At 61.1% G+C, this 51690-nt stretch carries 35 protein-coding genes, 2 tRNA genes and 2 pseudogenes; 23 read left to right on the top strand and 16 right to left on the bottom strand.

Annotated features, from left to right (window positions below; translation table 11 throughout):
- The first annotated feature begins 576 nt into the window (after positions 1-576).
- From AC3EA7_RS05095 to AC3EA7_RS05115, 5 genes are all read left to right on the top strand, one after another.
- Complete coding sequence (locus AC3EA7_RS05095; protein WP_488612956.1) at positions 577-1191, top strand: XTP/dITP diphosphatase; 615 nt, start codon at positions 577-579, stop codon at positions 1189-1191.
- The gene (locus tag AC3EA7_RS05100) at positions 1188-2804 is read left to right on the top strand and encodes a DUF2357 domain-containing protein (RefSeq protein WP_488612957.1); all 1617 of its coding nucleotides are present in this window, start codon (positions 1188-1190) and stop codon (positions 2802-2804) included. Before AC3EA7_RS05095 ends, AC3EA7_RS05100 begins: the two co-directional genes overlap by 4 nt.
- Before the next feature lie 900 nt (positions 2805-3704).
- Positions 3705-4058 carry a hypothetical protein gene (locus tag AC3EA7_RS05105; protein WP_488612958.1) on the top strand — a complete coding sequence of 118 codons (354 nt, stop codon included), beginning with the start codon at positions 3705-3707 and terminating at the stop codon, positions 4056-4058.
- Positions 4022-5230 (top strand): autotransporter outer membrane beta-barrel domain-containing protein, encoded by a 1209-nt coding sequence (locus AC3EA7_RS05110; protein ID WP_488612959.1) that lies wholly within the window; start codon positions 4022-4024, stop codon positions 5228-5230. The genes AC3EA7_RS05105 and AC3EA7_RS05110 overlap by 37 nt, the downstream gene beginning before the upstream one ends.
- Positions 5231-6317: 1087 nt before the next feature.
- On the top strand, positions 6318-6692 hold the full coding sequence (locus tag AC3EA7_RS05115; protein ID WP_488612960.1) for a zinc-ribbon domain containing protein: 375 nt from the start codon (positions 6318-6320) through the stop codon (positions 6690-6692).
- A gap of 293 nt (positions 6693-6985) precedes the next feature.
- Here AC3EA7_RS05115 and AC3EA7_RS05120 read toward each other — a convergent pair whose 3' ends face one another.
- Positions 6986-9322: a sodium-translocating pyrophosphatase gene (locus AC3EA7_RS05120; RefSeq protein ID WP_488612961.1), complete on the bottom strand. Its 2337-nt coding sequence runs from the start codon at positions 9320-9322 to the stop codon at positions 6986-6988.
- Between the two features lie 548 nt (positions 9323-9870).
- Here AC3EA7_RS05120 and coxB point away from each other — a divergent pair.
- The 5 genes from coxB (at position 9871) to AC3EA7_RS05145 (ending at position 14996) form a co-directional block, all read left to right on the top strand.
- Positions 9871-10983, top strand: coding sequence for a cytochrome c oxidase subunit II (gene coxB / locus AC3EA7_RS05125; RefSeq protein WP_488612962.1), 1113 nt, complete (start codon positions 9871-9873; stop codon positions 10981-10983).
- A gap of 16 nt (positions 10984-10999) precedes the next feature.
- Entirely contained in the window at positions 11000-12925 is a 1926-nt protein-coding gene (ctaD, locus tag AC3EA7_RS05130) for a cytochrome c oxidase subunit I (protein ID WP_488612963.1), read from the top strand.
- Between the two features lie 292 nt (positions 12926-13217).
- Complete coding sequence (locus AC3EA7_RS05135) at positions 13218-13829, top strand: cytochrome c oxidase subunit 3 (protein ID WP_488612964.1); 612 nt, start codon at positions 13218-13220, stop codon at positions 13827-13829.
- Between the two features lie 15 nt (positions 13830-13844).
- Positions 13845-14186: a cytochrome C oxidase subunit IV family protein gene (locus AC3EA7_RS05140; protein ID WP_488612965.1), complete on the top strand. Its 342-nt coding sequence runs from the start codon at positions 13845-13847 to the stop codon at positions 14184-14186.
- A 15-nt stretch (positions 14187-14201) separates the two neighbouring features.
- Positions 14202-14996, top strand: a complete 795-nt coding sequence (locus AC3EA7_RS05145) for a cytochrome c oxidase assembly protein (RefSeq protein ID WP_488612966.1) — start codon at positions 14202-14204, stop codon at positions 14994-14996.
- A 715-nt stretch (positions 14997-15711) separates the two neighbouring features.
- Here AC3EA7_RS05145 and AC3EA7_RS05150 read toward each other — a convergent pair.
- Positions 15712-16029: pseudogene (locus AC3EA7_RS05150) on the bottom strand (transposase); the annotation flags it as partial.
- Between the two features lie 115 nt (positions 16030-16144).
- Entirely contained in the window at positions 16145-16480 is a 336-nt protein-coding gene (locus tag AC3EA7_RS05155) for a cupin domain-containing protein (protein WP_488612967.1), read from the bottom strand.
- 153 nt (positions 16481-16633) lie between these two features.
- On the opposite strand from AC3EA7_RS05155, the gene AC3EA7_RS05160 reads away from it, so the two are divergent.
- Positions 16634-17212, top strand: coding sequence for a DUF4126 domain-containing protein (locus AC3EA7_RS05160; RefSeq protein ID WP_488612968.1), 579 nt, complete (start codon positions 16634-16636; stop codon positions 17210-17212).
- A 21-nt stretch (positions 17213-17233) separates the two neighbouring features.
- Here the strand turns inward: AC3EA7_RS05160 and AC3EA7_RS05165 are convergent, their stop codons facing one another.
- The 8 genes from AC3EA7_RS05165 to AC3EA7_RS05200 form a co-directional block, all read right to left on the bottom strand.
- Positions 17234-19099 carry an ABC transporter ATP-binding protein gene (locus AC3EA7_RS05165; protein WP_488612969.1) on the bottom strand — a complete coding sequence of 622 codons (1866 nt, stop codon included), beginning with the start codon at positions 19097-19099 and terminating at the stop codon, positions 17234-17236.
- A gap of 385 nt (positions 19100-19484) precedes the next feature.
- Positions 19485-20216 (bottom strand): tyrosine-protein phosphatase, encoded by a 732-nt coding sequence (locus tag AC3EA7_RS05170; RefSeq protein ID WP_488612970.1) that lies wholly within the window; start codon positions 20214-20216, stop codon positions 19485-19487.
- The gene (locus AC3EA7_RS05175) at positions 20213-22054 is read right to left on the bottom strand and encodes an ABC transporter ATP-binding protein (protein ID WP_488612971.1); all 1842 of its coding nucleotides are present in this window, start codon (positions 22052-22054) and stop codon (positions 20213-20215) included. The genes AC3EA7_RS05170 and AC3EA7_RS05175 overlap by 4 nt, the downstream gene beginning before the upstream one ends.
- 232 nt (positions 22055-22286) lie before the next feature.
- Entirely contained in the window at positions 22287-23093 is an 807-nt protein-coding gene (locus tag AC3EA7_RS05180) for a hypothetical protein (protein ID WP_488612972.1), read from the bottom strand.
- Positions 23090-24196, bottom strand: a complete 1107-nt coding sequence (locus AC3EA7_RS05185; RefSeq protein ID WP_488612973.1) for a DUF3696 domain-containing protein — start codon at positions 24194-24196, stop codon at positions 23090-23092. The genes AC3EA7_RS05180 and AC3EA7_RS05185 overlap by 4 nt, the downstream gene beginning before the upstream one ends.
- Positions 24193-25569 carry a DUF262 domain-containing protein gene (locus AC3EA7_RS05190; RefSeq protein ID WP_488612974.1) on the bottom strand — a complete coding sequence of 459 codons (1377 nt, stop codon included), beginning with the start codon at positions 25567-25569 and terminating at the stop codon, positions 24193-24195. Before AC3EA7_RS05190 ends, AC3EA7_RS05185 begins: the two co-directional genes overlap by 4 nt.
- Positions 25550-26860 (bottom strand): M16 family metallopeptidase, encoded by a 1311-nt coding sequence (locus AC3EA7_RS05195; protein ID WP_488612975.1) that lies wholly within the window; start codon positions 26858-26860, stop codon positions 25550-25552. The genes AC3EA7_RS05190 and AC3EA7_RS05195 overlap by 20 nt, the downstream gene beginning before the upstream one ends.
- A gap of 170 nt (positions 26861-27030) precedes the next feature.
- A complete protein-coding gene (locus AC3EA7_RS05200) occupies positions 27031-28311 on the bottom strand; it encodes a M16 family metallopeptidase (RefSeq protein WP_488612976.1) in 1281 nt (426 codons plus the stop codon).
- Between the two features lie 541 nt (positions 28312-28852).
- Between AC3EA7_RS05200 and AC3EA7_RS05205 the strand changes: the two genes are divergently transcribed.
- The 3 genes from AC3EA7_RS05205 to AC3EA7_RS05215 all read left to right on the top strand — a co-directional run bounded on the left by AC3EA7_RS05205 (position 28853) and on the right by AC3EA7_RS05215 (position 31109).
- A complete protein-coding gene (locus AC3EA7_RS05205) occupies positions 28853-29344 on the top strand; it encodes a peptidylprolyl isomerase (RefSeq protein ID WP_488612977.1) in 492 nt (163 codons plus the stop codon).
- Positions 29345-29350: 6 nt separating this feature from the next.
- Positions 29351-29974, top strand: coding sequence for an acyltransferase (locus AC3EA7_RS05210; RefSeq protein ID WP_488612978.1), 624 nt, complete (start codon positions 29351-29353; stop codon positions 29972-29974).
- 493 nt (positions 29975-30467) lie between these two features.
- Entirely contained in the window at positions 30468-31109 is a 642-nt protein-coding gene (locus tag AC3EA7_RS05215) for a DUF1405 domain-containing protein (RefSeq protein ID WP_488612979.1), read from the top strand.
- Between the two features lie 47 nt (positions 31110-31156).
- Here the strand turns inward: AC3EA7_RS05215 and AC3EA7_RS05220 are convergent.
- The 3 genes from AC3EA7_RS05220 to AC3EA7_RS05230 form a co-directional block, all read right to left on the bottom strand.
- Positions 31157-31246 (bottom strand) — tRNA-Ser (locus tag AC3EA7_RS05220).
- Between the two features lie 55 nt (positions 31247-31301).
- A tRNA-Arg gene (locus AC3EA7_RS05225) sits at positions 31302-31378 on the bottom strand.
- Positions 31379-32089: 711 nt separating this feature from the next.
- A complete protein-coding gene (locus tag AC3EA7_RS05230; protein WP_488612980.1) occupies positions 32090-33436 on the bottom strand; it encodes a hypothetical protein in 1347 nt (448 codons plus the stop codon).
- A gap of 537 nt (positions 33437-33973) precedes the next feature.
- On the opposite strand from AC3EA7_RS05230, the gene ppk1 reads away from it, so the two are divergent.
- From ppk1 to AC3EA7_RS05270, 8 genes and pseudogenes are all read left to right on the top strand, one after another.
- A complete protein-coding gene (gene ppk1 / locus AC3EA7_RS05235; RefSeq protein ID WP_488612981.1) occupies positions 33974-36100 on the top strand; it encodes a polyphosphate kinase 1 in 2127 nt (708 codons plus the stop codon).
- 244 nt (positions 36101-36344) lie between these two features.
- Positions 36345-36944 carry an RNA 2',3'-cyclic phosphodiesterase gene (gene thpR, locus AC3EA7_RS05240; protein ID WP_488612982.1) on the top strand — a complete coding sequence of 200 codons (600 nt, stop codon included), beginning with the start codon at positions 36345-36347 and terminating at the stop codon, positions 36942-36944.
- A gap of 365 nt (positions 36945-37309) precedes the next feature.
- Entirely contained in the window at positions 37310-38530 is a 1221-nt protein-coding gene (locus AC3EA7_RS05245) for an AI-2E family transporter (protein WP_488612983.1), read from the top strand.
- An 80-nt stretch (positions 38531-38610) separates the two neighbouring features.
- Positions 38611-39774, top strand: a complete 1164-nt coding sequence (locus AC3EA7_RS05250) for a S1C family serine protease (protein ID WP_488612984.1) — start codon at positions 38611-38613, stop codon at positions 39772-39774.
- A gap of 193 nt (positions 39775-39967) precedes the next feature.
- Positions 39968-41773: a hypothetical protein gene (locus AC3EA7_RS05255; protein ID WP_488612985.1), complete on the top strand. Its 1806-nt coding sequence runs from the start codon at positions 39968-39970 to the stop codon at positions 41771-41773.
- Positions 41774-41785: 12 nt separating this feature from the next.
- On the top strand, positions 41786-43573 hold the full coding sequence (locus AC3EA7_RS05260) for a cellulase family glycosylhydrolase (RefSeq protein ID WP_488612986.1): 1788 nt from the start codon (positions 41786-41788) through the stop codon (positions 43571-43573).
- 345 nt (positions 43574-43918) lie between these two features.
- On the top strand, positions 43919-45151 hold the full coding sequence (locus tag AC3EA7_RS05265) for a TsoY family (seleno)protein (RefSeq protein WP_488612987.1): 1233 nt from the start codon (positions 43919-43921) through the stop codon (positions 45149-45151).
- Between the two features lie 177 nt (positions 45152-45328).
- Positions 45329-46220, top strand: a pseudogene (locus tag AC3EA7_RS05270) (Uma2 family endonuclease).
- Positions 46221-46227: 7 nt separating this feature from the next.
- Here AC3EA7_RS05270 and ygfZ read toward each other — a convergent pair.
- Positions 46228-47196: a CAF17-like 4Fe-4S cluster assembly/insertion protein YgfZ gene (gene ygfZ / locus AC3EA7_RS05275; RefSeq protein WP_488612988.1), complete on the bottom strand. Its 969-nt coding sequence runs from the start codon at positions 47194-47196 to the stop codon at positions 46228-46230.
- A gap of 578 nt (positions 47197-47774) precedes the next feature.
- Here ygfZ and AC3EA7_RS05280 point away from each other — a divergent pair.
- A complete protein-coding gene (locus AC3EA7_RS05280) occupies positions 47775-48251 on the top strand; it encodes a methyltransferase family protein (protein ID WP_488612989.1) in 477 nt (158 codons plus the stop codon).
- 2 nt (positions 48252-48253) lie between these two features.
- Here AC3EA7_RS05280 and mutS read toward each other — a convergent pair whose 3' ends face one another.
- On the bottom strand, positions 48254-51508 hold the full coding sequence (gene mutS, locus AC3EA7_RS05285; protein WP_488612990.1) for a DNA mismatch repair protein MutS: 3255 nt from the start codon (positions 51506-51508) through the stop codon (positions 48254-48256).
- Positions 51509-51690: the final 182 nt, after the last annotated feature.

Raw genomic sequence — 51690 nt, forward strand, 5'->3', positions numbered from 1 at the left:
CACGCCGCTCTTCCGATCTGGGGAGGCGTCCCGCACCCCCCTGCCCCCCTCTCCCCTCGTGGGAGAGGGGGGGTGCCCCCTCACCCCCCTGCCCCCCTCTCCCACGAGGGGGGAGGCGTCCCTCACCTCACCCCCCTGCCCCCGCCACGAGGGGGGAGGCGTCCCGCACCCCCTTGCCCCCTCTCCCACGAGGGGGGAGGCGTCCCGCACCCCCCTGCCCCCCTCTCTGACGAGGGGAGAGGGGGGAGGCGCCCCCTCACCCCCCTGCCCCCCCACGAGGGGGAGGGGGGAGTGGTAGCGCAGGCTTCAGCCCGCAGCGGCGGTTGCGCCCTCCCCCCTCCCGCATGCGAGAGGGGGCTGCGGGGCGGCGTTTGCGCCCGTTCTCTTCCTCATCCTCATGCCCCCGCTCCTGCGAGGAGAGAAGGATCGCGGGCTGGAGGGGTTGGGGAGGGGTAGGGGCGAATGAGGATTCGCACCTCTGCAGCGCCAAACCCGCAGCGAGGCGGTGTTGCAGGCTTGACAGATCGCCATCTTGCGACTACTCTGCTGGGAGACCAGGAGAAACAGGACGTTGCTATGTCTCGCTTACTGATAGCCACGACCAACCCCGGCAAACTCCGGGAATACGCGGCGATCTTCGCCGACCTGCCGCTCGATCTGTGCACGCTGCCCGACCTGGGCATTCACGATGATGTCGAAGAAATCGGCGCAACCTTCGCCGAAAACGCGCGCATCAAGGCGGAATACTATGCGCAGCGCAGCGGGTTGCCGACACTTGCTGACGATTCGGGGCTGGAAGTGGCGGCGCTCGGCGGCGAACCTGGCGTCCGCTCGGCGCGTTACGCCGGTCCGGAGGCGACCGATGCCGAACGCAACGCCTTTCTGCTGCGCAAACTCGAAGGCATGCCCTTCCATGCGCGTCTGGCGCGCTTCGTCTGCGTCATTGCCCTGGCGCTGCCCGGCGGTCCCATCGAGTTTGTCGAAGGCGTTCTCCCCGGCGTGATCGAGTTCGAGCCGAAGGGACACTACGGTTTCGGCTATGATCCAATCTTTTACGTGCTGGACGAAAATGCGACTCTGGCGGAGCTTTCGCCTGAGCGCAAGAATCAGATCAGCCATCGTGCGAATGCCGCGCGCGCCGCGCGCGATGTGTTGCAGCGCTGGATTGATGAAGGGCTGCTCGATCCGTGACTCTCCCGCTGGAAATAGAACTATCACTGGTAGTAGACAGCGATCTGCCAGCAGTTGCCGAGCACCAACCAGTTGAATTCGTGTGTGTTCCTCCCCAGGGAGCGACGCTGGAACTTGTGGTTGACGGGTTGGCGCTGTCGCCATTCCTCCGTCCCGGTGATGCACGCTGGCGCTGGGCATGGAACCCTGGCGCTGCTGTGGGCGAGCATATGCTTCATCTGACTGCGCGCGTCGGCAGTGTGCGGTGCAATGAGCGGCGGTGGCGGTTGTCGGTGACGCCGCGCACTATCGACAGCGAACGGTATCTTGCGATCCTGGAGGATATCGAACGTCTTGCTCCCGCGCTGGTGCGTTCCCTGGCAGGCGCTACCGCAGGGGCGAGTCTGTCTTACAATGATAAAGTTCCACGTTTGTGGTTTGATGATGCCGCAGCGGTGTTCGGTTCGTCATTCGACCGGTTCGAGCAAGCGGTCCGGCGCATTCTGGCGCATCCCCGCAGCGCGCTTCGGCGCGACGACGAACGTGTGGCGCTTGGACGTGCGCGGGAACTTTCGGCAATGGCGCTGCAACGCGCCGTGCAGGGCGATCTGGCGGCAGCGTCGCCGGACGCAGCGCCGCATGTGCAGCAGTTGATACATCCGGAAGGCGGCGTGCTGCCGCGCACCGTGATGCAGGAGTCCAGCCGCGACACATCCGACACGGCTGAACATCGCCTGCTGAAGCACACGCTGGAAACCCTGCGCGGGCGCGCGCGGCGGTGCACCGAACGGGCGCAGCGCGCAATTGCCCGTCTTGCAGCCGTAGCGCCGGGTTCCGCCCGCGCCGCGCGCGCCCGCGCCATCGCTGCGCGCGGCGAACAATGCACCCGCCGGATCGCCGATCTGCTTGCCGCGCCATTCTTCGAGCAGGTAACGGTGTTGCGCCAGCCCCCTGCGGTCACGCCGCTGATCCGGCGCGATCCCGACTACCGTCGGGTGTACCGTATGTGGCGGGCGTTGCATCAGCGGCTGGTCGTCGATCCGGGTGCGCCGTTTAACGTGCCGGTGGTTGATCTCCCGTTGCTGTATGAGCGCTGGTGCGCCTTGCAGGTTATGCAGGCGCTGCTTAATCTGGGCGTCAATGCACATTTCTGCTCGCTGCTGACTCCTCCGCTGGAGGATGCCGATGCCTGGTCATTCCGGCTGCACCACGACGAGCCGCTGCTGATCGCCGCACGGAATGGCTGGACGCTGAGGGTGCGCTACCAGCCTCGATATCGCCCAATGCCCGACGGGCGCAATAATGAAACCCTCGTCTCACTCGACCGCCACACCCGCATTCCCGACATCGCCATCGAAATGGTTCGATCCGATCACCCGCCACGGGTCATTGTGCTGGACGCCAAATACCGCCTCGATGACGACGGGTGCGGCGTTCCCACCGATGCACTGGCGGAGGCGTATGCGTATGCCGCCGCCATTGGCGCCTTCGGCAAGCCTGCCGTTGTCGCTGCGCTGATCCTCTACCCCGGCGCCGGCGCCGCCGAACGCTACCCCGGCGGCGCCGGCGCCGTTCCGCTGCTGCCGGGGGCGACAGGCGCGCTGGAAGAGACGCTGGGGAGGGAAGTCTTTTGAAGATAGGTTTGTTGGGACTGCATGCGCGCTTCGCGCATTGCAACGCCCTGTTTGATTCCTCCTGCTTGTAAGCGGAGCGTTTCCGACAAGCCCCTGCGCTGTATTAGTCGTTTCAGCGCGCCAATACGAGCATAGCGCCGCCTTGCTTCGCCTCCTCGCCCCGTGTGGGAGCGGGGCGGGAAGGGCGCACTGCCGCGATGCTGCGGGCTGAAGTCTGCGTGACCTCACCCCCACCTCTCCCCAACCCCCCCCGGGTGCGGGGGGCAGGGGCGGACGCCTACCCCGACGCACACTGTTGTTCCCCAACCCCCTCACATGCGGGGGGACAGAGGGGATGCGGGGGGCGGGAAAGGTGCACTGCCGCGACGCTGCGGGCTAAAGCCCTTGCTGAGGACGCAGTTCGACTGCGCTCACCGCACGCAGTTCGACTGCGCTCACCGCAGGCGGTTCGACCATGCTCACCGCAAGTGCAAGCCCTTCCGGGGCTGTGCGCATACAGACGCGCGCAGGCGGACGCCCGCGCCCCCTCTCCCACACGGGATGAGGGGGCGCATGGAGCGATGGGCAGCAGGAAGGACAATGCTCCGCCCCGACACTCTGCGCGCCTGAAAAATGCGACACCTTGTTTCATCAATTCGAACTTTGGTCATAATGCGCCTGGGACCAAAGTACCATACTTTACCATGATCAAGAGACTGTAGACGTACGCGGTCTTTTTTGGTTTATTTGAGTTACAAGCAGACGCCGGGATTATCACGCAATACTCCTCTACGAAATGTCAGGGATCGTCTGCCAGGGTCAAGGCGGCGGGCAGCGTTCGGTTAGGGTTGCCTGGTCATCGGAGCGTAGCAGGCGTGACGGAAGGGTTCTTCGTCTTTGAACATCGCGGGAGTTGCACGTATGTCACTTCGAGGCGCACTGGCACTGATCGGTCTGATGCTCTTCATCGCGGCGAACAGAACGCCGGCGGCGGCAGGGCGGACATCGCCGCCGCCGGTGACTGTGGCGGCGGGACCGCCGGCGCCCGCCGTCCAAATGCAGGCGGAACAGGAGGACGACGCCGAACCGACGGCGCAGCCCGACGCTGCGCCGTCGCAGGCGGAACAGGAGGACGACGCCGAACCGACGGCGCAGCCCGACGCCGCGCCATCCGACGGCGACGGCATTCCGGTCGCACCGCTGCTGACCCCGACGGGCGGCTGCAACTGGATGGGACGGTGCAGGGTCCGCTGGACCTGGACGGCTGGCAGGTGACGCTCGACCCGGACGACGGTCCGGTATTCCGGCCGGAGGCAGTGAGCGGGACGTGGTCGCACCTGGGAGAGCGCGCGCTGCCGGCGTTGGACGGCACGGTGCGTGCCGTGGTCATCAGCGGGACGGAGGTGCTGGCGGGCGGCTCGTTCACGAACGCCGGCGGGGTGGCGGGCGCGAACATGGTGGCGCGCTGGGACGGCAGTCGGTGGCACGCGCTCGGTCCGCCCAACTCAATTAACGCCCCTGTCTCCACGCTGGTCGTGAGCGGGACGGAGGTGCTGGCGGGCGGCATCTTCACGAACGCCGGCGGGGTGAGCGGCGCGAACTATGTGGCGAAGTTGAGCGGCAATACGTGGGGCGCGCTCGGAGCGCCTAACTCGTTCTCCTTCTCCTACTCCTATTTTGATGTTGTCTCCACGCTGGTCGTAAGCGGGACGGAGGTGCTGGCGGGCGGCTCGTTCACGAACGCCGGCGGGGTGAGCGGTGCGAACAAGGTGGCGAAGTTGAGCGGCAATACGTGGGGCGCGCTCGGAGCGCCCAACTCAATTAACGCCCCTGTCTCCACGCTGGCGCTGAGCGGGACGGAGGTGCTGGCGGGCGGCTGGTTCTTCGACGCCGGTGGCGACCCGAACGCAGACTACCTTGCGCGGCTGAGCGGCGGATCGTGGGGCGCGCTGGGAACGACGCCGCTCAACGGTGCGGTCTACGCGCTCGCCGTGGGCAGCGCGGGCGTCTTCGCCGGCGGCGCGTTTGTCGACGCCGGCGGCGTGGCGGAGGCGGACTACGTGGCGCGCTGGGACGGCGGTCAGTGGCGCGCGCTTGGCGGCAGCGGCGGCGTGGGCGCGATTGCGCCGGTCGGCGGTTCGTTCTCGGTCGTGTATTCGCTGGCGGTCAGCGGCAACAATCTGTACGTCGGCGGCTCCTTCCGGAACGTCGCCGGCGTTGCTGCGGCGGACTACCTGGCGCGTTGGGACGGGTCAACCTGGTCGGACGTCGGCGGCTCGGGCAGCCTGAGCGCGCTCAATGATGAGGTAAGAGCCATCGCCGTCGGCGTGAACAATGACCTCTCCATCGGCGGTGGGTTCACAGGCGCTGCCAGGAATGATCTGGCGGATTACATCGTGCGGTATCAGCCGCCATACGCGGTCTACCTGCCGCTGACGGTGCGGTGATGGCGGAACCGGCGACGGTTGCGCGCAGCGCGCGACTGTCGCCTGGCGCGGCCTGCTCCTGACGACAATCCAGAGCGCTTGGGCGACGACGGGCAGGGCTAAAGTCCTGCCCGCTGTGTTATAGCGTGGCCTTCTTCTTTCCCCTCACCCCCTTCTCCCACGAGGGGAGAGGGGGGAGGCGTCCCGCACCCCCCTGCCCCCCTCTCTGACGAGGGAAGAGGGGGAAGAGGTGGTGCGGGCTTTAGCCCGTGCTTCCCCGTACCCCCTGCCCCCCTCTCTGACGAGGGGAGAGGGGGGAGGCGTCCCCTCTCTGACGAGGGAAGAGGGGGAAGAGGTGGTGCGGGCTTTAGCCCGTGCTTCCCCTCACCCCCCTGCCTCCCTCTCTGACGAGGGGAGAGGGGGAAGAGGTGGTGCGGGCTTTAGCCCGTGCTTCCCCTCACCCCCCTCACCCCCCTCTCCCACGAGGGGAGAGGGGGGAGGCGTCCCGCACCCCCCTCTCCCCTCTCTGACGAGGGGAGAGGGAGGAGGCGTCCCGCACCCCCCTCTCCCCTCTCTGACGAGGGGAGAGGGGGGAGGCGTCCCGCACCCCCCTGCCCCCCTCTCCCACGAGGGGAGAGGGGGAAGAGGTGGTGCGGGCTTTAGCCCGTAGCGAGACGGCTCGTGCGTTGGTCTGCCTGGCGCCTGAAGGCGCAGGCTCCGGGAAGCCAGGCCCGCCGGCGCAGACTGGAGGGGTTGGGGCGAATGAGTATTCGCCCCTGCGCGACTACGCGCCGCCCATCGGCGCGGGCTGGAGGGGTTGGGGCTTGCACTTGCGGTAAGCACGGTGAGCACGGTCGAACCGCGTCCTCAGCGCGGGCTTCCGCTCGCAGCAACACGGCATGGCGGAACCCAATATGCCTGCACCCCGCTGTGCTTTATCCTTGCAATCCCTTCTGGCGCGTGATACACTATATACGGTTTGGTTCCGCGTGGCGCCCTGGATTCCTGCCTCTCCGGTTAGATCCCACAGCCCATCGTTTGCCAGACCCCAGTCGATCAAAACCTAAGGTGTGGGCTTGGAAGCAAGCCCAAAGGAGCGAAGCGAGCGATGAGCTACGCCGACAAAACATTGACATGCCGCGATTGCGGCGCACAGTTCGTTTTCACCGCAGGCGAGCAGGAGTTCTACGCACAGAAGGGATTCACCAACGAGCCGTCGCGTTGCCCAAGTTGTCGGCAGGCGCGCAAAACCTCCGGCGGCAGTAGCCGGAGCGGCTATGGCGAGCGTAGCAGCGGGTATGGTGAGCGCGGCGGCGGCTATGGCGAGCGTGGCGGTGGGGCGCGTTCATCGGGTGCGCGTGAGATGTACACCGCGATCTGCGCCAACTGCGGGCGCGAGGCGAAAGTGCCGTTCCTGCCGAGCGGTCGCAAGCCGGTGCTGTGCGACGATTGCTTCCAGGAACAGCGGCGTAACCGGATGTAAATATTGGGGCAGGTCTGAGACCTGCCCCAAGATACTCGAACCTGCCCCCACATGCCCCACGGGACGGGCAGGTTCCGACCTACCCTTATAGAGCAATCAACAGATGTTGCCCGATACGTGCCTGTGTTGACCGTCGAGCGGCTGACGTTGGCTGCGCCTGTCGAAGCAAACGTCAGCCGCTCCCCATCTTGTTGGGCAATCGCTCTATCAGGTCAGCGACCTGCCTGTCGTCCCGTGGGGACAGGTCAACGACCTGCCTGTGCCGTAGGGCAGGTCAGCGACCTGCCCTAACATCATACCCCTTTCGCCGTCGCTGGCGCGGCGGTCTCGGTCGTCATTGAGGGCGCTTCGCGCTTGCTCTGCCAGATTGCCCAGACCAGCGCCGCAGCGCAGATGACCATGGCGAAGATGACGCCGGGGCTGCCGCTCGGAATGGTGACAATGATCGGCGCAATGATCAGCGCCACCAGGTTGATCACCTTGATCATCGGGTTCAACGCCGGTCCCGCCGTATCCTTCAGCGGGTCGCCGACGGTGTCGCCGACCACGGCGGCTTTGTGCGGCTCGGAGTGCTTCCCGCCGAAGTTCCCTTCTTCGATGTACTTCTTCGCGTTATCCCACGCGCCGCCAGCGTTCGCCTGGAAGACCGCCATCAACTGGCCGGAGAGAATGATGCCCGCCAGGAAGCCGCCAAGCGCCTCGACGCCGAGCAGGAAGCCAACCAGGATCGGCACCATCACCGCGATTAAGCCCAGGCTGATCAGTTCCTTCTGCGCTGCAACGGTGGAAATGCTGACCGCCTGTGCATAGTCGGGGGTCACTGTGCCTTCCATGATCCCCGGGATCTTGAACTGGCGGCGCACCTCGTTCACGATCTGCGATGCTGCGCGCTGCACCGCGCGAATCGTCAGCGACGAGAACAGGAACGGCACCGCGCCGCCAATCAGCAACCCGATGAAGACAGTTGGCATGGCGACGTTGATGCCGATAGTGCGCAGTTGCTCCGTCAGCGGCACGCCGATCTGCTCCTGCACCTTCGACACATCCGCCAGGTACGAACCGTAGAGCGCGACCGCCGCAATCACCGCAGAACCGATAGCAATGCCCTTGGTGACCGCTTTCGTCGTATTGCCGACTGCGTCCAGGTCGTCCATGACATTGCGCGCGTTCTTGTCCAGCCCTGCCATCTCGCCGATGCCGTTGGCATTGTCCGAAATCGGGCCGAACGAGTCCATCGAGATCGTGTTGCCGGTGAGCGTTAGCATGCCGATGCCGGTGAGCGACACGCCGTACAGCACAGCGGTGAGCGTTACCGCCGGGTCAGTCGAGTACCCGGCATAGATCGCAATCGAGGTCAGGATCGACGCACAGATCACCAGGATCGCCCACACACTCGACTCCATGCCCAGCGCCAGACCCGAAAGAATATTGGTGGCTGCGCCGGTTTTCGATGCTTTGCTGGTTTCCTTCACCGGGTTGAAGTGGGTCGATGTGAAGTACTCCGTCAGTTTATCGAGCGCCACTGCCAGCACCAGACCGGCAATCGTCGCCAGGAAGGGTCGCCAGTCGATTGCGTCGGTCGCCGGATCGACCATGTAGACCGCCGTAAACCCGGCGAATCCAATGAGACAAACGAGGGCGGCAACGTAGAAGCCGCGGTTCATGGCTGCCATGGCATTACGACGCTTCTCGTCGGTTCTGACGATGGAGTTGCCGATGACCGATGCAATCACGCCAATAGCGCGCAGCACCAGCGGGAAGACGATAAAGCGCAGGTCGTACTGGCCATCGCCCAACGTGCCGACGACAGCGTCACCCAGCACCAGCCCCAGGATCAACGCCGACACCAGCGTCACCTCAAAGCTCTCGAACACGTCCGCCGCCATACCGGCGCAGTCGCCGACATTGTCGCCTACCAGGTCGGCGATCACCGCTGCATTGCGCGGGTCGTCCTCGGGAATGCCGGCTTCCACCTTTCCCACCAGGTCGGCGCCGACGTCGGCCGCCTTGGTGTAGATGCCGCCGCCGACGCGCATGAAGAGCGCAATCAGCGAGCCGCCGAAACCGAAGCCGAGGAGCGCGTCCGGGGCAGCGATGCCGAAGACCATAAAGATCAACGTCCCGCCCAGCAGGCCAAGCCCCACAGTCAGCATACCGGTCACCGACCCGGACTTGTAGGCGACCTGCAGCGCCGGGTTGTACCCCTTGCGCGACGCGGCAGCCACCCGCACATTTCCCTCGACCGCCACGTTCATACCGACGAAGCCGACCGCATACGAGAACAATGACCCCATCAGGAAGGCGACGGCGCGCCCAATTGCCACCCACAGCGTCGCCGCTTCTTCGCTGCCGAAGTGTTCAACCGCCTCGCGCGTGGGCGGAATGATGAACACACTGGCGGCAAGCAGAAACGTCAGAACTACGATCAGAATGGCGATAGTGCGGAACTGACGGCTGAGGTAGGCATTCGCGCCGTCTTTGATGAATCCCCAGACCTCTTGCATGCGGGCAGTGCCTTTGTCCTGCGCCAGAATCTGCGCCCGGAGGACGAAGGCGTAGGCGATGCCGAAGATTGCAACGCCAAGCACGGCCCATACGGCTGCCTGTTCGAAAGCGCTGAGTTCTTGCATGCGACTCTCTCCTTGATAGCTTGCGAATAGCAATACTGCTTGCACTTGGGAAGAACAGCCTTGTTTCACCTGTCGGACGCTGGCGACTGTGCGGGCATCAGTCGGATTGCTGGAAGGAAAGAGTTCCCCGACCTGGCAGGTTCCTGATCTGGCTCCTTTCAGTCTGATTTCGATTACAGCAGGCGAGATGATGGTAACGCCGATTGTAGCATAGCCCGGCGCGTCGTGCAAAATGACGTGTCATCATCTACATTAAGGGATGATAACCTCAATTATACGCTGCTCATCTGGTATGTAAAGTGTAGTCTTCCCCTTCGTTCGGTGAGGTCATATGATGCCGGGCATCCGTCGAACGAAGGGGAAAATGGTGTTGACACCCTCCAAGTTTCGGGTATAATAACCCTCGGAACATCGTGCAACTTTTCACGTATTATCCGGGAAGGATTGTCCGGACAGGCAAGAAACCCCGTTGTGATGCGGCACGATGCTGTTGGTTGGCGCGGTTGCATCCACGCGCACTGAGCGCAGGCGCCTGGAGAGGAGCCTTCATGAATACGCTTCCTCGGTCATTTCTCAGATGGTCGCGTTTCCTCCTTCTGATCGGCATGTCGGTTGTGATCGCCGCCTGCGGCAACAATCCGGGCAATACCTATGATCCCTATGGCGACAATGCGCGCCGCATCTACGAACTCCTTGTCCCGATCTGGTGGATGGCCCTCGGTGTGTTCGTTGTGGTCGAGGGGTTGCTCATCTATGCCATCTGGCGCTTCCGCCGCCGCCCTGGCAGTACGGCAATGCCGGCGCAGGTTCACGGCAATACGCAGGTCGAGATCTTGTGGACGATTGCGCCTGCCGTTATTGTGCTGGTGATCGCTGTGTTGACTTTCCGCACGCAAGCGGAGAATGCGGTCATGCCCGATGATGCGCTGCGGATCAAAGCCATTGGGCATCAGTGGTGGTTCGAGTTTCAGTATCCCGACCTCGGCGCCGACGGGAAACCGGTGGTGACCGCCTCGGATATGTATATCCCGGTTGGGCGACCGGTGACGGTCGTACTGGAGTCGCAGGATGTCATCCATAACTTCTGGGTGCCGAAGCTTGCCGGGAAGACCTACATGATCCCTGGCAAAACAAACTTCCTGACGTTTACCGCCGAACAACCCGGCATCTATCGCGCTGTCTGCGCCGAGTTCTGCGGCGAAGCGCACGCGCTGATGCGCTTCCGCGTCATTGCAGTCGATGAAGCCGAGTTCAATCGCTGGATCGAGCAGAAAAAGACGACTCCTCCCGCTCCCGCCGGGACGCTGACCGTCAATGGGTTGACCGGCGATGCGGCGCGTGGTCAGGCGATCTTCCTCGATGCGCGCAAGCAGTGTATTGCCTGCCACGCCGTCGAGGGGACGAATGCACGCGGGTTGGTGGGTCCGAGTCTGACCTACTACGGCAGCCGCCAGACGATTGCCGCCGGTATTCTGCCCTACTCGCCGGACAATCTCGATCGCTGGCTGCGCGACGCGCCGAAACTGAAACCCGGCAACCTGATGAGCCGGGTGTTGACGCCGCAGTGGATCAAGGCAAACCTGAGCGACCAGGAGATTGCCGACCTTGTCGCCTATCTCGATAGTATGAAAGTGTCGGTCACGCTGCCGCCAGAACGCTAGTATTGTGGAGGATTGTATGGCAATCGCCGAACGCACCGCCGGAACGGTCAGCCCGCCCAGCGTCAGTGTGCGCCCCGGTTGGGCCGGGTGGCTCAGCACGACTGATCATAAGCGCATTGGGATTATGTATCTGGTCAGCGCGTTCGTGTTCTTCCTAATCGGGGGAATTGAAGCGCTCCTTATGCGCATCCAGCTTGGCGTGCCCGATAATACCTTCCTGACGCCCGATGTGTACAATCAGATGTTCACGATGCACGGCACGACCATGATCTTCCTTGGTCTGATGCCGCTGAACGTCGGGTTGGGCAACTATATTGTGCCGCTTATGATCGGTGCGCGCGATATGGCGTTCCCGCGCCTCAATGCGCTCAGCATCTGGCTCTTCATCTTTGGCGGCTTGATGCTGTATGTCAGTTTCTTCGTCGGCGGCGCGCCGAATGTCGGCTGGTTCGCCTATGCGCCGTTGACGCAGAAGCAGTTTGCGCCGACGGCAGGCGTCGATTACTGGATTATCGGCATTGGTCTGACCGGCGTGGCGTCAATCGCTGGCGCCCTGAACTTTATCGTGACCATTCTCAACATGCGCGCGCCGGGGATGACGCTCAACCGGATGCCGCTGTTCGTCTGGATGCAGTTGATCGTCGCGTTCATTCTGATCTTCGCCTTCCCGGTGCTGACGGTGGCGACAATCCAGTTGCTGTTCGACCGGCACTTCGGCACGCGCTTCTTCCTCCCCAATCTCGGCGGCGATGCGGTGCTCTGGCAGCATCTCTTCTGGTTCTTCGGGCATCCTGAAGTCTACATCCTCATTCTGCCGACGATGGGGATCATTTCGGAAGTGCTGCCAACCTTCTCGCGCAAGCCGATCTTTGGCTATGCGTTCGTGGCGTACTCCGGCGTGGCGATCGGCTTCCTCGGCTTCCTAGTCTGGGCGCACCATATGTTCGCGGTCGGTCTTGGTCCGCTGGCGAATGCCTTCTTCGGCGCCGCCAGCTTTCTGATCGCGGTGCCAACCGGCGTCAAAATCTTCAACTGGCTGGCGACAATGTGGCAGGGGTCGCTCAATCTGACCACGTCGATGCTCTATGCTATCAGTTTCATCAGCATGTTCGTCATCGGCGGCATCAGCGGGATTACCCTCGCTTCGCCGCCGATCAATGTTCAGCAAACCGACTCGTACTACGTTGTTGCGCATATGCACTATGTGCTGTTCGGCGGCGCGATCCAGGGGGTCTTCGCGGGTGTCTTCTACTGGTTCCCGAAGATGACGGGCCGGATGCTCAATGAACGGCTCGGCAAGTGGCAGTTCTGGCTGATGCTGATCAGTTTCAACCTGACGTTCTTCCCGATGCACCTGAGTGGCAATGAGGGCATGCCGCGCCGTATCTACACCTATGAATCGGAGATGGGGTGGAACCTCTGGAACCTGCTCTCCACCATCGGCTCGCTCTTGCTTGCGGTTGCGTTCCTGCTCTTCCTCTGGAATGTGCTCACAAGCATCCGGCGCGGTCCGATCGCACCCGCCGATCCGTGGGACGGGGCGACACTCGAATGGTCGGTCAGTTCGCCGCCGCCGGTCTATAATTTCGCGGTAACGCCGCGGGTGCGCAGCCGCCGTCCGCTGTGGGACGAGAAGTATCCGCACCTGCACGAAGTGAATGGTTCGCACGAGACGCCAGCCGCCCGGTTGAGAGGTCTGCTGTACGATGGGGCGGAGGGCGAAACGCCGATGGCGATGGAGCCGATCCATCTGCCCTCACCCACCTATGCGCCACTCATTGTGTCGGTCGGCATTATGATCCTGGGCTTTGGCATCATTTATCTGGGAGATTTCGGCGTGATTGCGGCATCTGCGATGCTTGTCGGTCTGCTCATCATGGCGACGGGCATTCTCAGTTGGGTGCGCATCTCGCACGTTGACTCGCCGTATCAGGCGCACTAGCGTGCGAGAGGGGAGAGGCGAGAGGCGAGAGGGGTGAGGCGAGAGGCGAGAGGGGAGAGGCGAGAGGGGAGAGGCGAGAGGGGTGAGGCGAGAGGGGTGAGGCGAGAGGCGAGAGGGGTGAGGCGAGAGGCGAGAGGGGTGAGGCGAGAGGCGAGAGATGGCGAGGGCAGGGCGAAGTGAAAAGTGGGCAAAGGTCCTCGCCTCTGTGTTCTCTGTGCCTCTGCGGTGAGTCAATCGAGTGCGAAGGCAGGAAAGATTACAGGTGGTCGTTGAACGTTGAATGGAGATCGGTATGAGCGAATCATCGATGACCAGACCGCAGGCGGCGGTGGCGCACCATACGTCGCTTGGCGTCGATAACCGGAAGTTGGGGGTGTGGGCGTTCATCGGCTCCGAGACTCTCTTCTTCGCAACGCTGATCACGACCTACTTCGTGTTTGCACCGGTCAACCGCGCGCGCCCTGATTTTCAGGACCCGCGCCAGTTTCTCGATATCGAGTTGACGACGGTGCTGGCGAGCATTCTGTTGGCGTCCAGTCTGACCATGGTGCTGGCGCTGTCCGCCAGTAAACGCGGCGACCGCCGCTGGTTCACCACCTGGTTGCTGGCGACGGTTGGGTTGGGGCTGGCGTTCATCGGCGGTCAGGTGTATGAATTCAACCACCTGTACCACGAGGGATTGACCCTGAGCAGCAGCCTGTTCGGCACGACGTTTTTCGTGCTTACCGGTTTTCACGGGACGCACGTGGCAATTGGGGTGATCTGGCTGCTCTCGGTGTTCTTCAAGGTGCGCGCGTATCCCGACTCGCCCGAGAATGCGATGGACGTCGAGATTGCCGGTCTTTACTGGCACTTTGTCGATCTTGTGTGGGTGGCGATCTTTGTGCTGGTCTATCTGATCTAGAGAGGAGCGATCATCGTGGCAGGTCATGGTGAAGAGCGTAGCAGTCATGCCTATGGCGAGCACAGCCATTCCGACCGGTTCTACTGGCTCGTTGCCGGGGTGCTGGCAGTGGTGACGGCGCTGGAGGTCGGGTTGTTCATTGTGAACGAGCAGCATCTGATCGCCAAATGGCTGGAGGTGACGCTGCTGCTGATTCTCTCGACGATCAAGGGCGCGGCGGTGGTGATGTTCTTTATGCACCTCAAGGGTGATGCCGGCATTTTCAAGTTTGTCTTCCTGGTGCCGCTTGCGTTTGCAACGACTCTGCTGTTATCCTTTATGGTGCTGTTCTCGGAGCACGTTGGGATTGCGGGATGAACCGGGGACGACGGGATGTATGAGTGGAACTTCGAACCGGGGCTGATCGCAAACCTGGCGCTGATTGCGGGAGGGTACGCGCTCTGCGTCACCGGTCCGCTGCGGCGCTTTTTCCCCGACAGTGCACCGCCGACGCCGGTGCAGGTGCGCCTGTTCTATGTCGGTTGGGTGGTGCTCTTCATCGCGCTCGCGTCGCCTATCGACAGCCTGGCGAGTTATCTGCTGACGATGCATATGCTTCAGCACCTGCTGCTGGCGATGGTCGCGCCCCCTTTCCTGCTGCTCGGTCTGCCGCGCTGGGTGCTGCGCCCGCTCATGCGCATCCCTGGGTCGTATGCTGCCGGCTCGTTTCTCACCAATCCGATCTTCGTGTTCTTCGCATTCAATGCCGTTTTCGCGCTCTGGCACGTGCCTGCCTACTACGACCTGGCGCTGCGTGATGAGCGTGTCCATATTCTTGAGCACGTGATGTTCTTCGTGGTCGGTGTGCTTTCCTGGTGGCCTATCTGTAGCCCTATGGACGAATTGCCATCCGCCCATCCCCTGTTGCAGACCGCGTATCTCTTCTTCATGTCGCTGCCAACCACAATCATCGGTGCGCTGATCGCATTCGCCGAAGCGCCGCTCTACCCGTTCTACGCTCTGCGTCCGCGTCTCTGGGGCGTCTCTCTTGGTGATGATCAGCAACTGGCGGGCCTGATCATGTGGGTGCCCGGCAGCCTGATCTACTTCGCAGTGCTGACCGTCGTCTTCATTCGCTGGCTGAATCGTGAGGATGGCGATGAACTGAGGTTAGAGGTTAGGGGTTAGGGGTTGCGAGAGCCGAGAACTGGGAACCGAGAACTGATACTCATGCGTGGTCATTTGGACTATACTGCTGATGCGCGCAGCGGGACGCCGGGCGCTACGGGCGAAAGCCCTCGCTGAGGACGCGGTTCGACATTCCACACAATGCTAGGGTACCAGGCCCACCTATCGACGGGCGAAAGCCATCGCTGAGCAGGCGGTTCGACCGTGCACACCGCACGTGGAAGCCCCACCGGGACTGCTGACGCCGAGGCGCGGTCATGCCATCCCCGACTGCCGGTGCACGTTGATTGTTGCAGTGCGCAACAGTATGTCAATGCGTTGTGGGACAAGCGGAGGTAAGGTGTGTGCGTGTTGTGCTAGCATGATAGCATGCTAGTATCGTATGTGTGGTATACGAAACCCTCCCGTGACGTCAGAAGCAGCATACACATAGCCGTAAGCTCGTTGCGTAAGCGAAGGCATTGCTCTAGAGCCTGTTATGTACTTTCGAGCATAACAGTAATGAACCGCTTCAGCCACGTGAACCTTGCTGCCCTTGCGGCGTTTATGCCCGTCATAGCCGGCGCGCGCTGCGCCCCCCCCTTTCCCCCCTGCGGGGGGGGCAGGGGGGCGATTGCATCGTGCGCGCGTCAACGATCGCCGCGCACGGCGGTGCGCTGAGCCGGCTTGCGCTGAGCCGGCCGAAGCGTCGAAGCGCGCAGGCGCGCCCCCCCCCCTTTTCCCCCCCTGCGCGTAGGCAGGGGGGCGCGCGCAGATCATGGACGAGCGTTGCAACGACCCCGGCCTTCAGCCAGCGCTGGGTTTGCTGATAGACGGTGTACCACGGCGGCGGAGCGTTGGGCATCATGCGCCAGGGCGCTCCCGTGCGATGCGCTGAGCCTGCCGAAGCGCGGACGATCCGGCGCAATCCGTTCAAGACCTCGCGCAGCGCGTGGTTGCGCTGCGGGGCGTCTTCGGTCATGAAGGTCAGGGAGGGAGCGACGAAGGCCCGCTCCTCGTTGCTCACATCGCTTGGATAGGGTTGACGTGTCATACTGAAATCATACCACGTTTATCTCTGAAGTGCATAACAGGCTCTAGTCCGCCCGTTCATCCACGCGCAATGTTTTCCCTCAAGACCCTTCAGGTCGGATGGTGCAGCGCAGACCTCAAGGGGCGGCGTCCTGCGCCAGCATGTCTTCGCGTGGCGGGCTGAAGGTGTCGATTGCCAGCGACGCTTCGAGCGTTTCAACTCCATGCGGCGTATTCCCCGGCAGTGCAACTGTTTCGCCTGGCGCGACATCTCGCGCTGTTCCATTGATGAAAAAGCGCAGGCGCCCCAAAATGAGATAGGTGATCTGTTCATGGGGATGGCGGTGCTCCGGGAGACGCGCTCCCTGATCCAATTGGACCATGATCTGCTGCATCCGTTCGGTGACGGCGATTGTGCGGCGGCGGATGCCGGGCGCCACCTCAAACCAGCGTTCCTGCTGTTGTTCTGCCATGATCTGTTCCTCCCATCGTGAAACGTTATCGCCGGTTGTGACGTATCACTGGGTAAAAATGACGTGGTGTGTTGACCGGGTATGCGAATATCGTCTATGCTATGCTGCGGGATATGGACCGTTTTCGAGCGCCGATGAACGAAGGGAGCGACGATGACAGGTTTGCTCAGCATCTTATCCGCATTTGGTCTTTCGACCGCCGCAGGTCTCAATGCCTACATCCCTTTGCTGACGGTCGGTCTGCTGGCGCGCTATACCGACCTTATCCGCTTGAACGCCCCCTATGACGTGGTGGAACACCCGGTATTCCTGCTGGTTGTGGCCGTGCTGACCCTGCTCGACCTGATTGGAGATAAGATTCCGGCAGTCGATCACGCGCTGCACCTCGCCGGCATGGTCATCAGCCCGGCGGCCGGCGCCATCGTCTTTCTGGCGGCAAACAGTTCGACCGGCGCTGTTGATCCGGTGCTGGCGGCAGTGTGCGGCATCCTGGCTGCTGGCGCCACGCATATCGGGCGCAGCGCCGCGCGACCGGTTGCAACAGCGACCACCGGCGGTATGGCAAATCCGGTGATCAGCGCCATCGAGGATATCATCTCGCTGGTGGTATCGATCCTGGCGGTGTTGGCGCCGATCCTGGCGATCATAATCCTTGCGCTCTTCGCCATTGTCGTCGTGCGATTCATCCGCCGCATCTGGTCCCCACGACGAACCGCCTCTCCTCGCCGATGACAATCTCCTGGTTCCTGGCTCTCAGTTCTCGGTTCTCAGTTCTCGGTTCTCTTCCTCCCATGGCTTATAATCCAGCGATTGGTGGCGGAAGTAGGTGTTGTACAGTTCGGCGTAATGCCCGCTCGCTGCCAGTAGGTCATCGTGGGTTCCCTCTTCGATGATCCGCCCCTGCTTCAACACGATAATCCGGTCGGCGGTGCGGACAGTCGAGAGGCGGTGGGCAATAATGATGCTGGTTCGTCCCCGCATGACGACATCCAACCCTTCCTGAACCTGGGTCTCGGTGAATGGATCGATGCTCGCCGTGGCTTCGTCGAGGATGAAGATCGACGGGTTCTGCAACAGGACGCGCGCCAGCGCGACAAGCTGGCGCTGCCCGAGCGACAGTCGCGCGCCGCGCTCGCCGACATCGGTTTCCAGGCCGTCGGGCAGGTCGGTGATCCATTCATCGCCCAGTTGGCGCGCCGCCGCTTCCACTTCCGCCATCGTCGCATCAGGACGACCGTAGCGAATGTTGTCGGCAACCGTGCCGGAGAACAGAAACGGCGACTGCGGCACCAGCCCGATCTGCCGGCGGTACTGCGCCAGGTCCAGCGTGCGAATATCACGCCGGTCGATGAGCAACTGACCTTCCTGAAACTCGTAGAAGCGGGTGATCAGTTTGATCAGGCTCGATTTGCCGGCGCCGGTATGCCCCACAACCGCCAGTTTTTGCCCGGCTGGAATCGTGAGCGAGAATCCCGGCAGCACCCACTGTACCGATGTGGACGATGGCGATCCGGCGGCGCGATCCTGCCCGGTGTCATAGGTGAACCATACATCCCGAAACTCGATGCGTCCACTCAGATGCGTCACCGGTTCTTTCGCAATCTGCACGACCTTTGGCTCGGCGTCGATCAGCGCAAAGACGCGCTCGCTGGCGGACAATCCCTGCTGAAACTGGCTCCAGAACGAGGCGATGCTGGTAAGCGGGAAGAAGTAGATCGCCAGACTCTGGACGAACAGATACCATTCCCCAACCGACACGACGCCGCCGAGCGCCAACCGTCCGCCGAAGTAGATAATCGTCGCAATGGCGATGCCAGAGAGCAAATTCAGAATCGGAAAGATGCTGCTGAAGACGAGGCCCTGGCGCAGGCGCACCTGAAACGCCAGTTCGTTCGTTTGCCGGAACTGCTGATAGATTGCCGCTTCCTGGCGAAAACTCTTGGCGATAGCAATGCCGCTGACCGTTTCCTGGATCGAGGCATTGACGTTCGCCAGCGCACGCTGCGCCTGGCGCGTCGTCAGGCGCGCAACATGGCGAAATGTTAGCGCCGCTGCAATGACAATCGGACCGGTCGCCAGCGTGATCAGCGCCAGTTGCCAGTTGATCGTGAACATTACTACGGCAATGATTGCCACCAGCAACAGCTGACTGAGCAGGTCAATCGTCAGCGTCACAACCGTGGCAAAATCCTGCGTATCCGACGTCACTCGGCTGACGATGCGTCCCGATGCGTACTGGTCGTAGAACGACATATCGCGCTGCAACACCGCGCGGAAGGCGTCCTCACGCAGCGCCAGCACCACATCGCCAACCGCGCGCGCCGAGAAGGTCTGCCGCACGAAGTTGAAGAACCATCCGAGCGCTCCCATCACAGCGACGATGGCAGCCAGCCCGATCAACACCTGGGTTGCCGGGTCGCCTGCGAGCAGTTCGATGCTGCGTGAGATTGTGATCGGAATGACGGTTGCGACGAGCGACCCCAGCACAACCATGAGTGCAACCAGCGCGACGCGCCCGCTGTGAGGGCGGAAATAGCGCCAGATCCGTCGGATCAGCGCCTGATCACTGTAACTGCGGTCGTATGCTTCGGCTGCCAGGCCGTCCATGAGGAAGCCCATAACGTGCTCCGAGAACTGAGAACCGAGAACTGAGAACCGAGAACTGAGAACTGAGAACCGAGAACTGAGAACTAAGAACTGAGAACTGAGAACTGAGAACCGAGAACTGAGAACCGAGAACTGAGAACCGAGAACCGAGAACCGAGAACCAGGGGTTAGGGGTTAGACGCGCCATGTTCAACCCTTTGCGATCTCAGGGCGTCGCGTTCACGACGTGGAACGTCGTCTTTCCACCTGCAACCTGCAATCCTTTCGCCCCTCGCCTTGCTTTCCTTTCCTCTACCTGCAACCGGCGCCCTACGCCACGCCGACGGGCGTGCTGGCGGCCCGGGTGGGCGAGCGCGCGGCACGCCCCTGCTGGCAACCGGCAATTGCCCCCTGTCCATCATTCCAACAACAGTCGCCGTAATCCATCGCGCTGGGCATCGGTCAGTCCGATAGCGGCGAGATACGCTTCAACGCTGTCATAGCGTTCATGCAGATAGGCTATCGTCGAGATCATCGCCTCGCGCGGCGCCGGAGAGAGGCGGTCGAACCGCGCAGCATCGTATCCCAACCGGATCAGCGTCGCGCGAATTTCTGCAATCAACGATACTGTAAGCGGCGCGCTCAACGCATAATCGTCGGCAATCGTCTCTGCTGGCACGCCAGCCGCTCCGAGCGCCAGCGCCGTGATCAGCCCGGTGCGATCTTTGCCAATGAAGCAATGGACCAGTACCGGTGTCTTCGCCTCCGCCATCGTCGCCAATGTCTGGCGGATCGGTTCCTGGCACTCGTCCAGCATGAGCCGGTACAGTTCTCCGACCGAACGCGCCCGCGACTCGATGCTGGTCTCGCTGCGCTCGGTGATCAGCGGCAGATTGACGTAGCGCACATCATTGGCGCCGGCGAACACATTCGGATTGTGCGCAACCTCGAACGGCAATCGCAGATCGATGATCGTGCGCACGCCGTAAGCGCGAAGCCGCTCCTGATCCTCGGCGGTCAGACGGTGAAGACTGTCGGCGCGCAGCAAGCGGCGCCACCGCGTCATTCGTCCGTCCAGGGTCGGGTACCCGCCCACATCGCGCACATTATGCGCGCCTTCCAATCGAACACGGCGCTGTTCCGGGGTCATACGTCCTCCTGCCGCCTGCCGCGAACCGCGACAGTAGCGGTATGTCCTGCGTCGTAGCGCAGAAAAATACGACGATAGGCGTCGCTCGTTTCAATCAACTCGTCGTGCGTTCCGTGAGCGACCAGTTCGCCATTCTTCAGCACCAGAATCCGATCCGCCCACCTGATCTGCGAGATGCGGTGCGTGATCAGCAGCGTGGTGCGTCCTGTAAGAATACGGCGCATTGCGCGCTGGATCTGATCTTCTGTCGCGCTGTCGATCGCGCTGGTCGAGTCGTCGAGGATCAGGATGCGCGGGTTGGTCAGGAATGCGCGGGCGATGGCAATGCGCTGGCGCTGTCCGCCAGAAAGGGTCATGCCACGTTCCCCGATGACCGTGTCGTACCCATCCGGGAACGACAGAATGAAATCGTGCGCCTGTGCTTGCCGCGCCGCCCATTCAATCTCCTCGCGGGTTGCGTTGCCCGCCGCGCCGAATGCGATATTTTCAGCAATGGTGCGCGAGAAGAGGAAAATATCCTGCTCGATGGTCGAAATCTGCGAGCGCAGCGTATCGAGGTTCCATTCGCGGACGTCAACTCCATCGATCACCACGCGCCCTTCGGTAGCATCGTAGATCCGATTGACCAATCGCGTCAACGTCGTTTTGCCGGCGCCAGTCTGTCCCACAATCGCAATCGTCTCGCCGGGGCGCGCTGTAAAGGTAATGTTGCGCAGCACCGGCGCTGACCGTGTGGTATTGCCAGAGTCGTGATGCGCCGCTGTGTTGTATCCAAAACTGACGTTCTCGAAACGGATCTCGCCCTTGATCGGCGCGCTGTATCCGCCGGCATTCTCATCAAGTTCGGTTTTTGCGGTGATGGTTGCCAGCATCCGTTCCGCGCCCGCAATGCCGAGTTGCACCAGCGAGAACGTAAAGAGCGAAATGAAGGTCGGGAAGCGCAACACTTCCAGCAGCCCCATATACCCGATGATCTGACCGATGGAAATCTCGCCGGCGCGCCAGAGCAACAGTGCATGACCAAACGCGAACCCAAGCATGACGCCGTAGAGCAGCAACGGCAGATACCGCGCCTGAACGCCTCCTTCGCGCACAAACAGATCGCGGTAGCGACGCGCGTTGGCAGAGAACTTCCGCTCTTCTGCCGGTTCCTGGGCATACCCTTTCACCACCTCAATGCCGCTGACCGTCTCGGCAAGCCCGGCGTTCAACACGCCGAACTGCTGGCGCAACGCCCCGGCGACCGGCTTCAGCTGGTTGTTGTAGCGTCGCAGCGCCCAGGCGAAACTGATGAGAAACAGCACCGGCACGAGCAACAACTGCGGGTGAATGGTCGTGATGGCAATGAGCGGAACGGTCAGGCTCACCAGCGATTCGAGGATCAGGCTGATGCCTGGATTGATCATCGCATTGATCTGCTGCACATCATTTGTCGCTCGCGCCATAATATCGCCGGTGCGCTGACGATTGTGGAAGGTCTGGCTTTTGCCGAGCAGACTGACATACAGTTCCTCGCGGGTATTGCGCTCGGTCAGTTGCGCCAGCAGTTGCACCACGAAACTGTTGGCAAGGTCGATCACGCCGAAGGCGACGCGCACCCCCAGAATAATCAACGCCAGCGTCGTCAACTGTTCCAGCGTAACGCCGCCGACCACCGCATCGAAAGCAGTGCCAACCAGCACGGCGCTCCAGCTTTGCAGCGCCGCCATGCCGATCACCGTCACCACGAAAGCGACCGGCAACCACGGGTAGCGCATCACATGCGACCATATCCAGCGCACCGGCGAGTGATGGTTATACGGGTAGGCGTCGGTGACCGTAAACTCTTTGCCAGACAAACGACGGCTCCTTGCACGCTCAGGGCGCAGTGTGCAAGCGGAAGACCGGATCACTTACGGCATACGGCGTACAACAGGATATGGATGAATACATTGATCCCAAAAATCTGAGGGCAGGCTGATTTCATCGGTGCTATGGTTATGGCGCCAATTCTTCCCATTGCAAATCCTTGTAAAGGCGATTGCAAATATCTACCATTCGTGTGCGTATTTGGCGAGGATCATCGATGCGCTAACCGTGATACATTCTTTTATTACCTCGATGTTCATGAAAGGAAAAAATGTAAATAAATCCTCTATAGCGTGCGAAGAGGCGACGCTCCCCCTCAATCTCGACAGCCCGATCAAGAACTTGCTGGGCTTCCTCGTCACTCAGATCCATTGCTGAGACATACCCTTGCAGTGTCGGATCTGGTAGGTGCTTTCGATGAGCTTCGTACCAGCGTCGTTGAGCAATAACGTGATCGGGATGCGCCACATTCCACACCAGGCGTCGCTGATCAGTATGCAAGCATTGTACCTCGATTGCCATCGTGTCGTACTTTGCGATACCACTAATGCTGACAACCGCTGCACCACCGCCGGTTGCCTCGCATACCAGCGACGTAAAATGAGCTGCATAGCCCAAAGCTGTCCATGATATGTCTTCATTATTGTCAACACGTTGCCACTGTGTATTAACGCTAGAGAAAACTTCTGACGCCAGTGGGGAACTTGTCAGGTTCCGCACGAATTTGAGAAAGCGATCTCGCGCAAGATCAGGCGAGTTTCGCAAATGATTTAGCCAGTATCCGACAATAGCCTTGAAGGTGTGTGTAGCGGTCAGTAGCTGACTTTCAAAATGTCCGTCTCGATAGTGCCCATGAAGATTGTCGCGTACATAGGGATTACGATTTGTGAGAATAGAGTCATGAGCTGATCTCTCAATTGCATCCAGCTGTTCTACGGTTTCCATCATCTGGTTGAGCAATATTCCGGCATCGTGTTGGCTTGGAGCCTGAGAATCGCACGACTGACTATTGAAGAAAACGCGAATCATAGTAATTCCGTGAGATCGGCGTCGAACTGATCAAAGAAACCGATGGGCCATGGCGTAATACCACCGCTTGCGTGAATGGTCGGCGTGTCGACGCGATGTGGTCGTGTCTCATCACCAGGAATAAAAAACTGAATTGATATGTGCCCTGCTGCAATTCGACGTCCCCATGCACCTTTGCACACAGCGATCCTGATTCCATTGAGAATATGGTCACTATGAGTTTCAATGATAACCTGCACGCCAGTTGCTGCAACACATGCCAGGAAACGACCGAGCATCGACTGGCTGAAAGGATGGAGATGCGCTTCTGGATTTTCAATAATCAGGAGCGAGTTTGTGGGCGCTACCAGAGCGGCGACGACAACGGGCAGGGTATAGATCAAACCAAACCCAATGTTTGTGGGACGCACCAATCTCTGACCTGGCAAATTGCCGAACATGGTTTGCACCAGATCAGCATCCGTTAGCACTGTGATGGCATATTCGAAGCCAGGAAAGATTTGCCGCATCCAGTATCGCACTTGTTGGTAGAGCTCGCGACGTGTTTCACCAGTCTCTTCATTAGTATATGCCAGGTTTTCGTTGGCTATTAACTCCTGCTGATTGCGACCGGCGACAAATGCGGCATACTCGCCATGAATACCAACATTGTGCGATTCATGCTCGCCTTCTGGCATCTGAAAGATTGTTCGAGGACCAAGACGTTCGGCGCTGAGATAGTTGAACTGCGGATAGAAAAGATTTATCGCTTCGTAGTACTGTAGGGATTGGCCTCTAAGTACGCGCTGTGTCGGCTCGCCTCGCTCAAACATAAACTTGAATCTTATATCTTCAGACGCTTCAATTTCGATCGAGAGATCGGTATCTTGGGCGTTTTGGTAGAAAACATCGGTTACTGTCCCTAAAGTGGCGAGCGAACCATTCAAAAGAAGGACGCCATCACGCAGAGTATCGCGTTGGTGTGATTGGCGTAACAGAAGGAGCGCCTGAATGACGCTCGACTTTCCAGTAGCGTTAGCGCCTGTGAGAATAGTCAGAGGAGCGCAGTGAATGCTCTGGTCTCCAAAGCATTTGAAGTTATGGAGATGAATTGTCTTGATCATTGCAGAGTTTCTCGAAGCATTCTATTGATTCGGTCAAAGCGATACTTAATTGCCCTTACGCTTCCTGTACCATATGAGATGGACTTGATAAAGTCGAAATCTTGGTTCATGATATCAATAAAACCATCAATTATTCGGTCACGGCGCTGTTCAAGTGTTTCTGTTGACCATTTGCAGAATAGCGTGCTCCAGACCTCGAAAAGCGGTTTGCTAATCGGTTGGCGTTTCTGGTTGCGCCCATACAATTTGCGAAAAGCGTGACGACCGAATACGAGACGCGCCTTATGCATGCTATCGAGGAACATCTCCGTGAGTCTCTCGTGCTCCTCAGGAGGCAGCTCGTTCAGATCCGCCATCGTGCGATTGAGCAGTCCATCGAGATTTGGTGGTTCGCCCATGCTCAAATTTCGACCGAACTGCTCGTATGGATACCGCACGAATGCAAGAAAGCGCAGAACACACTCGCGATCATCCATCCGTCGCGGACTGATGGAATGATCGGTTGCAGCGAGAAACTCTGAGCTTTCAGCGAGTTTCTTGAGCAAGCGAGGAGCGCGTCCATCGCGCCCTTGATAAAGGGCGTGTCTGATCTCCTGATTGGTCAGGACTAGACCACCAGTATTAATGCGCCGAAAGATGATGAACTTTACCTGTAATGGCGTCTCTGGTCGGATGACGTGCATTGTAAGGCGGGTTTCTTCGAGGCGAGATCGCATATGAGAAGGTAGTTTGCTAAACCTGTGATTCTCGAACTCGCGCAAGTATTCCAAACCAGTGAGTTTGAGCGACTCTTCGTTGCAAAAGCGATGGAGCGTCATCAGACGCTGGAGACCATCAATAACGACATAGGTGTCTTCCCTCGGAGCATCAAGATAAAATGCTGGCAGCGCGATACGCAGAAGAATAGACTCAATAAGACGGCTTTGGCGCACTTCGTCCCAAATGAAATTGCGCTGAAATTCTGGCTGAAGAACGAGTCTTTGCTCACGAATAAGCTTAAGGGCGTGATAGATATGCATCTGATCGACATCGACCTTGATCAGTGCTGGATTGAAAGGCGCGCCTTTAGGCTCAAGCGCTTCATCAGTTTCTGAAATGTCCACGAGCTCTTCAGGCTCAATGCTGATCTGACGTGCGTAAGCGCGCCCTTCAGGTGTGATTGTCCAGGTTCGGTCTTTGGCAGACCAGAGGATGTACATGTTCCCGTTCTGGTAGAGACATTCTCTTAAGTTCCCTCTTTCATCATCTGTCAGTTGAACGCCACCACGTCGTTTGCTGATGCTTTTGGCGATCTCGCTAAACGTCATTGGTGTATTGGTCTCTTCAATCGCAAGCAACGCCTCCACCAACAACTCATCCGTTGCTATGCTCATTGTCTTCCTCCCCCACCGCCGGTCCAGCGGTTACCACGGCATAATCGTCGGTCGCCAGATAGCGACGCGCCACTTCCGTGACCTGATCCCGGTCGATGCTGCGGATGATCGACGGGTAGCGCTCGACATAATCGAGTCCGAGGTGATACCGTTCGATGCCCAGGAGCGTACCGGCGATGCTGTCATTCGTTTCGAGGCTGATCGCCAGGCTGCCGGTCATGAAGTCGTGCGCATCGGCAAGTTCCTGGTCGGTCGGTCCGTCAGCGGCAAACTGTTTGATTTCGGCGATGATGGCGTCGATTGCCCGTTCGACGTGCGCCGGGTTCACCCCTGCCATCGCCGCCCACGGACCGGCGCCGAGATCGGCGTCGAGGCTGCTGCCGCAGTAATAGGCGAGTCCCTGTTCTTCACGCACCCGCTCGCCAAGACGACCGCCAATGCCAATGCGTCCCAGAATCATATTTGCGACACTCGCGGCGTAGTAGTCGGGCGAACGGCGATCAATCCCGTGCACTGCCCAGATAATGTCGGTCTGACTCTTTCCTTCGAGGGCAACATGGACGCGCGGACGGTCGGGCAGCGGCTGCGGGTCGGGCAGCATCATCTGCGGCGGCATGCCAGGCGCCTGCCAGTCGCCGAAAAACCGCTCAATCAGGTCAGTCACTTCGGCGGGTTCGATATCGCCGACCACGGCAATTGTCGTGACTGCCGGATGGTACAGCGTATGGAAGCGTACCAGGTCATCCCGCGTCAGCGCCGAGATGGTTTCGATCGTGCCGCTGCTGAGGCGACTGTAGGGATGAGTTGGCGGAAACATGAGCGACCGCAGCGCGCGCGATGCGCGTACCAAGGTATCCTGCTCCTGCTCGCGCAGCATCATCAAAAACTGACCGCGCAGGCGCTCGATTTCTTCTTCGGGAAAGGTGGGCGCGCGCAGCATATCCGCCAGAATATCGAGGATCAGCGCCACATTCTCGCTCAGCGATCGTCCGCCGAAGCCGGTGGAGTGCAGTCCGCCGCCGGCGTTGACGCTGGCGCCAACCGCTTCGGTGGCGGCAACAATCTCCTGAAACCTGCGGCGGCGCGTACCGCGAATCAGGGCGGCGCCGGTGAATGCAGCCACACCATTCTGTTCGGCGGGTTCATGAACGGCGCCGATACGCACCTCGCCATAGACGCTCACCGTCGGCGCCGTCGGGTTGCGCTGCACCAGCGCTACCATGCCGTTGGGCAACGTATGGCGAATTGCGGTTGCGATGGTGCTGGCGCGATTGGAAGGAAATCGATTCATGCTCGAACCACGCTTGATCTGCTTATAGAGCGAACAACCAAAACCTTGACAATCAAGGACGTAGAGCGGTTCGCGTTGGCTGAGCCTGTCGAAGCCAACGCCAGCTCAGCCAACGTCAGCCACAAGGCGGTCAATACCGGCAATGATTGTGCAACATCTGATTGATCGCTTTATGAGAGCGGAATAAAATACCCGACCGTTCTTCGGCGTTCCGTCAGGTAGGTTTGTGCAACGCGCTGCACGTCTTCAGCCCGCACCGCTGCTATCTCATCGAGCAGCGTATCGGCGCGAACGTAGCGGTCGATCATCTCCCACATGCCGAGCATCAGCGCCTGGTTTGTGACACTCTCTCGCGCATATGCGATTTGTGCTCGCATCTGTTTGATCACCCTGGTCATCTCATCGGGTCGAGGACCGTTCTCCTGGAGGGCGGCAACCTCAGCCAGCAGCGCGCGCTCCACTTCTTCGGCAGAGTGACCTTCCTGCACCATAGCGTGAAACTCGAACAGGTGCGGATCGCGGGCAGGGCGGAAACTGCTGGAAGCGTAGGCGGCAAGGCGTGTCTCGACCAGTGCGCGGTAGAGACGGGCGCTCCGATTCGTCTGCGCGCCGCCGCTGAACGCAGGCGATTTTGCGCCCGAAAGCACTGCATCGAGCACGAGCAACGGTGCAAAATCCGGGCTGCAACAATCAACCGCATGATACGCAATCTGAACATACTGCGCCGGTCCCGGTCGGCGCACCACGACGCGACGTTCCTCCTGCTGCTCTGGTTCACGCCAGGAGACCGGCGGCGGCGGCGGTCCGGCGGGCAGGTCGCCGAAATAGCGCTCGATGCGGGCCATGAGGCTGGATGCATCAACATCGCCAACCAGCACCAGCACGGCGTTGTTCGGTCGATAGAACGTCTGGTAATGCGAGACCAGTCGATCACGGGTCAGCGCCAGCAGATCGTCGCGTGAACCGATGACCTCGTTGCGGTACGGATGGACCTGGAATGCAGTGGTCATCACCGCCTCGTTGAGCCACCACTCAGGATCATTTTCGTGCCCCTCGCGTTCTGCCAGAATAACCGTGCGCTCGTGCTCAACCTCTTCTTCCTCGAACAGGGTATTGACCATGCGATCAGATTCGATCTGGAGCGCAAGATCGATCCGGTCGGACGGCAGCGTCTCGAAGTAGGCGGTGAAATCGTGCGATGTAAAACCGTTGAACGTCCCGCCGTTACGCGCGATCAGTCGGTCGAGGCTGCGCCCTGGAATATGCGGCGTGCCTTTGAAGAGCATATGCTCCACCCAGTGCGACACGCCGGTTGCGCCGGGGGACTCATTGCGAGCGCCGACGCGATACCAGATCCAACTTGTAGCAAGGGGAGCGCTGTGCGCCTCGCGCAACAAGACCAGCATGCCGTTCCGAAGCGTATGCGAAAGCGTTTCTTCCATTGTTTGCATCTATTCTCGTGATGCCGCACTATCTGCGCGGTTGCGGAGCATCTTTTGAGTCGACTGCACACCGGCTTCACCACCAAGGACACGAAGGGCACGAAGGGGAAGAACCATAAAGCGCATTGCCTGTGTGTCCCTTGGTGACCTTCGTGGTTAGCTTTTTGCAGTAAAGTCATCTTTTCCATTATAGCCGAGATCCGGCGCGAGTGGATGGCGTGCTGCGACACGCGCAGATTCTGCGTCGTCTCTCGGTGACTGTTCACGCTTTGCCTGGAAGCGCAGGCGCTATATGTGGCGTCCTGGGGCGGCGGGGCGCCGTGCATTGGCGCTTGCTGAGGCCACTCCGCCGCTTCTCATTTTCGGGGGCTGCCCCCGCCCTCCGTTTTGAGCGACCGGCGGCGCCGTTTCCCCCAACTGCGAACAGTTACGCCTCTCGTCCGTTGCGTGCCATCACAACCACCTGTGCTATAATTTTTTCGACGCCGTGTTTTTGTGAATACCAGGGCAGTAGTTGGTGCACCGCTCTTTCGATTGAAGGGAATGTATTATGCCACCCAAACAATGGTCGTCCCCGCCGCCGATGCAGATCGATCCGCAGCGCCAGTACCGCGCGCGTATGATGACGTCCAAAGGCGAGATTGTCATCGACCTTGCCGCCGCCTATGCGCCGAAAACGGTCAACAACTTCGTCTTTCTGGCAAACGAAGGGTTCTATAACGGCGTCGTCTTTCATCGTGTGATCAGCAATTTCGTCGTGCAGGGCGGTGACCCGACCGGCACCGGGCGCGGCGGTCCGGGCTATAAGTTCGAGGACGAGGTGGACCCGAAGAAGAATCCGCTCAAGCACGAGACCGGCGTGCTGTCGATGGCGAATGCGGGACCGAATACGAACGGCAGTCAGTTTTTCATTACTCATTCGCCGCAGCCGCATCTCGACGGAAAACATACCGTCTTTGGCAAGGTTGTCAGCGGCATGGATGTGGTCAACGCCATTCGTCAGGGCGACCAGATTCTGAACGTCGTGATTGAGGTTGTGTAGCAACACATGAACGACTCATCCGGGGGTGTCGCGCACCCGCCGCCATTATCGCGCGCATCACGCCTCGCGCCGGTTGCCGGGGTAGACGCCCCCCCTCTCGCCGCGCCCGGTTCCGATGGGTTGGGAACGTCTGCAACACGGAAGTCGCGGTTGCAAATCTCACGCTCGCCTGGTCCGCACAATGCGCTCTGGTACTTTCCGCAGGTCACCGGCGGTCATCTGCGGGTTGCGCGCAATGCGGTCGTTATTCAACTTGCGCGCTACACGCCGTCGCTCGCGCTCAAGAACGCGCTGTATCGCCTGATCGGCGTTCGGGTCGGCAGATATGCGTCGGTGGGGCTGATGGTCATGTTCGATATTTTCTTTCCCCAGGATATTACGCTTGGAGACAATTGCATCATTGGTTACAATTCGACGGTGCTCTGCCACGAGTTCACCCGCCGCGAATGGCGGCGCGGACCGGTGTGGATCGGGCATGATGTCACGATTGGCGCCAACACGACAATCCTGCCCGGCGTGGTCATCGGCGATGGAGCGACGGTTTCGGCGATGAGCCTGGTCAACCGCGACGTGCCGCCGGGTGCGTTCGTCGGCGGCGTGCCGGTGCGGATGTTGCGGGTTGAACGTTGAATGTGGAACGAGGGAAGGTGAAGCCAGGCGTGCGGCGAAGAGCGAAAGAGTTGCAGAAAGGCGGGTTTTCCTGACGCGCTTTGGGACGGAGCAGGCGGGGATCGAGCGGGTCGGGCAAGACAGGTTTGGATGTGGGCGGGTGTTTCTGCCCCTTATAGTGCGATCAACCATAACGTGGACCATCAAGAACGTGGAGCGGCTGACGCTGGCTTCGACAGGCTCAGCTAACGTCGGACGGAAAAGGGGGGCGGCTGACGCTGGCTTCGACAGGCTCAGCCAACGTCGGACGGAAAAGGGGGGCGGCTGACGCTGGCTTCGACAGGCTCAGCCAACGTCGGACGGAAAAGGGGAGCGGCTGACGCTGGCTTCGACAGGCTCAGCCAATGTCGGACGGAAGATGGTCAACACGGACAATGATTGGGCCATAGCGGGTTGTTCGCTCTATTAGATCCTAATACTTGACCTCTGGTTTTTGGTTCTTGGTTCTCATACCATGATCCGTTTTCTACACTGGCTCTTCGAATTCATCCTGCGCACTCCAATCATCTTCTGGAGTTGCGTCGTCGCTAACCTGATCGGTGCGATCTGGGGCGCGGCAGTCTGGTATGGTCCGATGCTTGCGGCATCGCCGCTGTGGGCGTGGCCCTTCATTCCCGACTGCCCGCTGGCGGCGTTTCTTGGCACAATTGCGCTTTTGGGGATGCGCGCCGGGCGACGCTGGTCGTGGTTCTATGCGCTGACGGCATTCGCCTGTGTTCACTACGGTATCTGGACGCTGGCGTTCTGGTTGCGGCAGTGGACGGGATCGGGGGTCATCGATCCGTTCGAGGTCGTTCTGTTCATCACCCACATCGGGCTGCTCTGCGAGGGGGTTCTGTTTGCCACGCGGTTGGGCGACGTATCATTCCCGCAACGCTTCGCAGTCATTGGCTGGTTTGCATTGGCGTTCGGCGTCGATTACGGGTTAGGGTATCATCCGCCGCTGGCGAGCCATGTGACCTTCGACTTCATCATGTGGCTAACGGTGGTGTTGACGGGTGGGCTGAGCGTTGCGCTGCTGGCGTTACCGCGCGCGGGCGCTCGACCAGCGTACCTGGCGACGGCGGCGGTTGAGGGTAAGCAATCTAACCCTTAACCCGCAAATGCTACAAAAAACAACGCCTCCTTGTGGAGGCGCAGCAATGGCGGGGAGGGTGGGATTCGAACCCACGTGGGCTTTCAGACCCAACTCGTTTTCGAGACGAGCACGTTCAACCGCTCCGTCACCTCCCCATCTCGAAGGCTATAGGAAGGGCGGCTCGCCAGCCGGCAGCCGCCCTTGTTGTGCTGGCGACTCTGGGGCGATTCGAACGCCCGACCTCTTCCTCCGCAGGGAAGCGCTCTAATCCGCTGAGCTACAGAGTCAAATCTTTCCGGCGTTACTATACCACGAATCGTCCTCTTGCGCAACCAGGAAGAATGAGGCTGACAGGGGCCCGTTTTGGCAACCCTTTCGATTGCATCGCGCGCTTCCAGGCATGAAGCCGCCGTGCCCCGGCGCACCTCCTTCGCGCCTTCGTGTTTGGAGATCAACGCCAGGACGCCACGGTGCAGCGCCTCGTCACTGCGGGGTGAGGTCCGCGCTCCCTGCCCCTCTCTCCCCTCGTGGGAGAGGGGGTAGGGGGGAGAGGGGTGCCTCCCCCCTCTCCCCTCGTGGGAGAGGGGGGTAGGGGGGAGAGGGGCGCCTCCCCCCTCTCCCCTCGTGGGAGCGAGGGGCAGGGGGGAGAGGGGCGCCTCCCCCCCTCTCCCCTCGTGGGAGCGAGGGGCAGGGGGGAGAGGGGCGCCTCCCCCCTCTCCCCTCGTGGGAGCGAGGGGCAGGGGGGTGAGAGGCGCCTCCCCCCTCTCCCCTCGTGGGAGAGGGGCGCCTCCCCCCTCTCCCCTCGTGGGAGCGAGGGGCAGGGGGTGAGGATGGGCGCACCGCCGAATCGCTGCGGGGTGAGGTCCGCGCTAAGGACGCGAAAGTCCCTTCGGGGCTGATCACGAGGTCAATTTCCGATGCGCTCGACACCGGATCGCCCGTATCAAGCAGACGAAGGCGCCGCCTTCGTCTGCCTGTCGGCGCCTGCCATTGCGGTATTACGGCGTTGAATTCCCGCCGCCAAAGTCGTCAAAAAGCGCCCTGGACGTCTGCTGGAACCACACGCCGATCCGTCCGCCGCGATTGACGAAGAACGGCGAGGTTGTCGCCGTTCCGATCGGCGCGCCATTCCGGTACACCTGAACCGATCCATCCGCCAGCGCCTGTGCGCCGAGCACATCGCCATTGTTGAACACAACCGGAATGGTCGCGCGCGTGATCCATCCCGCCTGCCCCGGCTCGACAGTCTCGACAATGACCTGCTGCGCCAGCGCGTCGTAGCTGACCAGGATCATGCCGCGCGCGTAATTGGTGACCGATTGCGCTTTCAAGATGAGGGTGTGATGCCTGCCGTTCGGGTCAATCTGCGCCAGGGTGACGCAGGCTGACTGATCGGCGCCAAAGACACGCGGTTGTGCGTTCCAGAAGATTGTGCCGGCGGTCGTAAACGGTTGCGCCTGATTGCTGGCGATGCGATAGGTATTGGTGGCGCCGGTCCAGTTCCTGCCCAATCCTCTGGTCGTATTGGCGCGGTTGAAGTCGTCGAGCAAGACGTTGGCGCACCTGAACGCCGGATCAGGCTCGAAGTTGGCGTGGACCTCATCATTCCCCCACCGCGCCGTCACATTATCGACGAACCCGCGGAACGTCGCGCCCCAACCTGAGCCGACGCCGACATTGATGCCGAACACGAGCGTATTGGCATCAATATTGATCGGCGCAGGATCGCCTGGTTGACCAACCGGGGCGCCGGTGATCCAGTCGTTGAGCGTCACATTGTAGTTTTGCACCACGCCGCTGGGGATGGATTGACCACCTGGCACGAACATCCAGAACTTGCCATTCAGGATGTCCTGGGTGATCCATTGATCGGTGGGGACCGGCGGGGTTGGCGTTGTCCCATTGTACGCAGGCTCCCAGATCAGGAGCGCGTATTTGCCAAAGGTCGGCGAAGTGGGAGTGACATCCGCCACATACAACCGCAACACCGGCGCCAGGTGCGCAGCAGCGGTGCTGCTGCCGGCGCGATAATACTCGTAGCTGAGCGCCGTCAGCCCGGATAGTGTGCGTGCCGGAAAGTTGGTCGGATCCCACTTCTTCTCATAGTCGGCCTTATCTTGCCCTGGCGTGATGGTGTTGGTCGTGAATTCGAGCGAACCGGCGCCAGAACGGGGTTGCGCTGTGGTGATGGCGACGGTGGCATCGGTGCGCACATTCGCAGGCGCCCAGCCGTCGGGGGTTGATGGCGTGACCACCATTGCCGCTGCCTGTGCGGCGAAGCCCAATGCGATCCATCCTGCGATCAGGTTAAGCAGCGTCCTTACGAAGAGCAATCGTTGCCTCATACGGTTCACCTCGCTGTACCGTTTTCCGCATCGTCGTCGTGTATGTCGCACCTGTATCGTATCCGCTCGTGCGATCATTCTTCCTGTCGTCTGGCGCTGCATGCCTTCTTCCGTTGATCGTCGCTACAACCGATGTAATCCGTGCTGTGGAAAGCGCGCTCCATCCCACAGTATCGATGGGGACAAAAATAACGCATCGGTGCGCCCGGATGCCCGGCACATTCAGAACAGTTAGTCAAAATCTGGCGACATCACTATCATAAATGCTTATATGTGAATGTGTCAATGACTACAGGGAAGCATTTGTATACAATCTTTTCATCTGACGGTTGCACTTTTGCTACTTACGATGGTATACTGACTATACTGCTTTTGTAATCGGTATAAAACGTCACACTTCCGCACCGGCATGCGGCATGTGAGACGGAACAGGTTGAAAGCAGAAAAGGTGCGCGCTGAAGGCGTGAGGTTTTCGTTGTGCAGGTGGGCGCTGGTTGTGGGCGAGGAAGCGTGAACTGATGCAACAAGGATGTTGCGATGACGAGTGTTGTGTTTGAAACCATCGAGAGTGATATGACAAGTCTGGCCACTGCTTCGCCGTATTTCAACCGAGAACTCAGCTGGCTCGAATTCAACCGACGGGTGCTAGAAGAGGCGATGGATGAACGCCATCCGTTGCTGGAGCGGGTAAAGTTTCTGTCGATCTTCAGCACCAATCTCGACGAATTCTTCATGATCCGCGTGGCGGGCTTGAAGCAACAGGTCGCTGCTGGCGTCGTCAGTCGCTCGCCGGATGGGATGACTCCCGCCGAACAGTTGTCTGTCATTCGCCGCAACGTGATTCCGCTCCTGGAACAGCACCGCGCTTGCTGGCTCGACGACATCAGACCCAAACTCTGTCAGCAGGGCGTTCATGTGCTCGACTATCACGAACTGACGCCGCAGCAGCGCGCGAAATGCGCTGAGTACTTCGAACGCGAGGTCTTTCCGGTGCTGACGCCGCTGGCGATCGATCCGGCGCATCCGTTCCCGCATATCTCAAACCTGAGTCTGAACCTGGCGGTCGTGATCAATGATCCGGACGAAGGCGAGCTTTTTGCGCGCGTCAAGGTGCCGGCAGTGCTGCCGCGCTTCGTGCCAATCGAGGGCGATCACTGTGATACGCCGGAGGACGTTCCGCCGGAGCGACGCCACTGTTTTACCTGGCTCGAACAGGTCATGACGGCAAATGTGGCCTCCCTCTTCCCCGGCGAGGAGATTGTCGAGTGTTACCTGTTCCGCATCACGCGCAACGCTGATATGGAGATTGAGGAAGAGGAAGCCGACGATCTCCTGCGCGTGATCGAGGAGGGGGTGCGTCAGCGACGTTTTGGCGCGGTTGTGCGCTTGCAGGTGCAACACGACATGCCGGAACGGGTGCGCAATCTGTTGCTCGCCAACCTCAAACTGACGCCCGACGATGTGTATGAAATGCGCGGTCCGCTCGGTCTGTCGGATCTCATGCAACTGACCAAGATTGACCGTCCTGATCTGAAAGACCCGCCGTTCTATCCGATTCCGCCGGCGCTGTTGCAGCACGCGCGCACCAGTGAGGAACTGTTCGCTGCGATCCGCCAGCACGACATTTTGCTGCACCATCCATTTCATTCGTTCCAGCCGCTGGTGACGCTGATCCAGGCGGCTGCCGAAGATCCGAATGTTCTGGCGATCAAGCAAACGCTCTATCGCGTCGGATCAAACTCGCCGATTGTGAAGGCGCTCATGCACGCGCGCGAGCAGGATAAGCAGGTGACGGTGCTGGTCGAGTTGAAGGCGCGTTTCGATGAGGAAAACAACATCATCTGGGCAAAACAACTCGAACGCGCCGGCGTTCACGTCGTGTACGGATTGGTCGGGCTGAAGACGCACGCCAAACTGGCGTTGATCGTCCGCCGTGAGCAGGATGGGTTGCGTCGCTATGTGCACCTTGGCACCGGCAACTACAACGCAACCACGGCGCGCATCTACACCGATCTGGGCCTCCTGACGGCGCGTCCCGATATCGCCGCCGACGTGTCAGAGTTGTTCAACCATCTGACGGGCTTTTCACGTCAGCGGCGCTACCGCAAGCTGCTCGTCGCTCCGGTGAGCATGCGTGAATGTCTGGAGCAATTGATCGAGCGCGAGATCGCACACGCGCAAGCGGGACGACCGGCGCATCTCATTTTCAAGTGCAATTCAGTCGTCGATAAGAAGATGATCGACCTGCTCTACCGTGCATCACAGGCGGGTGTGACGATTGATCTGATTGCGCGCGGCATCTGCTGCCTGCGCCCTGGCGTGCCCGGACTGAGCGAACGTATTACGGTGCGCAGCATCGTTGGGCGCTTCCTGGAACACAGTCGCATCTACTACTTCGGGAACGATGGCAACCCGGATATTTATCTCGGCAGCGCCGATCTGATGGAACGCAATCTTGATCGCCGCGTCGAGACGTTGTTCCCAATCGAGACTCCAGCCCTGAAAGAGGAGATCCGTCATCTTCTCGACGTGTACCTGCGTGATACGTCGCGTGCGCGTCTTCTCTTGCCCGATGGCTCATACGTGCGCGCCCGTCCGCGCGATGGCGAGGCGCCGTTCGACAGCCAGGCGTTCCTCAGCCGCGATAACACAACGCCGCAGTAGGGGAGAGGCGAGAGGGGAGAGGCGAGAGGCGAGAGGGGAGAGGCGAGAGGGGAGAGGGGAGAGGGGAGAGGCGAGAGGGGAGAGGCGAGAGGGGAGAGGCGAGAGGCGAGAGGCGAGAGGCGAGAGGCGAGAGGCGAGAGGCGAGAGGCGAGAGGCGAGAGGGGAGGGGTAAGAGTAAGGTTAGAATCGGGATTGAGTGGAGGCAGTGCATTGCAACGTCTCCGCTCTTCCATAGTGTCCAGCCATGAACACAACAACATACCGCTTGTTCATCGCCGTAGAACTGCCCGACGCGCTCCGCGAGGAACTGGCAGGTTTGCAACAGCAGCTCAAGCGCGATCAACCACCGGTGCGCTGGGTCGATCCAGATGCTATGCACCTGACGCTCTGGTTCTTGGGGGATGTTCCGGGCGATCGGATTGCGCATTTGAAAATCGCACTGATGCTATCGTTTGCCGGGCAACAGGCGGTGCGCGTGCAGCTTGGCGCTCCCGGCGCCTTCCCCAACCTGCAACGTCCGCAAGTCATCTGGGTCGGGCTGGCGGAAGGCGAGAGCCATCTGCGCTCGTGGTACGACGCGCTGGCGTGTCGCCTGTCCTCCCTCGGCTTTCTCCCCGATCCTCGACCATTTCGACCACATCTGACCCTCGGGCGGGTGCGCCGTGAGATGTCGGCGGAACAGCAGCAATGCCTTGGCGCTGCGCTGCGCTCGCTGAAACCTTCTTCCAACCGTGTGTGGGATCTCCAGCGCGTGGCGCTGTTCCGCAGCGATTTGCGCCCTGAAGGTCCACGCTATACAATGCTGGCGGAGGTGGATGTGCAGGGGTTGGGGGTTAGGGGTTAGGGATTAGGGGTTAGGGGTTAGGGGTTGGGGGTTAGGGGTTAGGGATTAGGGGTTAGGGGTTAGGGGTTAGAAGCACTTTCTGCTGCTCCATTGGCAACCCTGTTGTCTGGCGCCGCTTGTCGTGCTTGACGGTCCTGCTCTACGGGTACCCCTTGACCTTCCGCTTTCCCATCGGCAATGCACCATCCTGTTGCCCGGCGCCGCTTGCCGTGCTTGACGGTCCCACGTTCAACCTTTGCGGCTTCGAGACATTGCAGTGCAACGTCTCTACCCCGGGCCCCCCAACCTTTGGCCTTCCCACTTTCAACTTGCAACCCCCTTGCTGCTTACCTTTTGTCCCTTGCCTCTGATGATATAATGACAGTATGCTACCGGGACGACTTGGAACTGTGGCATTGTGGCTGCTGATCGCCTGTGCTGGCGTGTTTCTGTTTGAGCGCGCAGTGGTGGTGGTCAGTTTCTTTGCCACGCCGCTCCTGCTCTTCGCCCTTGCCTGGCTGATCGCCGTTGTGCTGCAACCGCTGGTCTCACGGCTGATTGCTCTCGACCTGCCTACAATCACGTTCCGCTCGCATAGCATTCCGATTCCGCCGCGCCATCTTTCGCGCGTACTCTCCGTAGCCCTGATCTATATTGCACTGTTCGCCGTTCTCCTGGTGGTCATTTTGTCGTTTGTCCCGACTATCACCCAACAACTGACGACATTGACCGGTTCGGCGCCGGCAACGGTTGAGTCTGTTGTTCAGTGGACCGCCCGCCTCGAAGAAAGCCTGGAGCGCTTCGGATTCCGCGGCGATCTGACAGCAGTTGTGCAACCTGAAGCCATTACGCAGCAACTGACAGGCTTCGGCAGTGCGATGCTGCAACAATCGCTTGGCATCGCCGGCAGTATCGCCTCGGTGCTGTTCAATATCTTCCTGGTGTTGATTCTCAGTTTCTATATCACCCTCGACGGTCCGCGCATTGGCAGAAGTTTCATCACCATCCTGCCTCGGTCCTGGCACGATGAAGTGGATAATCTTTTTGCTGTCATTGATCGTGTGTTCGGCGGTTTTATGCGCGCGCAATTCGTCAATTCGCTGCTGTATGGCGTCGCCAACGCGATCGTTATGGCGCTGTTCGGCTTGAGCGACATCGCCCTTGCCAGCGTGGTTGCTGCGATGCTGGTCTTCATCCCGCTCGTCGGGGGATTCTTCGCGCTGGTTCCGCCTGCGCTGATCGCCATTCTGTTCGCGCCGGATCGTGTCGGATGGTTGTTGCTGGCGCTGCTGGCAGTGCAACAGGTACAGTTCAACGTCATTATGCCGCGTCTGGTCGGGCAGGCGATCGGTCTGCATCCGCTCCTCGTCTTCGCGGCGTTGCTCCTCGGCGGCGCCGTTGCTGGCGGGTGGGGAATCCTGTTCGGCATCCCCGTCGCCGGTGTGATCGCGTCGATTGCCCAGTTCTTCTATGAGCGCGCCCGCCGCGCGATGATTGTCCTTCCCACCGCCACGGACGAAACTTCCCCATCGGTCTCCGCCGCCGTTTCTGCGCCGGTTGCCGATGCCGCGCCGGGCAATCCGCAATCGTCGCGCTTGACGCACTAACGGCTCTCCTCTACAATACCGTCGTCGAGAGACAATGTCGCTCCCCAAATGCGACCTCGGGCTAAGTGCCACGCTGCGTTATGGAGAACCGCACTGCTGAGAAGCGTTCCCCCTGCCTGACGTATGCCCTCCTTGGGACGCTGAGCCTGGCGAGTGGCATCGTTGGCGTGATCATCGGCGGTGTGCTGATCTGGTTCTTTGTGGCGCGCCCGCTGACGGATCAGGCGCCCGTGGCGCTGCCCGCCACTGCTGCACCGCCGACCCTTCCCCCGCTCCAGCCGACTATGGTTGCCAGCGACCCGGTGCGTACAGCGCCCGCACGTGTCGTGCACGAGGTTGGTCCGTCGGTGGTGACGGTGGTGTCGCAGTTGCCGCCGCAGGCTGGCTTCTTTGGGACGTTTCAGCCGCCGCCCGCGCGCGGCTCTGGTGTGATCATCGATGCACGCGGGTATATCATCACCAACCACCACGTGATCGAAGGCGCGCGTCAGTTGTATGTCATTCTCGCCGATGGTCGGCAGCGCCCGGCGCAACTCGTCGGGAGCGACTATCCGTTCAGTGACCTGGCGCTGGTCAAAATCGAGGGTGATAACTATCCGGCGGCGCGCCTCGGCGACTCCGACGCCGTGCAACCGGGGGAATGGGTTATTGCCATTGGCAGTGCGCTGGGAGACCTGCGCAATTCGGTGACGATCGGCGTGGTCAGCGGGCTTGGTCGGTCGCTTCAGACCCGTGATGTCGTGCTGGATGACCTGATCCAGACCGATGCCTCGATCAACCGTGGGAACTCTGGCGGTCCGCTGGTCAATCTCGATGGCGACGTCATCGGGATCAATACTGCCATTATTCGTGGCGGCACAGAGCAGGCAGAGGGGATCGGATTTGCGATTCCGAGCAACACAGTGCGCTACGTTGCCGATCAACTGATTGCCCGTGGCCGGGTGGCGCGTCCCTATCTGCCGATAGAGTTCGTACCGATTACGCCGCGTCTGGCCGCCTGGTACAACCTGCCGGTCGATTATGGTCTCTTCATCCAGGCGGTTGGGCGTGGATCGGCGCTGGAGCGCGCTGGGGTGCGCCCGGGCGACATTCTGCTGTCGCTTGGCGGGCAGCGCATCGACGAAGAACATCCACTGCTACGCATTCTGGCGCGACACCAGGCCGGCGAAGAGGTCGAGATCGAGATCTGGCGCGACAATAGCGTGCAGACCGTGCGCGTCGCGCTCGAAGAATTGCCACGGTAGCGGTGTGCTTCGGCGCAGGCATCTGCAGCCTCGCGACAGCTTCACCATCGCGTTCCAGTAGCTGCTGGCGGATCGGTGAAGAGTCATGGATCGGTAACATCCCCATCAGACGTGTATCAGGAACCCATCAGTCGTTGAGGCTATACTTGTGTCCGGGGATCGGTTGAAATCGTGTGACAAATGTGAGGAGGGTATGTTCCAGCAATCGAAGTTCGTGATGCTCCGCCTTCTGTCCCTGGCGACGCTGGTTGCGATTATTGTTGGAATGGTCGCCTGGCCCCGCCAGAGTAACGCTGCGGCGCGCAGTCCATCTGAAGTGCCCGACACCTATCCGCCGTATCTTGCCGAGTACTATCCGCAAACCGGTCATTCCGCCGTCAATTCGTTCGAACTGTTCTGGCGCAATACGCCGAATGCGCTCTTCGTGCTCGGCTATCCGATTTCGCGCCCGTTCATCGAGGAGAGTTTCACCAACCCCGGCGAGTATTACCGGGTGCAATACTTCGAGCGCGCGATTCTCGAAGAGCACCCGCAAAATTACGGCACCCCCTACTACATTCTTGGGCGCCTGCTTGGCACGCAACTGGCGAAGGGGCGCGAGAACGAACCGCCGTTCCAGCCGGTCCCCGACCCGCGTGACGGCACGTGGGATAGCGTGACGCGCCATACCCTGCGCAATTCACCGGCGCCGTTCCGCAATTTCTGGCTCAACAATGGCGGGTTAGCGGTCTTCGGTCGCCCGCTCTCCGAGCAGTTCCAGGAAGTCAACAAAGCGGACGGCAAAACGTACTGGGTGCAGTATTTCGAGCGCCAGCGCATGGAGTGGCACCCCGACGAACCCGACCCGCGCTACCGTATTCTCCTTGGTCTGCTCGGTAACGAGTACCGCGACGCCAACCACCGCACCAACCCGGCATTCACCCCTGCCCCCCGCGACGACGCGCGCTCGCTGCCACGCCCGTTCATCTACGGCTACAACGCGCACCTCTATCAGGATCGCGAACCGTGGCAGGACCGCAAGCGCGTGCTGCAACTCGTGAAGAATAGCGGCTTTGGCTGGGTGCGCCAGCAGGTGCGCTGGATGGACCTGCACGATCGCTCCGGTGCAATCTACTGGGAAGAACTCGATGACATCGTGCGCGATGCCGATGAGATGGGGGTGAAGCTGTTCATCAGCGTCGTTGCCGCTCCGGGTTGGGCGACGGACAACGGCCGCAACGGGTTGCCCAACCGCGCGAATATCAGCCAGTTCGCCTACTTCATGGGCGAAATGGCGAAACGCTACCGTGGCAGAGTCGGCGCTTATCAGATCTGGAACGAACAGAACCTGGCCGTCGAAAATGGTGGACGGGTCGCATCGGCGGCGCTCTACATGGACGTGCTGGTTGCAGGGGCGCGGGCGATCAAGGCGAATGATCCCTACGCCATCGTCGTTTCCGGTCCGCCCGCCGCAACGGAGACGAATAATCCCAACATTGCCATCAGCGATCTGGCGTTCTTCCGGCAGATGTTTGCTGACCCGCGCTTCCGCGAGGTGGTCGATGCGATTGGCGTCCACGCCGGCGGCACATCGAACCCGCCTGACAGCATGTGGCCCGATCGCCCCGGACCGGGACCGAACTTTGTGACCAGCCGCGAGTTCTATTTCCGTCGCGTCGAGGATTACCGCACACTGGCGTTGCAGTTCGGGCTTGGCGATCGGCAGATGTGGATCACGGAGTTCGGTTGGGCGACGCGCAACAACACGCCAGGGTATGAATTCGGCAACCAGATCTCGTTCGAGCGACAGGCGGAGTGGATCGTGCGCGCCTTCCAGATCGGGCGACGTGAGTATGCGCCGTGGATGGGGGCGATGTTCCTGTGGAATCTGAACTTCGCCGTGCCCTGGGCGCAGCGTGAGGGGAACCCACTCCACGAGCAGGCATCGTTTGGCATCCTCAACGGCGACTGGAGCCCGCGCCCGGCGTATCTTGCGCTGCAACGGATGCCGAAGGATTGAAAGGATAATCATATGCGCACCTCAAGATATCTATCGCTCTTCCTCCTGATTGTGCTGGCAGGGTCGCTGTTCCTGCCATTGCGCACGCAGGCGGCGGCGCGCAGCCCGGAGGAGGTGCCGCCGACGCAGCCGCCGTTTCGGTCGCGCCTCTTCCCGGAAACCGGGCATACTGCGCTCAATTCGTTCCTCTCCTTCTGGGAGCGAACGCCCAATGCGCTGTTTGTGCTCGGCTACCCGATTTCGGCGCCGTTTATCGAGGAAAGTTTCACCAACCCCGGCGAGTATTACCGGGTGCAATACTTCGAGCGCGCTGTTCTCGAAGAGCACCCGGAAAACTACGGCACTCCCTACTACATCCTCGGTCGTCTGCTGGGCACGGAAATTGTCAAGGGGCGCGAGAACGAACCGCCGTTCCAGCCAGTTCCTGATCCGCGCGACGGCACGTGGGACGAGTTCACCCGCCACACGCTGCGCAATTCACCGGCGCCGTTCCGCAGTTTCTGGCTCAACAACGGCGGGCTGGCGGTCTTTGGCCGTCCGCTCTCCGAGCAGTTCCAGGAAGTGAACCAGGCGGACGGCAAGGTGTACTGGGTGCAGTATTTCGAGCGCCAGCGCATGGAGTGGCATCCCGATGAACCCGACCCGCGCTACCGCATTCTGCTCGGTTTGCTCGGCAACGAGTACCGCAACGCGCATCATGAGGGCAACCCGGCGTTTACTCCCGGCGCAACTGCGCCCGATCAGCCGCAGCCGCCTGCGAGCACGTTCGCCTACGGATACAACGTCATTCTGTACGGTCAGGGGTCAACGTCGTGGCAGGATCGCCCGCGTGTGCTGCGCCTGGTGAAGGAGAGCGGCTTTGGCTGGGTGCGCCAGCAGGTGCGCTGGATGGACCTGCATGATCGCTCCGGTGCGATCTACTGGGCTGAACTCGATAACATCGTCGAAGACTGCCATCGGGAAGGGGTCAAGGTGCTGTTGAGCGTCGTCGCGGCGCCATCATGGGCGACCCCCAACGGCAGAAATGGTTTGCCGTCCCGCGAACACTTCGGCACATTCGCCTATTTCATGGGCGAAATGGCGAAACGCTACCGCGGCAAGGTCCAGGCATACGAAATCTGGAACGAACAGAACCTGGCCGTTGAGAATGGCGGGCGCGTACCGAATGCGTCGTTCTACATGGACATGCTGGTGCAGGCGTCGCAGGCGATCAAGGCGAACGACCCGGCGGCGCTCGTTGTATCCGGCGCGCCGTCGAGCACTGAAACGAATGCGCCGACCATCGCCGTCAGCGACCTGGTCTTTTTGCAGCAGATGTTCGCCGATCCACGCTTCCGCGCGAATGTCGATATCGTTGGCGTGCATCCTGGCGGCGCCGCCAACCCGCCCGACACCTTTTGGCCCGACAATCCAGGACCAGGACCGGGATGGACGAATAGCCGCGAGTTCTACTTCCGCCGCGTTGAGGATGTGCGCGCCCTGATGGTGCGTTCCGGGTTGGGGGACATGCCGATGTGGGTGACGGAATTCGGCTGGGCGACGCGCAATAACACGCCGGGGTACGGCTTCGGCAACCAGATCTCGTTCGAGAAGCAGGCGCAGTATATTGTGCGTGCATATCAGATGGCGCGCACCAACTACGCGCCCTGGATGACCGGCATGTTCCTGTGGCAGCTCAACTTTGCCGTCCCCTGGCGCGCCCAGGGCAATGAGTTGCACGAGCAGGCAAGCTACGGCGTGATCAACGGCGACTGGAGCCCGCGCCCGGCGTATCTGGCGCTTAAGGCGATGCCGAAGTAGATGACTGTCAGCCGCGGGTGATGGGCGCGGTCCGTCCGCGATGGCTGTCACCTGTGAGCGATGGGCGCGGTTTGGGAAGAGGCGGCATGCCCAGGTCGATGACTGTCACCTGCGAGCGATGGGCGCAGTCCAGGAGCTGGCGGCAGGCCCGGCATTCCGGTGCGCCAGCGGGGTATCCGGCATAGGTGACAGTCATGAAGCGGGCGGCAGTGGTGAGGTCTGGAGAGCAATACGCTCTCCAGATTTTTGTTTTCTCTCAGACTTGGTGTAACCTCCCGTTGATTCGTTGCATCTCATGAGCGAAAGATCGACATTCTGTTGACAAAAGAAGGAGGTCACACGCTCATGAGTCGATTGATCGGTCGTTTGACAGGGGTTCGCGCCATGGGTGATCGGTACACGCCGACCTACTTCCTGGCTGCGCTGGGCAATGGCGGTATGGCAGTCACGTTCTTCATCTGGCTCAATTTCCTCGTTCCCCATCCGAAGACGCCAATCGTCACCTTTGACAGCATCGCAGTGCTCTGGAGCAGGTCGGATCTGATTGGGCAGGCGCTGGTGCTGCTTGCACTGATAGGTGTGGCGATCTTTGCAGTGCGCCATTTTCAGTCGCTGGCGTGGAACCTGGGCGAATTTGCGCGCTTCCGCAGCAGCAGCGCCTACCGGCAACTGCGCGATACCAATGGCGCCGTGATGCTGATGACGCTCCCGTTGACGCTGGCAATGACGATCAACGTTCTCTTTGTGAGCGGCGCAGTCTTTGTGCCCGGGCTGTGGAACATCGTCGAATATCTCTTCCCATTCTCAATGACGGCTTTCGTCGCGGTGGGCGTGCTGGCGATGCGCACGTTTAGCGACATTTTTGGGCGTGCGCTGGCGAATGGTCATTTTGATTGCACGCGCAATAATAATCTCACGCAGTTGCTGGCCGCCTTCGCCTTCGCAATGGTCGGCGTCGGTCTGGCGGCGCCAGCGGCGATGAGCACGGTGAAACTGACGATTGGGTTGTCGATCCTGGGGTCGGTCTTCTTTATCACAGCAGCGGTTGTGGTGGCGCTGATCCTGCTGGTGCTGGGGGCGCGGGCGATGTTGAGCCAGGGTCTGGCCACTGAGGCGGCGCCGAGCCTGTGGCTGCCGATCCCGCTGCTGACGCTGATCGGCATTGCGGTGCTCCGCATCAGCCATGGTCTGCACAATGGCTTCGATCTGCACATCGAAGCGCCGCACCGGTTGCTGATTACGGCGGTCTTTTTCAGCATGCAGATACTGGCAGGGCTGTTTGGTCTGTCGGTGTTGCGGCGAGTCGATTACTTCCGCACCTATCTGTCCGGTTCAGGACGCAGCCCGGCCAGCTACGGGCTGATCTGCCCGGCGGTTGGTCTGTTCGTTTTCGGCATGTTCTTCCTGCACGTCGGTCTGGTGCAGAATGATCTGGTCACAAAGTTCTCGCCAGCTTACTTCGCGCTGTTGCTGCCGCTGGCAGTCGTGCAGATATTGGGGATCATCACCATGTTCCGCCTAGATAACCGGCTGCTGACGACCCGCGCTCCGGCGCTGGCGGAGGCTGAGGCGGCGTGATGATGTCCGTCGTCTGGGTGGCATGGGCGCAGATGACTGTCACCTGCGGGCAATGGGCGCAGTCCAGGAGCTGGCGGCAAGCCCGGCATTCGGATGCGTCAGCGGGGTGTCGAGGCATCAGGTGACAGTCATCCAGCGGGGGCGCCCCCGCCGCCGATGGTATGGTATACTGAAATTATGACGACCACGCTTCCCAATCCAACACCTTCCGCTGATGCGCCCGCTGAGGACCCGTTCCGCTACGGGTGGCGTATTGTGCGCCGTGACCTTGGCGACGGCTACTTCGATGAGGAACTTGTTCCGTTGCGGCTCATCGACCTGCTGCACCCCGAGGAGGGCAACCGGGTGCTGTGTCATTCATCAGCGGCGCGTCCGCTACCTGACGAACGTCTTTCTGGCGCGCACAGCGGACCGCCCCGACGCCGTCGTTCTCAGTGATGTGCGTATCGCCTGGGACCTTCCCGAGTTGCGCCCCCACGGTCCCGACATGATGGTGATCTTCGGGGTGCAGGCAGTGCGCAACTGCGGTTCGACGATGCTCACCGCGTGGAGCACGTTCAACGTGGCGCAGGAAGGGGTGCGCCTGACGCTGATTGTCGAGGTGACGTCACCGGAAACGCGCCGGTTCGACCTGTATGAGAAAGTGGATCATTACGACCTGGCGGGCGTGCCATTCTATGTGATTGTGGACGCCGTCGAGCGGCGCGGAACGCCGGTCGTGCGCGTTGTCGGCTATGAGCGCGCAGGAACAGCCTGCCGAACGATGCAGCCGGACGAGCGGGGATGGCTCTGGCTCGCACCGCTGCGGGTCTGGATCGGGGTGCAGGAGAACGAGGTGTATTGCTTCGACGAGCAGGGACGGCGGATGGGCGACTATGCCAATCTGGTTGAGATGGTCGTCGAATCGGAGGAGCGGGTGGCGGAGGCGCTGGCAGAAGCCAAAGCGCAGGCGCGCGCCCGGATGGATGCCGACGCTCGCGCAGCGGTAGAGGCTGAAGCGCGCGCCGCCGCCGAAGCGCGCCTGCGCGCGCTGGAAGCCGAACTGCGCCGGTTGCGTGGCGAGGAATAGCGCCCGTTTACTCCGAAAATGGCAGTTCGACCACGCTGGCGGTCGCTGTGGACCCCGCTACCTCGACGATCATCCCCGGTTCGGCATACGCGGCGCGGACATACGCCAGTGCGATCGGTCCAAACCGCGGCGACACGACGGCGCTCGTCAGATCGCCGGCATCTTTCCCGTCAGCCTGGAGTTTTGCCGGCGCTGCGACCGGCTGGCTCAACCGGAGACCACAAAGGCGCTTCGCCAGGCGACCGCGACTCTCCATGCGCGCGATGATTTCCTGCCCGACGTAGCATCCCTTGGTGAAACTCACTGCATCCAGCAGCCCGGTTTCCAGTGGAATGTACTCCTGGCTCAGTTCGCGCCCGAATGCGCCATACCCCTGTTCGACTCGCAGCACGTCGAGTGTGCTGGCGTCCAGCGTTGCTGCGCCGGCGCCGCGTAGTGCGACGTGGACGGCATCGTATCCATCGGACGGAAGGTAGAGCGTGAAACCGTTGCCGCCGATCGGCTTGCGGCGCGCGAGCAGCAGACTTACCCCTGCGAGCGTTGCGGTTGTGATACCATGCAATGGCAGATGGATCTCTGCGCCGGTCAGTTCTGCGAGCACGCGCGCCGCCTGCGGGCCGTACACTGCAAGTTGCGTGTGGGTTCGTCCGGCAGCCTCCAGGGTCACCTGGTCGTTGAAAAAGATGTTCTGGCGCAGATGCCTGAACACCGGCGGTCCCTGGTCGGGGTTGGCGACAATGAGCAACGCATCGTCGAGCGTGTGAACGGTCAGCACGTCAATGATGCGCCCGATCGGGGTGGTAAGGACGGTCAGTGTTCCTTCGCCCGGCTTCAGGCGCTCGATGTCGTTGGTGGAGAGGCGGTGCAGCAACGCCGCGCGGTCGCGCCCGCGCATGAAGATGCGCCCGGCGGTGCGTTCGTCGGCGATGGCGATATGTTCCAGCGCGCTGGTGTAGGAGGACTCGTTTCCGTGCATCGTGTATCTCCAGAAATCCATTTTTGTGGCGCCAGGATGAGCCTGTTACCAATGACCGACTGCGACTAATGGGTTGTGAATGGATATTCCGCTCGCCTCTCTCGCCTGGCGGCTGACGTCGCGGCTGTGGAATGCGAGGTCCCGCGCAGGGGTCAGGTTATGATCCTCACGTGCGGTCAGTCAGACAAGATGTTCGCGCGCCCGGTTCGCACAGCGTGGCGATCCACCACGCGCGTTGGCAGTCCGCCCGGCGGCTGAAGCTGCAGGCTACGGGCCCCAAGCCCGCCTGCGCGGGCTGCACCGGGCGATGCCGGATGATGTTCTCAACAACCATATATTGGTCCAAATGACCGCGTATGTATGACATAATCGAGCGATCAACCACAACCCGGACTGATGTGGAGCGACCGACGCTGGCTGAGCCTGTCGAAGCCAACGTCAGCCGCACGAAGGTCAACACGGGCAATTGTTAGAGCCTATCCAGAAAGGTATCGTTGGGTAGGCGAAGGCATTGCCTTCGCCTACCCGGTCGCACGTTAGTCCGCTCACCAGTCATGATACAGAAAGCACGGTCTCTGATGCAAACCTTCATTGCACGCGGCGGGTGGTGGGTGAGCGCGCAGTTTGGATTGCTCTTCGCGCTTGTGCTGGCGCCGCCGGATCTGCCAGGGTTGCCGGCGCTGCCGTTGCTGCGCGAACAGGGCGCGCTGATCGTCGGCTTCATCCTGGGAGGGTGCGGCATGGCGCTGGCAGGCATGGGACTGCTGCACCTCGGCGCAAACCTGACCCCCTTCCCGCGACCGCGTGATAATGGCAGACTCGTCCAGAACGGCGTCTATGCCATCGTGCGCCATCCAATCTATAGCGGCATTATCCTCGGCGCCTTTGGCTGGTCGCTGGTGCGCGGCAGCATTGTCGCGCTGGCATTGAGCGTCGCGTTGCTGGTCTTCTTCCACTTCAAATCACGCCGCGAAGAGCGCTGGCTTGTCGAGCGCTACCCGGAATATGCTGCTTACCAGAAGCGTGTGAAGAAACTCCTCCCGTTCATCTGGTGATGCTACCCGCCGCTCGTGCGCGCCAGTTTTTGCAGTTCGTGCAGTTTGTTCAGCGCTTCCAGCGGCGTCAACTGATTAATGTCGAGTCGCCGCAGCATCTCCAGCACCGGTCCTGGCGTCAGGTCGAAAAGCGACAGTTGACCGTCCGGTGCGTGCGGTTGAGCGCCGCGCGCCGCGCTGTGGCTGCGCGATGCGGTTCGCCCGGCGGACGGATGTTCGTCATCGCGCGTGGTTGCCGGCGGCGGCGTACTGCGCGGCGCGCGGCGCTCGAGTTCCGCCAGCAGTTCCGAGGCGCGACGGATGACCGTTTGCGGAATGCCTGCCAGTTCCGCCACGTGAATGCCATACGACCGGTCGGCGCCGCCGGGACGCAGTTCGTGCAGGAACACCACTCGCCCGTCCTGCTCGGTTGCTGCCATGTGGTAGTTCTTCAGGCGCGGCAGGGTGCGCTCCAGGTCGGTCAGTTCGTGGTAGTGGGTGGCAAAGAGGGTGCGGCAGCCGAGGCGTGGCTCGTTGTGGATGTATTCGATGACTGCCTGCGCGATCGCCATGCCGTCATAGGTGCTGGTACCGCGCCCGACTTCGTCCAGGATGATCAGGCTGCGGCGCGTGCTCTGCGCCAGCAGCGCCGCCGTTTCGGTCATTTCGACCATGAAGGTGCTGCGCCCGGTGGCAATATCGTCCTGCGCGCCAATGCGCGTGAAAATACGGTCTACCAGCCCAATCTCGGCGGCATCGGCGGGCACGAATGAGCCGATCTGTGCCATAAGCGCAATCAGCGCCACCTGACGCAGCACGGTGCTCTTGCCACTCATGTTCGGACCGGTGATCAGGCAGATCTGGCGCGTCTCGGTATCCATCTCGATGTCGTTGGGAATGAAGGTTTCATCGAGGGTCTGCTCGACCACCGGATGCCGACCGCCGATGATGCGCAGGCGGGTGTCGTCGTGTAGTTCCGGGCGCGTATAGCGACCGCGCACTGCCGCTTCCGCCAGCGCCGCGAAGACATCGGTGGCGGCAATCATACGCGCGGTGCGCAACAACCGCGCTCCTGCGCCAGCCACCGTATCGCAAATACGGGCGAATGCGCGCCGTTCCAGGTCAATCAGGCGTTGCTGCGCCTGTTCGACGATCTCTTCGTAGCGTTTGAGTTCGTCGGTAAAGTAGCGTTCGCCGGTCGTCAGCGTCTGTTTGCGGATGTAATGCTTTGGCACCTGATCGGCATAGGTTTTGGGCACCTCGATGTAATAGCCGAAGACGCGGTTGTAATCGACGCGCAGCGACTTAATGCCGGTGCGCTCGCGTTCTTTCGGTTCGAGTTCGCTGATCCAGCGCTGCGCGTCGCGGCTTGCCGCCACGACCTGATCGATCTCCGGCTCGAAGCCCGGGCGAATGACGCGGCGCGGCGGTTCGCCATTCTCTCCGGCGCGGAGGTAGTTGGATGCGCCGAGCAATGCGGGTGGGTCGTCGTCGATGGCGGTTTCGAGGAACGCCAGGATGTCGCTGCATACATCGAGCGCCAGGGTATCCGTGTGATCGTTCGGCGGCGCAACCGACGATGCTTCGGCGGATGCGGCTGATGGCGTCGTTGCCACAGGCGCCAGCGACGGATCGGACTCGCCGGCGTTGTCCTCGCCGTCATCGAACAGATCGTCCCCGGCGAAGCGCGCCGATACCCGCCGACGCGCTTCGCGCTGCGCCCGCAGGCTGATCGCCGGTTCCTGGTCATCCTGGACATCTTCCGGCGGCGATACGTCATCGACAGGCGCAGCGCCGACCGCCACGGCTTCCTGGAGGGCGCGAATCCCGCTCAGATCGACATCCTCCTGCGGCGGCGTCCAATCTCCCAGCGCGGCGACCAGGTCAGGGAGCGCGCGCAAGGCATCGCGCAGCCGCGTCATGTCGCGCGGCGTTGCCACGCCGCTTCCCTGGATGATCCGGTTGACCACCCGTTCCATGTCGCCGACGCGCCGCAGCGTTTCGCGCACCGACGTGCGCAGGACAGCGTCGTTGACGAAGTATTCCACCGCGTCGTGGCGCGCGCGCAACCGCGCAAGGTCGCAGAGCGGCTGTGAAATCCAGCGGCGCAACAGGCGCGCCCCCATCGGCGTGCGCGTCTGGTCGAGGACGCCGATCAGCGAACCGCGGGTCGTACCGCTATTCCCCTCCAGGAGTTCCAGGTTCCGCTGTGTCTGCGGATCGAGGAACATGGCATCGCCGGGGGTGTACACGCGGATGGTGCGCAGGTTGGCGACCATTCCCTGCTGCGTTTCGCGCGCATACTGCACAATCGCGCCGGCGGCGCGGATTGCCAGCGGACGATCCGCCAGCCCGAAGCCGGCGAGCGAATGGACGCCGAACTGATGGAGTAGCGTATCATGGGCATTGCGCAGGTCCCAGCGTCGTTCGGGCCAGGCGGTCACGCGCCCGTGCGCCCAGCGCGCGTTATTCTCCCGCTCGACGCGCCGCGCGACACGTTCGCCGGGGAGGACCCGTTCGCGTTCCTCGCGGGTGAGGAACTCCAGGTCGTGTTCGAGGCGGGCGCTGGATGGCTCAAGACCGGGCAACCGGAGGTCGGCGTGGTCTGGAACCAGGATTTCCGCCGGATTGAGGCGCGTCAGTTCACCCTGCGCCTGCTGTGCTGCGCGTTCGCCGCCGAACTCGGCGGCGGCAAACTCGCCGGTGCTCAGGTCGGCGTATGCCAGCCCGATGCGGCCATGGGCGGCGATCAGGGCAGCCAGGTAGTTGTTGCGTTCGGCGGGGAGCATCCCGCTTTCGATAATCGTGCCGGGGGTGATGACGCGCACAACCTTGCGCTCGACCATTTTGTTGCTGCCGGCAAGCGCCGTTTGCTCGATGCCGGCGGCGAAAATCGAGCGTGGACGGGTATCGGTGCGGCTGGAGGGAGTTTCGGTGATCTGTTCGGCGATGGCGACGCGGTAGCCGGCGCCGACAAGCCGCGCAACATATCCTTCGATGGCATGGTACGGCATGCCTGCCATCGGGCAGCGCTGCTTCTGATCGCGCCCCTTCTGGCTGGCGAACTCTTTGTAGGTAAGCGTCACCTCGAGCAGGTCGGCGACCAGTTTGGCGTCATCGTCGAACGTTTCGTAGAAATCGCCCAGGCGGTAGAGCAGGATGGCGTCGGGATACGCCGCTTTGAGGCTGCGATACTGGCGATACCAGGCGTGCAGTTCGAGACCGGGGAATTCCTGTTGCAACTGTCGCTCGAAAGCGCGACGCTCGGCGGGGGTCATACACGGCTCCATATGCACGTCATTTCTCGTACCGATGTTCTATTATAGCACCGGTTGGTGATCTGTCCAGTATATGCCCCCTCACCCCCCGTGCCTCCCGCTCCCACGAGGGGAGAGGGGGGAGGCGCCCCTCACCCCCGTGCCCCCCGCTCGCGCCAGGGGAGAGGGACCCCCTCACCCCC

The organism is Roseiflexus sp., assembly GCF_057785375.1.

Excerpts from the sequence above, each read along its gene's own strand:
- AC3EA7_RS05265 (WP_488612987.1), top strand. The coding sequence starts at position 43,919 with ATGAGTCGATTGATCGGTCGTTTGACAGGGGTTCGCGCCATGGGTGAT.
- AC3EA7_RS05135 (WP_488612964.1), top strand. The coding sequence starts at position 13,218 with ATGAGCGAATCATCGATGACCAGACCGCAGGCGGCGGTGGCGCACCAT.
- AC3EA7_RS05210 (WP_488612978.1), top strand. The coding sequence starts at position 29,351 with ATGAACGACTCATCCGGGGGTGTCGCGCACCCGCCGCCATTATCGCGC.
- ygfZ (WP_488612988.1), bottom strand. The coding sequence starts at position 47,196 with ATGCACGGAAACGAGTCCTCCTACACCAGCGCGCTGGAACATATCGCC.
- AC3EA7_RS05230 (WP_488612980.1), bottom strand. The coding sequence starts at position 33,436 with ATGAGGCAACGATTGCTCTTCGTAAGGACGCTGCTTAACCTGATCGCA.
- AC3EA7_RS05205 (WP_488612977.1), top strand. The coding sequence starts at position 28,853 with ATGCCACCCAAACAATGGTCGTCCCCGCCGCCGATGCAGATCGATCCG.
- mutS (WP_488612990.1), bottom strand. The coding sequence starts at position 51,508 with ATGACCCCCGCCGAGCGTCGCGCTTTCGAGCGACAGTTGCAACAGGAA.
- AC3EA7_RS05115 (WP_488612960.1), top strand. The coding sequence starts at position 6,318 with ATGAGCTACGCCGACAAAACATTGACATGCCGCGATTGCGGCGCACAG.
- ppk1 (WP_488612981.1), top strand. The coding sequence starts at position 33,974 with ATGACGAGTGTTGTGTTTGAAACCATCGAGAGTGATATGACAAGTCTG.
- AC3EA7_RS05200 (WP_488612976.1), bottom strand. The coding sequence starts at position 28,311 with ATGCAAACAATGGAAGAAACGCTTTCGCATACGCTTCGGAACGGCATG.
- AC3EA7_RS05165 (WP_488612969.1), bottom strand. The coding sequence starts at position 19,099 with ATGGGCTTCCTCATGGACGGCCTGGCAGCCGAAGCATACGACCGCAGT.
- thpR (WP_488612982.1), top strand. The coding sequence starts at position 36,345 with ATGAACACAACAACATACCGCTTGTTCATCGCCGTAGAACTGCCCGAC.
- AC3EA7_RS05160 (WP_488612968.1), top strand. The coding sequence starts at position 16,634 with ATGACAGGTTTGCTCAGCATCTTATCCGCATTTGGTCTTTCGACCGCC.
- AC3EA7_RS05170 (WP_488612970.1), bottom strand. The coding sequence starts at position 20,216 with ATGACCCCGGAACAGCGCCGTGTTCGATTGGAAGGCGCGCATAATGTG.
- AC3EA7_RS05095 (WP_488612956.1), top strand. The coding sequence starts at position 577 with ATGTCTCGCTTACTGATAGCCACGACCAACCCCGGCAAACTCCGGGAA.
- AC3EA7_RS05120 (WP_488612961.1), bottom strand. The coding sequence starts at position 9,322 with ATGCAAGAACTCAGCGCTTTCGAACAGGCAGCCGTATGGGCCGTGCTT.
- AC3EA7_RS05245 (WP_488612983.1), top strand. The coding sequence starts at position 37,310 with ATGCTACCGGGACGACTTGGAACTGTGGCATTGTGGCTGCTGATCGCC.
- AC3EA7_RS05105 (WP_488612958.1), top strand. The coding sequence starts at position 3,705 with ATGTCACTTCGAGGCGCACTGGCACTGATCGGTCTGATGCTCTTCATC.
- AC3EA7_RS05280 (WP_488612989.1), top strand. The coding sequence starts at position 47,775 with ATGCAAACCTTCATTGCACGCGGCGGGTGGTGGGTGAGCGCGCAGTTT.
- AC3EA7_RS05180 (WP_488612972.1), bottom strand. The coding sequence starts at position 23,093 with ATGATTCGCGTTTTCTTCAATAGTCAGTCGTGCGATTCTCAGGCTCCA.
- coxB (WP_488612962.1), top strand. The coding sequence starts at position 9,871 with ATGAATACGCTTCCTCGGTCATTTCTCAGATGGTCGCGTTTCCTCCTT.
- AC3EA7_RS05185 (WP_488612973.1), bottom strand. The coding sequence starts at position 24,196 with ATGATCAAGACAATTCATCTCCATAACTTCAAATGCTTTGGAGACCAG.
- AC3EA7_RS05255 (WP_488612985.1), top strand. The coding sequence starts at position 39,968 with ATGTTCCAGCAATCGAAGTTCGTGATGCTCCGCCTTCTGTCCCTGGCG.
- AC3EA7_RS05145 (WP_488612966.1), top strand. The coding sequence starts at position 14,202 with ATGTATGAGTGGAACTTCGAACCGGGGCTGATCGCAAACCTGGCGCTG.
- AC3EA7_RS05195 (WP_488612975.1), bottom strand. The coding sequence starts at position 26,860 with ATGAATCGATTTCCTTCCAATCGCGCCAGCACCATCGCAACCGCAATT.
- ctaD (WP_488612963.1), top strand. The coding sequence starts at position 11,000 with ATGGCAATCGCCGAACGCACCGCCGGAACGGTCAGCCCGCCCAGCGTC.
- AC3EA7_RS05190 (WP_488612974.1), bottom strand. The coding sequence starts at position 25,569 with ATGAGCATAGCAACGGATGAGTTGTTGGTGGAGGCGTTGCTTGCGATT.
- AC3EA7_RS05260 (WP_488612986.1), top strand. The coding sequence starts at position 41,786 with ATGCGCACCTCAAGATATCTATCGCTCTTCCTCCTGATTGTGCTGGCA.
- AC3EA7_RS05155 (WP_488612967.1), bottom strand. The coding sequence starts at position 16,480 with ATGGCAGAACAACAGCAGGAACGCTGGTTTGAGGTGGCGCCCGGCATC.
- AC3EA7_RS05215 (WP_488612979.1), top strand. The coding sequence starts at position 30,468 with ATGATCCGTTTTCTACACTGGCTCTTCGAATTCATCCTGCGCACTCCA.
- AC3EA7_RS05250 (WP_488612984.1), top strand. The coding sequence starts at position 38,611 with ATGGAGAACCGCACTGCTGAGAAGCGTTCCCCCTGCCTGACGTATGCC.